At 61.3% G+C, this 56,462-nt stretch carries 53 protein-coding genes, 1 pseudogene and 1 riboswitch (1 of these 55 running past the window's edge); of the genes and pseudogenes, 39 read left to right on the top strand and 15 right to left on the bottom strand.

The features are described from left to right. On the bottom strand, positions 1 to 870 hold the 5' portion of the coding sequence (locus BFQ03_RS22705; RefSeq protein ID WP_032857044.1) for a PQQ-dependent sugar dehydrogenase. It extends 444 nt beyond the left edge of the window; the window shows 870 of its 1,314 coding nt (coding positions 1-870); it begins with the start codon at positions 868 to 870; the stop codon falls past the left edge of the window. A 99-nt stretch (positions 871 to 969) separates the two neighbouring features. Further along, a riboswitch (cobalamin riboswitch) is annotated at positions 970 to 1,218 on the top strand. 79 nt (positions 1,219 to 1,297) lie between these two features. On the opposite strand from BFQ03_RS22705, the gene cobO reads away from it, so the two are divergent. The 13 genes from cobO to BFQ03_RS22640 all read left to right on the top strand — a co-directional run bounded on the left by cobO (position 1,298) and on the right by BFQ03_RS22640 (position 12,548). Further along, on the top strand, positions 1,298 to 1,909 hold the full coding sequence (cobO, locus tag BFQ03_RS22700; RefSeq protein ID WP_032857045.1) for a cob(I)yrinic acid a,c-diamide adenosyltransferase: 612 nt from the start codon (positions 1,298 to 1,300) through the stop codon (positions 1,907 to 1,909). Continuing rightward, positions 1,906 to 3,270: a cobyrinic acid a,c-diamide synthase CobB gene (locus BFQ03_RS22695; RefSeq protein ID WP_032857047.1), complete on the top strand. Its 1,365-nt coding sequence runs from the start codon at positions 1,906 to 1,908 to the stop codon at positions 3,268 to 3,270. The genes cobO and BFQ03_RS22695 overlap by 4 nt, the downstream gene beginning before the upstream one ends. Continuing rightward, the gene (gene bluB / locus BFQ03_RS22690) at positions 3,267 to 3,917 is read left to right on the top strand and encodes a 5,6-dimethylbenzimidazole synthase (RefSeq protein WP_032857049.1); all 651 of its coding nucleotides are present in this window, start codon (positions 3,267 to 3,269) and stop codon (positions 3,915 to 3,917) included. The genes BFQ03_RS22695 and bluB overlap by 4 nt, the downstream gene beginning before the upstream one ends. Then, positions 3,914 to 4,822, top strand: a complete 909-nt coding sequence (gene cbiB / locus BFQ03_RS22685; RefSeq protein ID WP_065944062.1) for an adenosylcobinamide-phosphate synthase CbiB — start codon at positions 3,914 to 3,916, stop codon at positions 4,820 to 4,822. The genes bluB and cbiB overlap by 4 nt, the downstream gene beginning before the upstream one ends. Further along, complete coding sequence (gene cobD, locus BFQ03_RS22680) at positions 4,815 to 5,804, top strand: threonine-phosphate decarboxylase CobD (RefSeq protein WP_032857052.1); 990 nt, start codon at positions 4,815 to 4,817, stop codon at positions 5,802 to 5,804. The genes cbiB and cobD overlap by 8 nt, the downstream gene beginning before the upstream one ends. After that, the gene (locus BFQ03_RS22675; RefSeq protein ID WP_065944061.1) at positions 5,801 to 7,252 is read left to right on the top strand and encodes a cobyric acid synthase; all 1,452 of its coding nucleotides are present in this window, start codon (positions 5,801 to 5,803) and stop codon (positions 7,250 to 7,252) included. The genes cobD and BFQ03_RS22675 overlap by 4 nt, the downstream gene beginning before the upstream one ends. A gap of 10 nt (positions 7,253 to 7,262) precedes the next feature. Next, entirely contained in the window at positions 7,263 to 7,784 is a 522-nt protein-coding gene (gene cobU, locus BFQ03_RS22670) for a bifunctional adenosylcobinamide kinase/adenosylcobinamide-phosphate guanylyltransferase (RefSeq protein WP_032857054.1), read from the top strand. After that, positions 7,781 to 8,836, top strand: coding sequence for a nicotinate-nucleotide--dimethylbenzimidazole phosphoribosyltransferase (cobT, locus tag BFQ03_RS22665; protein ID WP_032857055.1), 1,056 nt, complete (start codon positions 7,781 to 7,783; stop codon positions 8,834 to 8,836). Before cobU ends, cobT begins: the two co-directional genes overlap by 4 nt. Continuing rightward, complete coding sequence (gene cobC, locus BFQ03_RS22660) at positions 8,833 to 9,408, top strand: alpha-ribazole phosphatase family protein (protein ID WP_032857056.1); 576 nt, start codon at positions 8,833 to 8,835, stop codon at positions 9,406 to 9,408. Before cobT ends, cobC begins: the two co-directional genes overlap by 4 nt. Then, positions 9,409 to 10,137: an adenosylcobinamide-GDP ribazoletransferase gene (locus BFQ03_RS22655; protein WP_032857057.1), complete on the top strand. Its 729-nt coding sequence runs from the start codon at positions 9,409 to 9,411 to the stop codon at positions 10,135 to 10,137. It abuts the gene before it with no gap. 42 nt (positions 10,138 to 10,179) lie between these two features. After that, positions 10,180 to 10,584 (top strand): MarR family winged helix-turn-helix transcriptional regulator, encoded by a 405-nt coding sequence (locus BFQ03_RS22650; RefSeq protein ID WP_032857058.1) that lies wholly within the window; start codon positions 10,180 to 10,182, stop codon positions 10,582 to 10,584. 62 nt (positions 10,585 to 10,646) lie between these two features. Continuing rightward, entirely contained in the window at positions 10,647 to 11,846 is a 1,200-nt protein-coding gene (locus BFQ03_RS22645) for an MFS transporter (protein WP_175403915.1), read from the top strand. Positions 11,847 to 11,996: 150 nt separating this feature from the next. Further along, positions 11,997 to 12,548 (top strand): glutathione peroxidase, encoded by a 552-nt coding sequence (locus BFQ03_RS22640; protein WP_065944059.1) that lies wholly within the window; start codon positions 11,997 to 11,999, stop codon positions 12,546 to 12,548. 65 nt (positions 12,549 to 12,613) lie between these two features. On the opposite strand, the gene BFQ03_RS22635 is transcribed toward BFQ03_RS22640, so the two are convergent. The 4 genes from BFQ03_RS22635 to BFQ03_RS22620 form a co-directional block, all read right to left on the bottom strand. Next, entirely contained in the window at positions 12,614 to 13,888 is a 1,275-nt protein-coding gene (locus BFQ03_RS22635; RefSeq protein ID WP_032857061.1) for an OmpP1/FadL family transporter, read from the bottom strand. A gap of 146 nt (positions 13,889 to 14,034) precedes the next feature. Next, complete coding sequence (locus BFQ03_RS22630) at positions 14,035 to 14,517, bottom strand: hypothetical protein (protein ID WP_032857062.1); 483 nt, start codon at positions 14,515 to 14,517, stop codon at positions 14,035 to 14,037. A 281-nt stretch (positions 14,518 to 14,798) separates the two neighbouring features. Beyond that, positions 14,799 to 15,023 (bottom strand): hypothetical protein, encoded by a 225-nt coding sequence (locus BFQ03_RS22625; RefSeq protein WP_007898912.1) that lies wholly within the window; start codon positions 15,021 to 15,023, stop codon positions 14,799 to 14,801. Positions 15,024 to 15,498: 475 nt separating this feature from the next. After that, positions 15,499 to 15,804: a hypothetical protein gene (locus tag BFQ03_RS22620; RefSeq protein WP_032857063.1), complete on the bottom strand. Its 306-nt coding sequence runs from the start codon at positions 15,802 to 15,804 to the stop codon at positions 15,499 to 15,501. A 455-nt stretch (positions 15,805 to 16,259) separates the two neighbouring features. Between BFQ03_RS22620 and BFQ03_RS22615 the strand changes: the two genes are divergently transcribed. Both BFQ03_RS22615 and rmuC read left to right on the top strand, forming a co-directional pair. Beyond that, positions 16,260 to 16,583 (top strand): SEL1-like repeat protein, encoded by a 324-nt coding sequence (locus BFQ03_RS22615; protein WP_032857064.1) that lies wholly within the window; start codon positions 16,260 to 16,262, stop codon positions 16,581 to 16,583. 175 nt (positions 16,584 to 16,758) lie between these two features. Next, positions 16,759 to 18,123: a DNA recombination protein RmuC gene (gene rmuC, locus BFQ03_RS22610; RefSeq protein WP_167360828.1), complete on the top strand. Its 1,365-nt coding sequence runs from the start codon at positions 16,759 to 16,761 to the stop codon at positions 18,121 to 18,123. Between the two features lie 61 nt (positions 18,124 to 18,184). On the opposite strand, the gene BFQ03_RS22605 is transcribed toward rmuC, so the two are convergent. From BFQ03_RS22605 to BFQ03_RS22595, 3 genes are all read right to left on the bottom strand, one after another. Then, positions 18,185 to 21,655 carry a hybrid sensor histidine kinase/response regulator gene (locus BFQ03_RS22605; protein WP_032857066.1) on the bottom strand — a complete coding sequence of 1,157 codons (3,471 nt, stop codon included), beginning with the start codon at positions 21,653 to 21,655 and terminating at the stop codon, positions 18,185 to 18,187. A gap of 103 nt (positions 21,656 to 21,758) precedes the next feature. Next, entirely contained in the window at positions 21,759 to 22,145 is a 387-nt protein-coding gene (locus BFQ03_RS22600) for a YbaN family protein (protein WP_065944058.1), read from the bottom strand. A gap of 20 nt (positions 22,146 to 22,165) precedes the next feature. Further along, positions 22,166 to 22,753 (bottom strand): YecA/YgfB family protein, encoded by a 588-nt coding sequence (locus BFQ03_RS22595; protein WP_032857069.1) that lies wholly within the window; start codon positions 22,751 to 22,753, stop codon positions 22,166 to 22,168. A 274-nt stretch (positions 22,754 to 23,027) separates the two neighbouring features. Between BFQ03_RS22595 and recQ the strand changes: the two genes are divergently transcribed. Then, positions 23,028 to 25,157: a DNA helicase RecQ gene (gene recQ, locus BFQ03_RS22590; RefSeq protein WP_032857071.1), complete on the top strand. Its 2,130-nt coding sequence runs from the start codon at positions 23,028 to 23,030 to the stop codon at positions 25,155 to 25,157. Positions 25,158 to 25,278: 121 nt separating this feature from the next. Next, on the top strand, positions 25,279 to 25,713 hold the full coding sequence (locus BFQ03_RS22585) for a MarR family transcriptional regulator (protein ID WP_032857073.1): 435 nt from the start codon (positions 25,279 to 25,281) through the stop codon (positions 25,711 to 25,713). 78 nt (positions 25,714 to 25,791) lie between these two features. Here BFQ03_RS22585 and BFQ03_RS22580 read toward each other — a convergent pair whose 3' ends face one another. Next, complete coding sequence (locus BFQ03_RS22580; protein WP_032857075.1) at positions 25,792 to 27,981, bottom strand: patatin-like phospholipase family protein; 2,190 nt, start codon at positions 27,979 to 27,981, stop codon at positions 25,792 to 25,794. Positions 27,982 to 28,065: 84 nt separating this feature from the next. On the opposite strand from BFQ03_RS22580, the gene BFQ03_RS22575 reads away from it, so the two are divergent. Next, positions 28,066 to 28,353 carry an Rdx family protein gene (locus BFQ03_RS22575; RefSeq protein WP_032857076.1) on the top strand — a complete coding sequence of 96 codons (288 nt, stop codon included), beginning with the start codon at positions 28,066 to 28,068 and terminating at the stop codon, positions 28,351 to 28,353. Between the two features lie 38 nt (positions 28,354 to 28,391). On the opposite strand, the gene BFQ03_RS22570 is transcribed toward BFQ03_RS22575, so the two are convergent. From BFQ03_RS22570 to BFQ03_RS22560, 3 genes are all read right to left on the bottom strand, one after another. Next, a complete protein-coding gene (locus BFQ03_RS22570; RefSeq protein ID WP_032857078.1) occupies positions 28,392 to 28,673 on the bottom strand; it encodes a hypothetical protein in 282 nt (93 codons plus the stop codon). Positions 28,674 to 28,801: 128 nt separating this feature from the next. Continuing rightward, positions 28,802 to 29,683 (bottom strand): DMT family transporter, encoded by an 882-nt coding sequence (locus BFQ03_RS22565; RefSeq protein WP_065944057.1) that lies wholly within the window; start codon positions 29,681 to 29,683, stop codon positions 28,802 to 28,804. A 93-nt stretch (positions 29,684 to 29,776) separates the two neighbouring features. Beyond that, the gene (locus tag BFQ03_RS22560) at positions 29,777 to 30,535 is read right to left on the bottom strand and encodes a helix-turn-helix transcriptional regulator (RefSeq protein WP_032857081.1); all 759 of its coding nucleotides are present in this window, start codon (positions 30,533 to 30,535) and stop codon (positions 29,777 to 29,779) included. A gap of 134 nt (positions 30,536 to 30,669) precedes the next feature. On the opposite strand from BFQ03_RS22560, the gene BFQ03_RS22555 reads away from it, so the two are divergent. After that, on the top strand, positions 30,670 to 31,479 hold the full coding sequence (locus BFQ03_RS22555) for a UDP-2,3-diacylglucosamine diphosphatase (RefSeq protein ID WP_032857082.1): 810 nt from the start codon (positions 30,670 to 30,672) through the stop codon (positions 31,477 to 31,479). Positions 31,480 to 31,618: 139 nt separating this feature from the next. Here the strand turns inward: BFQ03_RS22555 and BFQ03_RS22550 are convergent, their stop codons facing one another. The 3 genes from BFQ03_RS22550 to phhA all read right to left on the bottom strand — a co-directional run bounded on the left by BFQ03_RS22550 (position 31,619) and on the right by phhA (position 34,068). Further along, positions 31,619 to 32,818: an amino acid aminotransferase gene (locus tag BFQ03_RS22550; RefSeq protein WP_175403913.1), complete on the bottom strand. Its 1,200-nt coding sequence runs from the start codon at positions 32,816 to 32,818 to the stop codon at positions 31,619 to 31,621. Further along, entirely contained in the window at positions 32,815 to 33,171 is a 357-nt protein-coding gene (locus BFQ03_RS22545; protein WP_017134918.1) for a 4a-hydroxytetrahydrobiopterin dehydratase, read from the bottom strand. The genes BFQ03_RS22550 and BFQ03_RS22545 overlap by 4 nt, the downstream gene beginning before the upstream one ends. A 105-nt stretch (positions 33,172 to 33,276) precedes the next feature. Then, on the bottom strand, positions 33,277 to 34,068 hold the full coding sequence (gene phhA, locus BFQ03_RS22540) for a phenylalanine 4-monooxygenase (RefSeq protein WP_032858996.1): 792 nt from the start codon (positions 34,066 to 34,068) through the stop codon (positions 33,277 to 33,279). 277 nt (positions 34,069 to 34,345) lie between these two features. On the opposite strand from phhA, the gene BFQ03_RS22535 reads away from it, so the two are divergent. The 20 genes and pseudogenes from BFQ03_RS22535 to fliF form a co-directional block, all read left to right on the top strand. Then, positions 34,346 to 35,908, top strand: a complete 1,563-nt coding sequence (locus BFQ03_RS22535) for a sigma-54-dependent phenylalanine hydroxylase transcriptional regulator PhhR (protein WP_029292472.1) — start codon at positions 34,346 to 34,348, stop codon at positions 35,906 to 35,908. A gap of 283 nt (positions 35,909 to 36,191) precedes the next feature. Then, complete coding sequence (locus BFQ03_RS22530; protein WP_032859644.1) at positions 36,192 to 36,932, top strand: flagellar basal body rod protein FlgF; 741 nt, start codon at positions 36,192 to 36,194, stop codon at positions 36,930 to 36,932. A gap of 67 nt (positions 36,933 to 36,999) precedes the next feature. Beyond that, positions 37,000 to 37,785 (top strand): flagellar basal-body rod protein FlgG, encoded by a 786-nt coding sequence (gene flgG / locus BFQ03_RS22525; protein WP_065944055.1) that lies wholly within the window; start codon positions 37,000 to 37,002, stop codon positions 37,783 to 37,785. A 52-nt stretch (positions 37,786 to 37,837) separates the two neighbouring features. Further along, positions 37,838 to 38,533 (top strand): flagellar basal body L-ring protein FlgH, encoded by a 696-nt coding sequence (gene flgH / locus BFQ03_RS22520; protein WP_032859002.1) that lies wholly within the window; start codon positions 37,838 to 37,840, stop codon positions 38,531 to 38,533. 27 nt (positions 38,534 to 38,560) lie between these two features. Further along, positions 38,561 to 39,649, top strand: coding sequence for a flagellar basal body P-ring protein FlgI (locus tag BFQ03_RS22515; RefSeq protein WP_065944067.1), 1,089 nt, complete (start codon positions 38,561 to 38,563; stop codon positions 39,647 to 39,649). Between the two features lie 10 nt (positions 39,650 to 39,659). Further along, positions 39,660 to 40,916, top strand: coding sequence for a flagellar assembly peptidoglycan hydrolase FlgJ (gene flgJ, locus BFQ03_RS22510; RefSeq protein ID WP_065944054.1), 1,257 nt, complete (start codon positions 39,660 to 39,662; stop codon positions 40,914 to 40,916). A 10-nt stretch (positions 40,917 to 40,926) separates the two neighbouring features. Further along, on the top strand, positions 40,927 to 42,951 hold the full coding sequence (gene flgK, locus BFQ03_RS22505) for a flagellar hook-associated protein FlgK (protein ID WP_065944053.1): 2,025 nt from the start codon (positions 40,927 to 40,929) through the stop codon (positions 42,949 to 42,951). Between the two features lie 14 nt (positions 42,952 to 42,965). Then, positions 42,966 to 44,585 carry a flagellar hook-associated protein 3 gene (locus tag BFQ03_RS22500; RefSeq protein ID WP_065944052.1) on the top strand — a complete coding sequence of 540 codons (1,620 nt, stop codon included), beginning with the start codon at positions 42,966 to 42,968 and terminating at the stop codon, positions 44,583 to 44,585. 268 nt (positions 44,586 to 44,853) lie between these two features. Continuing rightward, positions 44,854 to 45,783, top strand: a complete 930-nt coding sequence (locus tag BFQ03_RS22495) for a ketoacyl-ACP synthase III (RefSeq protein ID WP_032859011.1) — start codon at positions 44,854 to 44,856, stop codon at positions 45,781 to 45,783. A gap of 81 nt (positions 45,784 to 45,864) precedes the next feature. Beyond that, positions 45,865 to 45,951 (top strand): annotated as a pseudogene (locus BFQ03_RS30835) (outer membrane lipoprotein carrier protein LolA); the annotation flags it as partial. A gap of 209 nt (positions 45,952 to 46,160) precedes the next feature. Further along, positions 46,161 to 47,900: a flagellin N-terminal helical domain-containing protein gene (locus tag BFQ03_RS22490; protein ID WP_032859013.1), complete on the top strand. Its 1,740-nt coding sequence runs from the start codon at positions 46,161 to 46,163 to the stop codon at positions 47,898 to 47,900. Between the two features lie 71 nt (positions 47,901 to 47,971). Next, the gene (locus BFQ03_RS22485) at positions 47,972 to 48,319 is read left to right on the top strand and encodes a flagellar protein FlaG (RefSeq protein ID WP_032859016.1); all 348 of its coding nucleotides are present in this window, start codon (positions 47,972 to 47,974) and stop codon (positions 48,317 to 48,319) included. Between the two features lie 83 nt (positions 48,320 to 48,402). Further along, positions 48,403 to 49,767 carry a flagellar filament capping protein FliD gene (gene fliD, locus BFQ03_RS22480; protein ID WP_032859018.1) on the top strand — a complete coding sequence of 455 codons (1,365 nt, stop codon included), beginning with the start codon at positions 48,403 to 48,405 and terminating at the stop codon, positions 49,765 to 49,767. Positions 49,768 to 49,895: 128 nt separating this feature from the next. Beyond that, positions 49,896 to 50,285 carry a flagellar export chaperone FliS gene (fliS, locus tag BFQ03_RS22475; protein WP_029292498.1) on the top strand — a complete coding sequence of 130 codons (390 nt, stop codon included), beginning with the start codon at positions 49,896 to 49,898 and terminating at the stop codon, positions 50,283 to 50,285. Between the two features lie 25 nt (positions 50,286 to 50,310). Beyond that, entirely contained in the window at positions 50,311 to 50,607 is a 297-nt protein-coding gene (gene fliT, locus BFQ03_RS22470; protein ID WP_029292500.1) for a flagellar protein FliT, read from the top strand. Positions 50,608 to 50,780: 173 nt separating this feature from the next. After that, positions 50,781 to 52,256: a sigma-54 dependent transcriptional regulator gene (locus BFQ03_RS22465; protein WP_032859021.1), complete on the top strand. Its 1,476-nt coding sequence runs from the start codon at positions 50,781 to 50,783 to the stop codon at positions 52,254 to 52,256. A 110-nt stretch (positions 52,257 to 52,366) separates the two neighbouring features. After that, entirely contained in the window at positions 52,367 to 53,578 is a 1,212-nt protein-coding gene (locus tag BFQ03_RS22460) for a sensor histidine kinase (protein ID WP_065944051.1), read from the top strand. Between the two features lie 6 nt (positions 53,579 to 53,584). Beyond that, positions 53,585 to 54,964, top strand: a complete 1,380-nt coding sequence (locus BFQ03_RS22455) for a sigma-54-dependent transcriptional regulator (RefSeq protein ID WP_065944050.1) — start codon at positions 53,585 to 53,587, stop codon at positions 54,962 to 54,964. A gap of 130 nt (positions 54,965 to 55,094) precedes the next feature. After that, positions 55,095 to 55,424: a flagellar hook-basal body complex protein FliE gene (gene fliE, locus BFQ03_RS22450; RefSeq protein ID WP_029292509.1), complete on the top strand. Its 330-nt coding sequence runs from the start codon at positions 55,095 to 55,097 to the stop codon at positions 55,422 to 55,424. 16 nt (positions 55,425 to 55,440) lie between these two features. Further along, the coding region (gene fliF / locus BFQ03_RS22445) for a flagellar basal-body MS-ring/collar protein FliF (protein ID WP_065944049.1) at positions 55,441 to 56,462 on the top strand (1,022 nt) is incomplete at its 3' end.

Genomic DNA, 56,462 nt, shown 5'->3' with positions numbered 1-56,462 from the left:
GTCCGGCACCAGGTCGCTGCCGATTTCATCGCGCTCGTTGACCGCCGTCCACAGCTTGCCGCTTTGCGGCTCCCAGGCCATGCCATTGGGGTTGCGCAGGCCGGAGGCGAAGATCCGCTGCTGGCCGCTGGCCCGGTCGACTTCCCAGATGGCGGCGCGTCCCTGTTCGGCCTCCAGGCCGTTTTCGCCGACGTTGCTGTTGGAGCCGACGCTCACATACAACTTGCTCCCGTCTTTGCTGGCGATGACATTTTTTGTCCAGTGGTGGTTGAGCGGGCCGCCCGGCAAGTCCACGACCTTGGTGCCTGGGGCCTTGATTGCGGTTTCTCCTGGTTGATAGGGAAAACGCAGTAGCTTGTCCGAATCGGCGACATACAAATCGTTGCCGACCAGAGTCATGCCAAACGGCGAGTTGAGGTTTTCCAGGAACACCGTGCGGGTTTCTGCCACGCCATCATGGTCGGCATCGCGCAGCAGGGTGATGCGGTTCGGGCTGGGCACACCCGCGCCAGCGCGGCCCATGACCTTCTCCATGACCCAGCCGCGAATACCCTTGCCATCCTCCGGCTTGGGCGGTGCATTGGTCTCGGCGACCAGTACATCGCCATTGGGCAATACATACAGCCAGCGCGGGTGATCCAGGTCTTCTGCAAAGGCTGCGACCTGGGTGCCGGCTGCGGCGGTTGGCTTGGCGCCTGCGGGCCAGCCAACCGCCGGGGCGATGTTGACGGTGGGGATCAGGGTTTTGTTCGGTTCCGGCAGTTTCGGTGAAGGCCCGGTGCCATCCGAGACCTGCAAGGTTGAGCTTTCCCCGCAGGCGGCGAGTACGCCTGCAACCATGATCAGTAGGGCGAGTCGGGTCTTGTGCATGTTTTTCTCCTCAATGCCTGTAGTCATAGAGGTACAGCGCGTGGCGATGGTTCAAGTGTGTGGCCGGCTTTAATTGACGCTGTACCCCCAACCCACTAACCTTCGCCGCTTGTTTCAGGTGCTCTGTGGCGTGCGCGTCGACCGAGTGAAACAGGGAAGCCGGTGAGTGCGCGCACTTTTCTACAGTGCGGCCACGATCCCGGCGCTGCCCCCGCAACGGTAAATGAGTCAAGACGCTGCTTTTGCCACTGTATCGCCTGCGATATGGGAAGGCGCATCGTCGGACTGCCCTGTTCAACAGGGCACCACTCATGAGCCCGGAGACCGGCCTGATTCATCCAACAGCATCACGGTGGGCGATGCTTGGCTTCATGTAGATTGTCTTTTCCTGCCCGCCGTTTTTGTCCAGCCCCAACGGAGAGCTGCCATGACTGATTCCCCTGATCGTGACGAACGCCACCTGGCGCGCATGCTGCGCAAAAAAGCGGTGATTGATGAGCGCATTGCCAATTCACCGAATGAATGCGGATTGCTGCTGGTATTGACCGGCAATGGCAAAGGCAAGAGCAGTTCGGCGTTTGGCATGCTGGCCCGTGCCATGGGGCACGGTATGCAATGCGGCGTGGTGCAGTTCATCAAGGGCCGTAACAGCACCGGTGAAGAGCTGTTCTTCCGGCGTTTCCCCGAGCAGGTACGTTTCCATGTGATGGGCGAGGGCTTTACCTGGGAAACCCAGGACCGCCAGCGCGATATCGCTGCCGCCGAAGCAGCCTGGAAAGTCTCCCGGGAAATGTTGCAGGATCCGTCCATTGGCCTGGTGGTGCTGGATGAGCTGAACATCGCACTCAAGCATGGTTATCTCGACCTGGACCAGGTCCTGGGCGACCTGCAAGCCCGCCCACCGATGCAGCATGTGCTGGTCACCGGTCGTGGCGCCAAGCCGGAACTGATTGAAATGGCCGACACCGTCACCGAAATGGGCATGCTCAAGCACGCGTTCCAGGCCGGGATCAAGGCACAGAAGGGCATCGAACTTTGAATCAGCCGCGCCATTGCCCTGCCGTCCTGATCGCCGCGCCGGCGTCGGGCCAGGGCAAGACCACCGTCACCGCCGCCCTGGCCCGTTTGCACCGCAACCTGGGGCGTAAGGTCCGGGTATTCAAATGCGGCCCGGACTTTCTCGACCCGATGATTCATGAGCGCGCCAGCGGCGCGCCGGTCTATCAATTGGACATGTGGATGGTCGGCGAGCAGGAAAGTCGCCGCCTGCTGTGGGAAGCGGCGGGGGAGGCGGACCTGATCCTGATCGAGGGCGTGATGGGGTTGTTCGACGGCACGCCGTCCAGCGCCGACCTGGCCCGCCATTTTGGTGTGCCGGTGCTGGCGGTGATCGACGGCACCGCCATGGCCCAGACCTTTGGCGCCCTGGCGTTGGGGCTGGCGCGTTATCAGGTGGACTTGCCGTTCGCCGGGGTATTGGCCAACCGCGTCGGTACCGTGCGCCACGCGCAATTGCTTGAAGGCAGCCTGACCGAAGGCCTGCGCTGGTACGGTGCGTTGTCCCGAGAGACCGGTATCGAGCTGCCCAGCCGCCACCTGGGCCTGGTGCAGGCCAGCGAGTTGAATGATCTGGATCTGCGCCTGGATGCGGCCGCCGAGGCCCTGGCCAGCAGTTGCGAGGTAGCGCTGCCACCACCGGTGGCGTTCGCCGCCCCCGAGCTGATCGAGGCCGAACCTTTGCTGGATGGGGTGCGGATTGCCGTGGCCCGTGATGAAGCCTTCGCGTTCACCTATGGTGCCAGTCTCGACGTGCTGCGGGCGATGGGCGCTGAGTTGCGCTTCTTCTCGCCGATCCACGACCAGGCGTTACCCGACGCCGACAGCCTCTATCTGCCGGGTGGCTACCCGGAACTGCATCACCAGGCGTTGTCGCAAAACACCGCGATGTTGCAGGCGATCCGTGCCCATCACGCCGCCGGCAAGCCGTTGCTGGCCGAATGCGGCGGCATGCTCTATCTGCTCGACTCATTGACCGATGTCGAGGGGTGCCGCGCTGAACTGCTGGGGTTGCTCCAGGGCGATGCAGTCATGCAGAAACGCCTGGCGGCCCTGGCCCTGCAAACAGTCGAATTGCCGGAAGGCGTGCTGCGCGGCCACACCTATCATCATTCCCTGACCAGCACGCAATGGCAGCCGATTGCCCGTGGCCTGAGCCCCAATGGCGGGCGCGGTGCCGAGGCGGTGTATCGCCAGGGGCGGATGACGGCCTCCTATGTGCACTTTTATTTCCCGTCGAACCCGGCTGCGGTGGCTGCGCTTTTTGCGCCAGACCCTGAGGCCTCCATCGCAGGCGATTGCATTGCAACTGTAGGAGCGGGCTTGCCCGCGATAGGGCCATGACCGACAACGCCTTCCCCCAGGCTGAACGCCAGGCCATCTACCGCGCCATCGCCGAGCGCCGCGACATGCGCCACTTCAGCGGCGGCACGGTGGCCCCCGAACTGCTCCAGCGCCTGCTGCAGGCTGCGCACCAGGCCCCCAGTGTCGGCCTGATGCAGCCCTGGCGCTTTATCCGCATCAGCGACCGCACCCTGCGCGGCCAGATCCAGCAGTTGGTGGAAGCCGAGCGCATACGCACCGCGGCGGCCCTGGGCGAGCGCTCGGACGACTTCATGCAGCTCAAGGTCGAAGGCATCAACGACTGCGCCGAGGTGCTGGTCGCGGCGCTGATGGATGATCGCGAGCGGCATATCTTTGGCCGTCGCACCTTGCCGGAAATGGACCTGGCCTCGCTGTCCTGCGCGATCCAGAATCTGTGGCTGGCCTCCCGCGCCGAAGGCCTGGGCATGGGCTGGGTGTCGCTGTTCGAACCCCAGGAGCTGGCCGACCTGCTGGGCCTGCCGCCCGGCGCCAAGCCACTGGCCGTGCTGTGCCTGGGCCCGGTAGCGCAGTTCTACCCGGCACCGATGTTGCAACTCGAAGGCTGGACCGAACCGCGTCCGCTGAGTGACATGCTGTATGAGAATTATTGGGGAGTGAATCAATGAGTGTGGCCTTGCTGAGTGTCGCTGCAGTGGCGCTGGATGCGCTACTGGGCGAACCCAGGCGCTGGCATCCGCTGGTGGCGTTCGGCAACTTTGCCGGGCGCATCGAGCAACGTTTCAACTCCGCTGGGCGTGGCTGGCGCAGCCATGGCGTGACCGCCTGGTTTATCACCGTGATACCGCTGACGTTGCTGGCCACGGCGTTGTCCTGGGCGCCTTACTTCGGTTGGGTAATCGAGATCCTCGCGTTGTACCTGGCCCTGGGCATGCGCAGCCTGTGTGAACACGTGTTGCCGGTGGCCCAGGCCCTGCGCAGTGGTGACCTGGACGAAGCGCGCACGCGCGTCAGTTACCTGGTCAGCCGCCAGACCAGCGAACTGGACAGTACTGAAGTGGCGCGCGCCGCCACTGAGTCGGTGCTGGAAAACGGCAGTGACGCGGTGTTCGCCGCGCTGTTCTGGTTTGTCGTGGCCGGGGTGCCCGGCGTGGTGCTGTACCGTCTGAGCAATACCCTGGATGCCATGTGGGGCTATCGCAACGAACGCTTTGAACGCTTCGGCTGGGCGGCGGCGAAGATTGACGACGTGCTTAATTACATTCCTGCGCGCCTGGTCGCCCTGACCTACGCGCTGCTGGGCAAGACACGCCTGGCACTCAAATGCTGGCGCCGCCAGGGCCCGACCTGGGATAGCCCGAATGCCGGCCCGGTGATGGCTGCGGGCGCTGGCGCGCTGGGTGTCGAGTTGGGCGGGGCGGCGATTTATCACGGTGAGTTGCACCAGCGTCCACCCCTTGGCGAAGGGCCGCCGGCCGATGCCGACTCCATCGAGCGTGGTTGGCAATTGGTGCAGCGCGGTGTGTGGTTGTGGGTGTTGATCCTGTGTGCAGGGGCGCAATTCTATGCTTGAACACGGTGGGCGGCTGCGCAAAGCCGCGATGCAGTACGGCATCGCTCAGGAAGACTGGTTGGACCTGTCCAGTGGCCTCGCGCCCTGGCCCTGGCCAATCCCGCCTATCTCACTGCGGGCCTGGGCACGTTTGCCAGAAACCGATGACGGCCTGGAACAGGCGGCCTGCGATTACTACGGTGCAGCCCAGGTGTTGCCGGTGCCGGGCTCCCAGGCGGCCATCCAGTTGCTGCCGCGCTTGCGTCGGGCGGGCAAGGTCGGCGTGTTGTCGCCGTGCTATGCCGAGCATGCCGAAGCCTGGCGTCGCGCCGGTTACATCGTGCGCGAAGTGCTGGAGCAGGAAGTGGATTTCTTCCTCGACAGCCTCGACGTGTTGGTGGTGGTCAACCCCAACAACCCTACGGGCTTGAGTATTGCGCCCCAGCGCCTGTTGGACTGGCATGCACGGCTGGCCCAGCGCGGTGGCTGGCTGGTGGTGGATGAAGCCTTTATGGACAACACCCCGCAGTTGAGCCTGGCGAACCAGGCCCATCAGGTGGGGTTGATTGTGTTGCGCTCGTTCGGCAAGTTTTTCGGCCTGGCGGGGGTGCGCCTGGGCTTTGTGTTGGCCGAGCGCAAGCTGCTCAAGCTGTTGGCCGAACAGGTCGGGCCATGGGCGGTGAGCGGGCCGACCCGGGAGTTGGGCCAGGTTTGCCTGCGCGACAGCGCCGGCCACACCCACCAGCGCCAGCGCTGCGAAGAAGCCAGCCAGCGGCTGTTCAGCCTGCTGGAGCAGTATGGCCTGCGCCCCCAGGGCGGCTGCGCGCTGTTCCAGTGGCTGATCGCCGATCGCGCCGAGCAGTTGCATGAGTTCATGGCCCAGCGCGGCATCCTGCTGCGCCTGTTTGTCCACGACAGCAGCCTGCGTTTTGGCCTGCCCGGGACTGACGCCGATTGGCAGCGCCTTGAACAAGCCCTGGCTGCCTGGAAGCAAGCCTCATGAGTACGTTGATGGTGCAAGGCACCACCTCCGATGCGGGCAAAAGCACCCTGGTGACCGCGCTGTGCCGTTGGGTGGTGCGCCAGGGCGTGCCCGTGGTGCCCTTCAAGCCGCAGAACATGGCGCTCAACAGCGCAGTCACGGCAGAAGGTGGCGAGATTGGCCGCGCCCAGGCCGTGCAGGCCCAGGCCGCCAACCTGGCGCCGCACACTGATATGAACCCGGTGCTGCTCAAGCCCAACAGTGACACCGGTTCACAAGTCATCATCCATGGCCGTGCCGTGACCAGCATGAATGCCGTGGCCTATCACGACTACAAAGCCATCGCCATGCAAGCGGTGCTCGCTTCCCATGCACGTTTGAGCGCCGCTTACCCGGTGGTGATGGTCGAAGGCGCGGGCTCGCCGGCCGAGATCAATCTGCGGGCCAATGACATTGCCAACATGGGCTTCGCCGAAGCGGTGGATTGCCCGGTGCTGCTGATTGCCGATATCAATCGCGGCGGGGTGTTCGCTCATCTGGTGGGCACGTTGGAGTTGCTGTCGCCGTCGGAGCAGGCGCGGGTCAAGGGCTTTGTGATCAACCGCTTTCGCGGCGATATCGCGCTGTTGCAACCCGGTCTCGACTGGCTTGAGGCGCGCACCGGCAAACCGGTAATCGGCGTGTTGCCCTACGTGATGGACCTGCACCTGGAGGCCGAGGACGGCATCGACCAGCGCCAGACTGACAAGGCGGCGCAGGTGCTCAAGGTGGTGGTGCCGGTGTTGCCGCGCATCAGCAATCACACCGACTTCGACCCGCTGCGCCTGCATCCCCAGGTGGACTTGCAATTTGTCGGGCCGGGGCAGGCGATTCCTGCCGCAGACCTGATTATCCTGCCCGGCTCGAAAAGCGTGCGCAGCGACTTGGCCTACCTGCGCGCCAACGGCTGGGACAGCGCGATTGCCCGGCACCTGCGCTATGGCGGCAAGGTCCTGGGCATTTGCGGTGGCCTGCAAATGCTCGGCGAGCAGGTTCATGACCCGTTGGGCCTGGAAGGGCCCGAGGGCTCCAGTGATGGCCTGGGCCTGCTGGCCTTCAGCACCACCCTGGAAGCCGAAAAGCAATTGCGCAATGTGCGCGGCCGACTGGCGCTGGAAGAGGCGCCGGTCAGTGGTTATGAGATCCATGCGGGCGTGACCCGTGGCACGGCCCTGGAGCGTCCGGCGGTGCTATTGGATGACGGTCGCAGTGACGGCGCGCAGAGTGACGACGGACAAATCCTCGGCACGTATCTGCACGGTCTGTTCGAAACCCCAGCGGCGTGCAGTGCATTGTTGCGCTGGGCCGGTTTGCAGGATGTGCAGGAAGTCGATTACCACGGCTTGCGCGAGCGCGATATCGAGCGTCTGGCGGACCTGGTGGAGCAGCATCTGGATACCCGGTTATTGCGCCAGTTATGTGGGATTTGAGGGATTGACCATGTTGCAATTGATCCTCGGCGGTGCCCGTTCCGGCAAGAGTCGCCTGGCTGAAAAGCTCGCCAGCGACAGCGCCCTGCCTGTCACCTACATCGCCACCAGCCAACCCCTGGATGGTGAAATGAACCAGCGGGTCGCCCTGCACCGGGAGCGTCGCCCGAGCCATTGGGGGCTGGTCGAAGAACCGCTTGAGCTGGCCCGGGTCCTGCGCGAACACGCCGCCCCTGGCCAGTGCCTGCTGGTCGATTGCCTGACCCTGTGGCTCACCAACCTGCTGATGCTGGACGATCCGCAGCGCCTGGGCATGGAGCGCGAACAACTGCTGGACTGCCTGGCGTCGCTGCCGGGTGAAATCATTTTTGTCAGCAACGAGACCGGTCTGGGTGTCGTGCCGCTGGGCGAATTGACTCGCCGTTATGTGGATGAAGCCGGTTGGCTGCATCAAGCCTTGGCCGAACGGTGTCAGCGTGTGGTGCTGACCGTTGCGGGCCTGCCCCTGACTTTGAAAGGTACTGCGTTATGAGCCAATCCTGGTGGCTGGAACCCTGCAAGGCGCTGGATGCCGTGGCCCATGAACAAGCCTTGGCCCGCCAGCAGCAACTGACCAAACCCGCCGGTTCCCTGGGGCAACTGGAGGCGCTGGCGGTGCAACTGGCCGGCTTGCAGGGCCAGGTCAAACCGACGGTCGAGCAGGTGTGGATCGCCATCTTTGCCGGTGATCACGGTGTGGTCGCAGAGGGTGTCTCGGCCTATCCCCAGGAAGTCACCGGGCAGATGTTGCACAACTTCGTCAGCGGCGGCGCGGCGATCAGTGTGTTGGCGCGCCAACTGGATGCACGTCTGGAAGTGGTGGATCTGGGCACTGTCACACCGTCGCTGGACCTGCCGGGCGTGCGTCACCTGAATATCGCCCCAGGCACGGCCAACTTCGTGCTGGGCGCGGCCATGACCGAGGCGCAGGGCCGTCTGGCCCTGGCGGCGGGGCGTGACAGCGTGCAGCGGGCGATCAGTGCTGGCGCGCAACTGTTTATTGGCGGCGAGATGGGCATCGGCAACACCACCGCCGCCAGCGCTTTGGCCTGTGCATTGCTCGATTGCCCGGTCAGCGACCTGACCGGCCCGGGCACCGGCCTGAATGCCCAGGGCGTGAGCCATAAAGTAGCGGTGATCGAGCGCGCATTGGCCTTGCATGCCGGGCAGCGCGGTGACCCGTTGCAGACCCTGTTCAATCTTGGTGGCCTGGAGATCGCCAGCCTGGTGGGGGCTTATCTGGCCTGCGCCCAGGCGGGTGTGGTGGTGCTGGTCGATGGGTTTATCTGCACTGTCGCGGCCCTGGTCGCTACACGCCTGAATCCATCTTGCCGGCCATGGCTGTTGTTCGGCCACCGCGGGGCTGAGCCGGGCCATCGCCACGTGCTGCAAAGCCTTGGCGCCGAGCCGCTGTTGGAACTGGGCCTGCGTCTGGGCGAGGGCAGTGGTGCGGCGTTGGCGGTACCGCTGTTGCGCCTGGCCTGTGCGTTGCACGGGCAGATGGCGACGTTTGCTGAGGCGGCTGTGGCGGATCGCCCGGCATGACCTTGCACCTGGACCTGCTGCGCCATGGCGAAACCGAACTGGGCGGCGGCTTGCGCGGCAGCCTGGATGATGCCCTGACGGATAACGGCTGGGAGCAGATGCGCCAGGCTGTGCTGGCGCAAGGGCCGTGGGATCGCCTGGTCAGCTCGCCGCTGCAACGCTGCGCGCGCTTCGCTGAAGCGTTGGGCGCACGGCTGGATTTGCCGGTGAGCCTGGAGCCGGATCTGCAGGAGCTGCATTTCGGTGCCTGGGAAGGGCAGAGCGCGGCGAAGTTGATGGAAACCGACGCCGAGGCGCTGGGGCTGTTCTGGGCTGACCCGTATAGCTTTACGCCGCCAGATGGCGAGCCTGTCGAAGCGTTTTCCCTGCGCGTGCGCGGCGCTGTCCTACGCCTGCACCAGCGGTATGCCGGGCAACGGGTGCTGTTGATCAGCCATGGTGGTGTCATGCGTTTATTGTTGGCCCAGGCCCGTGGCTTGCCCCGTGAGCAGTTGTTGAATGTCGAGGTGGGGCACGGTGGCCTGTTCAGCCTGCGGGTCGAGGCTGATGGCGTATTGAGCGAGGGCGCCTGAATGCTGCCATTCTGGATCGCCTTGCAGTTCCTCAGCAGCCTGCCGATTCGCCTGCCGGGCATGCCGCAACCCCAGGAGTTGGGGCGCTCGCTGCTGTTTTATCCGCTGGTAGGGTTGCTGTTCGGGCTACTGCTGTGGGGCTTGAACAGCGTACTGATGGGCGCGCCGTTGCTGTTGCACGCGGCGCTGCTGCTGACGGCGTGGGTGCTGCTCAGTGGCGGCCTGCACCTGGATGGCCTGGCGGACAGCGCCGACGCCTGGCTGGGCGGCTTTGGCGACCGTGAGCGCACCCTGACCATCATGAAGGACCCGCGCAGCGGCCCGATTGCCGTGGTCACCCTTGGCTTGGTGCTGCTGCTCAAGTTCACGGCCCTGGTAGCCTTGATCGAGCAGCACAACGGCGCGGCATTGATTCTTGCGCCCTTGATCGGCCGTGGTTCGCTGCTGGCGTTGTTCCTCACGACTCGCTATGTGCGCGCCGGGGGGCTGGGCCAGTCGTTGGCCGACCATTTGCCGCGGATTGTCGGGCAACAAGTACTGATCCTTACCGGTCTGGCCTGTGTGTTGATCGGTGGTTTCAGCGGTGGGATCGCCGTACTGCTCGCAGCCATCTGCTTTATGGGGCTGCGCCAGGTGATGATCAATCGGCTGGGCGGCACCACCGGCGACACGGCCGGCGCGTTGCTGGAGCTGCTCGAAGTGGCGGTGTTGATCGGCCTGGCCCTGTAACACTTTCTTGCATTTCCTTAATCGCGGGTATATACACGTTCTATGCTTGCCTCCCAATGTTTATGCACCAACCTGCGTCGTGCCGCCCGTGGCGTCAGCAGGCACTATGACGGCGCCCTCGATGGCTTCGGGATCAACGTCGCCCAGTATTCCTTGTTGTGTAACCTGCAACGCCTGGATCAGCCGAGCATTTCCAGCCTGGCCGATGCCATGGGCCTGGATCGCAGCACCCTGGGGCGTAACTTGCGGGTGCTGGAGGGTGAAGGCCTGGTGCGGTTGGTCGAAGGTAATGATCTGCGCAATCGCCTGGTGGTGTTGACCAACATGGGTAAGGAGCGCCTGGCAGCGGCGTTGCCGGCCTGGGAAGCGGCGCAGCAGAAGTTGATCGATAAATTGGGGGCGCAAAAACGCGAAACCCTGTTGGCCTTGCTGGACGAACTCGCTTAAACGCGAGCAGGTTCGACTATAAGCGGGTATATACCCGTAAGCGGAGAATAATAATGACCTCGATGTGGCGTACCAGTGGCTGGATTCTTGTCGGGAGTGCGCTGATCCTGGCCCTTTCCCTGGGTGTGCGGCATGGCTTTGGCCTGTTCCTGTCGCCCATGAGCAGCGAGTTCGGTTGGGGTCGTGAAACCTTTGCCTTTGCCATCGCCTTGCAAAACCTGATCTGGGGCCTGGCACAGCCGTTTACCGGGGCCCTGGCCGATCGGTTTGGCGCGGCCAAAGTGGTGATGGTCGGTGGCGTGCTGTATGCCTTGGGCCTGGTGTTCATGGGCCTGTCCGATTCGGCGTGGTCGCTGTCCCTGAGTGCGGGCTTGCTGATTGGTATCGGCCTGTCCGGCACCTCGTTCTCGGTGATCCTTGGCGTGGTCGGGCGTGCCGTGGCCCCGGAAAAACGCAGCATGGCCATGGGCATTGCCAGTGCCGCCGGCTCTTTCGGCCAGTTCGCCATGTTGCCAGGCACCCTGGGCCTGATTGGCTGGCTGGGCTGGTCCGCCGCCTTGCTGGTGCTGGGCCTGCTGGTGGCGTTGATCGTGCCGTTGGTGACGATGATCAAGGACCGCCCGCTGCCAGTGATGGCCGGCCAGCAAACCTTGCGCGAGGCCCTGCATGAAGCCTGTTCCCATTCCGGTTTCTGGTTGCTGGCCTTCGGCTTTTTTGTCTGCGGATTCCAGGTGGTCTTTATCGGCGTGCACCTGCCGGCGTACCTGGTAGACCAGCATCTGCCGGCGACCGTTGGCACCACGGTGCTGGCCCTGATCGGCCTGTTCAACATCTTCGGTACCTACACCGCAGGCTGGCTCGGCGGGCGGATGTCCAAGCCGCGTCTGCTCACCGCACTGTACTTGCTGCGGGCGGTGGTGATTGTGCTGTTTCTGTGGGCGCCAGTGACGCAGACCAGTGCCTACTTGTTCGGCATGGCCATGGGCTTTTTGTGGCTGTCGACGGTACCGCTGACCAACGGTACGGTGGCAACCTTGTTTGGCGTGAGAAACCTGTCGATGCTGGGTGGGATTGTGTTCCTGTTCCATCAGTTGGGTTCGTTCCTCGGCGGTTGGCTGGGGGGCGTGGTCTATGATCGAACGGGCAACTACGATTTGATCTGGCAGGTGGCGATCGTCTTGAGCCTGGTCGCGGCCGCCCTGAACTGGCCAGTGCGTGAGCGGCCTGTGGCAAGGTTGCAGGCGCAGATGGGGGTCGCATGAATTCGACGTGGGGCTGGATTGGCGCAGCGGGGCTGCTGACGCTGTTGCTGCTGGCCTGGTGGGGTTGGCAGCGCAGCGGGCTGGCGTTGATGCAACTGGGCATGGCGATCTGTTAAGTTGCTTGTCTGACTTTGTCCAAGGACACCCAACATGTTGATGCGCTGGCTTGCAGTACCTGCCCTGATGGTGGCTTTTGGCGGTGTGGCCATGGCCGCCGATTGCCCGTCGTTGCTCGAAGGCCAATTGCCGAAGTTGCGCGCCAAGGAATCAATCGACCTGTGCCAGCGCTTTGCCGGCAAGCCTCTGGTGATCGTCAACACCGCCAGCTTTTGTGGGTTCGCCCCACAGTTCAAAGGCCTGGAGGCGCTGTATCAGCGCTACAAAGGCGACGGCCTGGAAGTGATTGGCGTGCCTTCCGATGACTTCAAGCAGGAAGCCAAGACGGGCGAAGAGACGGCCAAGGTCTGTTATGTGAACTACGGCGTGACCTTCACCATGACCGAGCCACAGAAAGTCAGGGGCGCGGATGCCGTGCATCTGTTCAAGGTGCTGGCCGAGCAGAGCAACGCGCCGAAATGGAATTTCTACAAGTACGTGGTGGATCGCCAGGGCAAGGTGATTGCCAGCTTCTCCAGTATGACCAAACCCGACAGCCCGGAACTGATCGAGGCTGTGGAGCAGGCGCTGGCTTCCAAGCCCTGACTATCAGCCACTAAAAAGCCCCGCCTCCTTTGCAGGAGAGCGGGGCTTTTTCATGCAGCGTTGAATCAGAACTTGTACGTCATGCCCAGGCCGAAACCGTTGGCGCTGTTTTTGTACTTGGCGTTGTAGCTAGCCAGAGCGTTGGAGCGGTTGACGCTGACTTCTTCTTCCTTGAGGTAGGAGTAGGCCAGGTCGATGGTCATGTTATCCATCACCGCGTAGCCCAGGCCAACACTGAAGATGGTCCGGTCGCCGGTAGGGATACGTGGCGAACGATCAGTGTTGTTGGTTGGCGACTGGTCGAAGGTCAGGCCGGTGCGCAATACAACCTGCTTGGTCAACTGGTACGAGGTGCCCACGGCATAAGCCCAGGTGTCGTGCCAGTTCTGGTCTTCCTTGATGGTGCCCACAAGACCAGGGGCGAGGCCGCCACCGGCTGTGCTCACGCCTTTGTTGTTGACGGTGATGTCCTTCAGACGGCTCCAGCGCGTCCAGGTTGCACCGGCATACAGCTTCCAGGCATCGTTCATGTCCTGGGTAACCGACAGATCCCAGGATTCAGGCGTGTCGATTTTCAGCGAAGCGTCATAACGACCGGTCGCCAGGGCGCCGGAGGTCGCAGCAGGCGCGTTGACTTCGGTGTGGCCTTCAAGCTTGTACTTGACCTTCGAGTGGTACGTCAGGCCAACACGGGTGGTGTCGGTCGCCTGGACCAATACGCCTGCGTTGAAACCAATGGCAGTATCGTCACCCTTGATCTTGATCCTGGTATCTGGAACGGCCGGGTTAAGGGTCAGCTCAGATTCCAGGGTGCCGGCAATGCGGTTGAAAGTTGGGCCAAAACCGACGGAAACCCGATCGTTGAAGGCGTAGCTGACAGTCGGCTGGAAAGTGATGACTTGAACTTCACTCTTGCTGCCGAAGCCACGGCCCTGATATTTGCTTTCGTAGTCGGTAATCAGGCCGAACGGTGCATACACACCAAAGCCGACAGCCCACTGGTCATTGAGTTTATTGGTGTAGAAACCGAACGGTACCGCCGTGAAGGGGACCATGTCGCCTTTGTTGGTGCCGCGGGAACGACCGCTGACATCTTTGATATCGGTAGATGCGTCAATCACCGCAACACCGCCAGTGACTTGCTGGCCTTGCAGGCGAGCCATACCGGCAGGGTTGCCATAAACAGTACTTGCATCATCGGCAGAAGAAGAACGACCCGCAAAACCGGTACCCATCCCGCTGACACTTTGTTCGTTGAGGGCAAAGCCGCTTGCGAACAGTTGGGATGAGGCCATGGCAACGGCGAGGCTAAGTGTGGTCTTGAGCATTACTTTTTTCATTATTAGAACTCCTAGGTGATCACCGCTGCGGAAAGTAACAATAAAATTCACTTAGCGCTATAGGCTGTAATGTAGGAGATAGAGCGGTTTTGTAGGACAATCCGACCAAAATTACCGAATTTTGCCGAATCTTGCAAAGTGCCCGATCAGCAGGCGACCTGATTCACGGGTGATACACAGGTTTGCCAGGCATGGGTGTAATCGCGCAGGCGGCCCTGAGGATGAAATATTTCTTTCCAGATACGGGCCATGGCCAACACATCGTCGGATCGAGGCAGTTCGGGGCGGTGTTGTTCCACCAGCAACCAGGCGATAGCGGTGGCGTAACGCAGGTTGACGGTCAGCTCCAACTGCGGCCCGCTGAGGAAGGCATGCTGGCTGGCGAGGCCGCGCACCAGGCTGGCACGTTCCGGGTCGAGGGCCAGGTAGTCATCCCACAGGGCTCTGTGGCGGGTTTCGGTAATGCGATACAAACCGTGGCCGCGTCGGTCGTGCAAGGCCGAGCCCAGTTCCGATTGGCTGGCGGCGACCCCCAGCAGCAGGGTTTCTGCGGTCTGGCTGTGGCGACCCAGGTAAATCAGCGTGGGGCGGATCACATAGCGACACAATTCGCTGGCGGCAATGCCCATAAAACCCTCGAAACCCTATAAATGGTCGACGAGGCCTGAGAAGGGGGGGGGCTTGGCAGCGGTGGATCGGATCTCAGGCTCGCCGGAGGCGGAACATGCCGCCTGAGTTGAAGTGTAGTGTCAGATTCGCGACGTAAAGGACTGTTTTTAAAATATTTCTGGCTGGTGGTTATAAGCGTTATATCTGTTTGGCCTAAAGGACCTCGGCAAAAACCGCGAATCGCAGGCAATAAAAAACCCTGCCTTGTGGGCAGGGTTTTCGATGTTCAGCGTCGGGTCAATCAGGCAACCAGGGCCTGACGGGTACGCTCGATCACGGCCTGCAGCGGCTCTGCGCTGGAGTATTGATCGGGGTACAGGCGTTCGCTGTGACGAGCGATGCCGTGTTCGTTGACCAGGGTGAAGCTGAAGCAGCCTTTGCGAGCGGCCATGATCAGGCAGTTCATTGGGGCAAAAGCATTGGTGAGGGTGCGAATGGCATCCTGAGTATGGATTTGAGTGGACATATTATGGGTGTTCCTACAAATGACACGGATAAGAACCGTGCAACGTTAAAACGTTCCAGTGACGCTGATCACCATTGATCATGCGAAGAACCCGACTGGAACAAAGCAGCCAGTTTGAAGCGCTAAATAGTTTGGCGCGCTTGGGCTGGCAGGTAGGTACTTAGGAGGGCAGGCAACACAACAGGGGCAAAGGTTCTGGGCCCAGGGTGAAGATCCTGATCAATCTGCAGGTTGGTTCGGTCAGAGTATGGAGACTTCGCGACACCCTTTGCATTGTTCAAAGGCAGTGTCGTCGCAAGTGATACCTGGAAACCATCGAGGTGGTCGATCCCATCAAGATTGACAGAACTTCTCTTTAGGGAAGCTACGTCGCGGGGATTTGTTCGACCAGAATTGACTTTCAGCTTGGTACTAACGCCGCAGATAGTAATGGCTTGAAACGGGTAAAGCAAGTGTGTTAGCAAAAATACTTCAATCAGCCGCCCATCAGAGCGCGATAAACCAGCACTGTTGCCGCCGCCGCCAACGAACAGCCCAGCGCGTAGGCCGCCAGGGTCAGGCGTAGGGATTGGCCGGTTTCTATGACTCTCATTACATCCTGCATGGCATTGATCCGCCCATCCCCCAACTCGATGCACAGGCTGATTGCCGTGAAGGCCGCCGACAACAGGATTGCGATGGCAAACAGCGCGCCGTCAGGGGAGGGCAGTGCGGCATTGATCCCCAGGGACATCACACAAACGGCGAGTAGCAGTAATGCGAACACCAGGATCCCTTTCATGAAGCGGCGCCTCCTTGCTGTAGGGCCAACAGTGTGGCGAGACCAGGGTCGTTTGAAAAGTGGCGTTTAGATGTCACCCGTAACGTTTTGCCGTGCTGTTGGGCCACAAAACGGTGGGGATATAACCGCCAGGCAGGTAGTTGTGCACATTGGTTGCGCAGTGTGTCACCGGGATGGCAGCGTGCAGGATTGGCTTACGAATGCCTGCGTCTAAAATTTAAGTCAATGAAAAACCTGGCTTTTTTTTATTGGTGAAAAAATCGTCAGTTTAAGCGCGGCCCCCGTTCCATGGGGCTTTGCGCGAGTTAAAGCACGGTTGTCCACTGAGTTATCCACAGCTTCTGTGGATTGTCCCAAGCGCTTGCTCTAGAACGGGCGTGCAGGGTTTTTTCAGCTTTACGCGTACGAAAAAAGGAGTAGAGTGGCGCGCCTTCCGTTCTGCCCTACAGTGCTTTATGAAGTTTCGCTCCGTATCACCTTCTGTTACCGATAACCCTCCGAGTGTTACCGCACCCAAGCGTTTCTCCTTGAAGGTTGCCCTGTGGCTGCTGGATAGCCCGCGCATTGGCGACAACCCCAATATCAAGCATTTTGCCGGGCGTCTGCTCAAGCAACCGGCGCGTGAAGGGGTGGTTGTGGCACAGAGCCGCCTGGGCCTGTTGATGTGTCGCGAGTGCGGCAATGCCAGGGATCGTCGCATCGGCCACGACCTCCTGCGCCAGGCCGCCCGTGCCGGCGACCTGGGCGCCCAGCGTGAACTGGGTCAGATCAAAGACTGAGCTGTCCACGAAGCGCCTGCTTGGTTAACCTTCCTCTTTTACCGTAATGGCAGGAATGGCTATGGCTTTTGACTGGACCAGTGTTGCGCTGGGTCTCGCCGCTGCGGCGTTGCCTTTGTTGGTCCTGTGCTGGCAGATCCAGCGCCGCCTGAATGCACGCAGCGCCGGTTGGGAGCTGTTGGAGGAGCGCCTGGCTACGGCGCAGATGGCCCAGGAAGGACTGGCCGCGCAACTGGACGCCAGTCGTGACGAAATCAGCGACCTGAGCCAGGCCAATGCGGCGAAACAGGCGGATCTGGCAGCGGTGCGCCGGGAAGTCGAGTTGCTGCAGATCGACCGCGATAACGCACGTGATGCGGCCCACGCCTGGAACATCGAGCGCTCCGGCAAGGAAGGGGAACTGCGTCGCCTGGACGCCTTGTCGGCCTCCCTGCGCGCCGAACTGCGCGAGCAGCAGGACAGTCATCAACAGCGCCTCAACGACCTGCAAGGCTCGCGGGATGAACTGCGCGCGCAGTTCGCCGAGCTTGCGGGGAAAATCTTCGACGAGCGCGAGCAGCGGTTTGCCGAAACCAGCCAGCAGCGCCTGGGGCAATTGCTCGACCCGTTGAAGGAGCGCATCCAGTCGTTCGAAAAACGCGTGGAAGAAAGCTATCAGAACGAGGCGCGCGAGCGTTTTTCCCTGGCCAAGGAGCTGGAGCGCCTGCAGCAATTGAACCTGCGCCTGTCGGACGAAGCCACTAACCTCACCCGCGCCCTCAAGGGGCAGAAGACCCAGGGTAACTGGGGCGAGTTGATTCTGGAGCGGGTGCTGGAACATGCGGGCCTGGAGAAAGGCCGCGAGTACCAGACCCAAGTCAGCCTCAAAGGCCCGGATGGCGAGCGTTTCCAGCCGGACGTGCTGATCATGTTGCCGGGCGACAAGCAGGTGGTGGTCGACTCCAAGGTCAGCCTGACGGCCTATCAGCAGTACGTGGCGGCCGATGACGAGGTGATCGGCCAGGTTGCCCTCAAGCAGCACGTATTGTCGCTGCGCAACCATGTCAAAGGCTTGGCCGGCAAGGACTACAAGCGGCTGGAAGGCTTGCACAGCCTGGATTTCGTGTTGTTGTTCGTGCCTATCGAGGCGGCGTTTTCCGCCGCGTTGCAGGCCGAGCCGAACCTGTTCCAGGAAGCCTTCGACCGCCATATCGTGATCGTCAGCCCGACCACCTTGCTGGCGACCCTGCGGGTGATCGACAGCCTGTGGAAGCAGGAGCGGCAAAGCCAGAACGCCCGGGAAATCGCCGAGCGCGCCGGCTGGCTGTACGACAAGTTCGTGCTGTTTATCCAGGATCTGGATGAAGTGGGCAATCGATTGCAGCAGTTGGATAAGGCTTACAGTGCAGCGCGTAATAAACTTACAGATGGTCGCGGAAATCTGGTCAGCCGGGTCGAGCAGTTGAAGCTGCTGGGGGCGCGTGCCAGCAAAGGCTTGCCGTCCGAGCTGCTGGAAAAAGCGATGACTGATGAAGATGGCGTCGCCCAACTCCCTGATTAAACGCGGAACCCCAATGTGGGAGCAGGCTTGTGTGGCATTAGGGCAAGCCAGCTCCCACACGTTACAAAGGCAGATGCCGGTTCAGCAGCGCCCGCAACGCCGCCGGCTTCACCGGCTTGGCCAGGTAGTCCAGCCCCGCTGCGTGCACCTCGGCCACCATCTCCGGCCGGCCATCGGCGCTGATCACCACCCCCGGAATCGGCTCCGCCAGTTGTGCACGCAGCCAGCCCATCAACTCGGTCCCCGTCTCGCCATGGTCCAGGTGGTAATCGACCAGGGCCAGTTGCGGGCGCATGCCTTCGGCCAGCAACGCCGCGCATTGCGCCTGATCGCGTGCGGTCCAGACCTGGCAGCCCCAGCGACTCAACAGGCTGCGCATGCCAATCAGGATGCTGTCTTCATTGTCCACGCACAGCACCTGGGCGCCGCTCAGTGGCAGGCCCTTGTCCGGCGCGGCTTGTACCTGCAAGTGGGTCTGCGCCTTGGCCAGCGGTACGCTGACGCTGAACACGCTGCCTTTGCCGGGCCACGAGCGCACGCGCAAGCGGTGGCCGAGTACGCGGCACAGCCCGTCAGCGATGGCCAGGCCAAGCCCCAGACCCTTCTCGGCACGGGTCTGGTGGCTGTCCAGGCGCTTGAACTCTTCGAAGATCACTTTCTGTTTATCCAGCGGAATTCCCGGGCCACGGTCCCACACCTCCAGGCGCAGTTCGCCGCGACGCCGACGTACACCCAGCAGCACCGGGCCGTGGGCATAACGGAAGGCGTTGGTCAGGAAATTCTGCAGAATCCGCCGCAGCAGCTTGATATCACTGTCGACGCGCAAGCGGCTGCCACGCAGGCGGAAGCGCAAGCCTTGCTCCTGGGCCAGCACCTTGAACTCCGCACCCAGTGCGTCGAACAACTCACTCAAGGCAAACGGCTGGCGCTGGGGATTGATCTTGCCGTTTTCCAGGCGCGAGATATCCAGCAAGTCGCTGATCAGGTCTTCGGCTGAGCGCAGCGAACTGTCCAGGTGCTGCACCAATTGCCGGGCCTCTCCGGACAAGCCTTCGCTCTGGTGGGAGAGGGCAGCGGAGAACAGGCGTGCCGCGTTAAGGGGCTGCATCAGGTCATGGCTGACGGCGGCGAGGAAGCGGGTTTTCGACTGGTTGGCCGACTCGGCCACGCCTTTGGCATCGGTCAGGGCAACATTGAGTTGCGACAGTTCATGGGTGCGTTCGGTGACCCGCTGTTCCAGGCCTTCATTGGCCTCGGTCAGGGCCTGTTCGGCCTCGCGGAAGGCGGTGATGTCGGTGAAACTCATGACGAACCCACCACCGGGCATCGGGTTGCCGATCAGTTCGATCACCCGGCCGTTGGGAAATAGCCGTTCTGAGGTATGCGCGCGGCCCTGGCGCATCCAGTGCAGGCGCCGCGCCACGTGGACTTCGGCTTCGCCCGGGCCGCACAGCCCGCGCTCGGCGTTGTAGCGAATAATGTCGGCAATCGGCCGGCCGACGCTGATCAGGCCGTCGGGGTAGTTGAACAGCTCCAGGTAGCGGCGGTTCCAGGCCACCAGCTTGAGGGACTGATCCACCACGCTGATGCCTTGGGTGATGTTCTCGATTGCGCCTTGCAACAGCGCTCGGTTGAACTGCAGCACTTCGGAGGCTTCGTCAGCGATACGGACTACGTCCTCCAGCTGCATTTCGCGGCCTTCAATCGCCGCTTTCACCACCGCCCGCGTGGATGAGGCACCCAGTACGCCCGCCAGCAGCCGCTCGGTGTGGGCAATCCAGTCGTTGTCGGCATTCTGGTTGGGGTTAAAACCTTTGCCTTGGCGGTAGGCAAAACGGATGAAGCTTTGCTGCGCCCGTTCTTCGCCGACAAAACGCGCAGCCAGGCTCAACAGGTCATTGATCTGCACCGACAGCATGGACCGCGCACTGGCGCGCTGGCTGGTTTCCTGGCCGATAAACCGCCCGGCCTGCCAATGCTCCGAGACCCGTGTGCGCGACAGCACCGAGACCCAGGCAAACAGGGTGAAGTTACCGGCCAGGGACAGCACCACGCCCTGGGTCAGCGGTGTGATCGGCAGCCCCAGCGGGTTGCCATGCAGCCAGGCCAGCCCCGGGAAGATATCCAGTGACCAGCCCAGGCTATGGGCGGCAATCGGCAACACCAGGGTGTAGAACCACAGGAAGGTGCCCGCCGCCAGGCCGGCAAACACGCCGCGACGGTTGGCCTGCTTCCAGTACAGCGCGCCGAGCATCGCCGGTGCCAGTTGGGTTACGGCGGCAAAGGCGATCTGGCCGATGGTCGCCAGGCTGGCAGTGGAGCCGAGCAGGCGATAGCTGACATAGGCCAACAGCAGAATAATCACGATGCTGACCCGGCGCACCGAGAGCATCCAGTGGCGGAAGACTTCGAATGGGCGCTCGGCGTTGGTGCGGCGCAGCAGCCACGGCAGCAGCATATCGTTGGACACCATGGTCGACAGCGCCACACTGGCGACGATGACCATACCGGTCGCTGCCGAAGCACCGCCGATAAATGCCAGCAGCGCCAGGGCCGGATGGGCTTCGGCCAGGGGCAGGCTGATCACGTAGGAGTCTGGCAGCACTGAGCTTGGCAGCAGCATCTTGCCGCCCAGGGCAATCGGCACCACAAACAGCGCGGCCAGCACCAGGTAGGCTGGGAAGACCCACTTGGCCAGGCGCAGGTCCTGGGGCTCGATGTTCTCCACCACGGTGACGTGGAACTGCCGGGGCAGGCAGATAATCGCCATCATCGCCACGCCGGTCTGTACCACCATCGACGGCCAGTTGACGGTCTCTTTCCAGTATTCCTCCAGCCTCGGCGCGAGCATCGCCTGGCTGAACAGGTCGTTGAAACCGTCGTACAGGCCGTAGGTGACAAACGCGCCGACGGCGAGAAATGCGAACAGCTTGACCAGGGATTCAAAGGCAATCGCCAGCACCATGCCACGGTGGTGCTCGGTGGCGTCGAGGTTGCGGGTGCCGAACACAATGGTGAACAGCGCCAGCACCAGGGACACGATCAGGGCGGTGTCCTGGGCCCGTGTGCCGGTGGCATCGGCGCCGGCGCCAATCAGCAGGTTGACCCCTAGCACGATGCCTTTGAGTTGCAGGGCAATATAAGGCAGCACGCCGACCAGGCAGATCAGCGCCACCACCACCGCCAGGGACTGGGATTTGCCATAGCGCGCAGCGATAAAGTCAGCGATGGAGGTAATGTTTTCCTGCTTGCTGATCAGAATCATCTTTTGCAGGACCCAGGGCGCCAGCACCAGCAGCAGTACGGGGCCCAGGTAGATCGGTAAAAATGCCCACAATTGTTCTGCGGCCTGGCCCACAGCGCCAAAGAAGGTCCAACTGGTGCAGTACACCGCCAGCGAGAGGCTATACACCCACGCACGCACCCGTGGCGGCAGCGGCGCGTGGCGGCGGTCACCGTAGAAGGCGATGGCAAACATAATGGCCATATAGGCCAGGGCAACGGCGGCGATCAGCCCGCTGGACAGCGTCATGAGTACTCCGGACATAAGAACACCCAGGCTTCCAGGCCCGGGACGACAGTCTCGCATGATGCTCGGGGTTAGTCAGTGTCGACGAAGGTCGTGTAGGGGGGGCCTACAATCGTGGCGGCAGGGTTTTCTGGCGCAGGATGTAGATTGTCACCAGCACCGCACTGGTCAGCATGAATCCACGTGCCCAGGGCAATGGCACCAGGTAACAGGACAGACCGATGCTCAACCACATCAGGCCGATGGCGTACACCTTGCCCTTGAGCGGGATGCCGTTGCCATCCAGATAATCCCGAATCCAGGGGCCCAGGCGCGGATGGTTGACCAGCCAGTGGTAGAAACGCGGTGAGCTGCGGGCAAAGCAGCCGGCAGCCAATAACAGGAAGGGGGTGGTTGGCAAGACCGGCAGGAAGATCCCGATCACCCCGAGTGTGACGCTCAACCAGCCAATGGCCAGCAGTGCGTAGCGCACAATCGGGGAACGGTTGCCCATGGGCGCCACGGGCGGGGGACTCAGTGGTGGCGAGGCTTGAGGATCGCCGGTTTTTCGTCGGGGGCGTTGCACAGCAGGTACAGGGCGGTCAGTGCTTCCGGGATCTGTACGATCATGTCGTCCATCAGGTTGGCATCGCTGGCGATATCGGCGAACTCAGGTTGGTCGTCGAACAGACCGGAACCGACCATGATCGGCAGCAGCATTTCGCTGACTTCTTCTTCGGCGGTTTCGAACCAGGCCGCTTCGCGCAGGAATACGCCTTCCATGAAACCGATGCACCAGCCGCGCAGGTCGGAGTCATCCGGCTCCTCGCCGAGGTCGAGGTCGCATGGCAGCTCGAATTCTTCATCGGACGCCAGTTGGCGGGAGATGTGGGCCTTGAGCTGGACCAGGGTTTCTTCGATTTCGGTGCGCTGGGCCTCGTCCTTGTAATGAGGTTCTTCGGCGAACAGCGCGTCGATCCATTCGCGATCAGGTACCGGCTCCGAGCAGATCGACAGCGCGGTCAGGTAGCCGTGGGCGGCCACATAGTCCAGCGCCTCGTCATGCAGCTCATCGGCATCGAGGAAGGCTTGCAGGCGGTTTAGTTGCTCAGCGAAGGACATTGAAAGACTACCTTGGGAATAAACGATGCTGAATTCTAGGCTTTCTTGAGCGTGCAGGCCAGCCGCACTGCATATTTGCAAGGTTTTCAGATGGGCCGCTATTCGTCAGTGGCGCCCTTTGCCGCAGAGTGCTCGGGTATACTGCCGCGTTTTGTGATGCCCCTGCAGGCCGGAGGTGGTTGCGGGAAAAGTTCGCTTACGGATTATTTTCCGGCCGGGCGCGCTTTTTCAGCCAGCCTGTACAGAGGGATTTCGGTGGAATTTGGAGTTTTTCATGCTTGAACAGGCTCAACGCGTCCTCAAGGACATCTTCGGCTACGACAGCTTTCGTGGCCGCCAGGGTGCGATCATTGAGCGCGTGGCCAGCGGTGGTGATGCGCTGGTCCTGATGCCTACCGGTGGCGGCAAGTCGTTGTGCTTCCAGGTGCCTGCATTGTTGCGCGAAGGGCTGGCAGTGGTGGTCTCGCCGTTGATCGCGCTGATGGACGATCAAGTGGCTACCCTGGAAGAACTGGGTGTCGCCGCCGCTGCATTGAACTCGACCCTGAGCGCCGAACAGCAACGCGACCTGGCCGCGCGGATCCGCCGTGGTGAAGTGAAGATGCTCTACCTGGCGCCCGAGCGCCTGGTGCAGCCGCGGATGCTGGCGTTTTTGCAGAGCCTGGAAATCTCCCTGTTCGCCATCGACGAGGCCCACTGCGTGTCCCAATGGGGTCACGATTTCCGGCGTGAATACCTGCAACTGGGGCAACTGGCCGAACTGTTCCCCAATGTGCCGCGCATCGCCCTGACTGCCACGGCCGACAAGCGCACCCGCGAAGAAATCGTCGAGCGCCTGCACCTGCAGAATGCCGAGCGTTTTCTCTCCAGCTTCGACCGTCCCAATATCTTTTATCGCATCGTACCCAAGGAGCAGCCGCGCAAGCAGTTGCTGGCGTTCCTTTCGGAGCGGCGCAGCGATGCCGGCATTGTCTACTGCCTGTCGCGCAAGAAGGTCGATGAAGTGGCCGCGTTCCTCTGTGAGCAGGGCTATCCCGCATTGCCGTATCACGCCGGCCTGCCCAACGAGTTGCGGGCCTATCATCAGAAGCGCTTCCTCAACGAGGAGGGCCTGATTATGGTGGCGACTATTGCGTTTGGCATGGGCATCGACAAGTCCAACGTGCGCTTTGTCGCTCACATGGACCTGCCCAAGTCCCTTGAGGCGTACTACCAGGAAACCGGGCGTGCCGGCCGTGATGGCCTGCCGGCGGACGCGTGGATGGTCTACGGCCTGCAAGATGTGGTGATGCTCAAGCAGATGCTGCAGAACTCCGAAGGCGATGAGCGCCACAAGCGCCTGGAGCAGCACAAGCTCGATGCCATGCTGTCGCTGTGTGAAGAAACCCGCTGCCGTCGCCAGACCCTGCTCGCGTATTTCGACGAAGACATGCCCCAGCCGTGCGGGCATTGCGATAACTGCGTGGACGGCGTGCAGACCTGGGATGCCACCGAGCCGGCGCGCCAGGGCCTATCGGCGATCTTCCGTACTGGCCAGCGTTATGGTGTTGGTCATCTGGTCGATGTGCTGCTGGGCAAGGACAACGAAAAAATCCGCAGCTTTGGTCACCAGCACCTGTCGGTGTATGGCGTGGGCAAGGCGCGTGCCGAAGGCGAATGGCGCTCGCTGTTCCGCCAGATGGTGGCCCGTGGCCTGGTGGATATCGACCTCGAAGGCTATGGCGGCTTGCGCCTGAACGACAGTTGCCGGCCACTGCTCAAGGGCGAGGTCAGCCTGGAGCTGCGCCGCGACCTCAAGCCGCAGACCACTGCCAAGTCCAACAGCACCAGCCAGGCCAGCCAACTGGTGCGTGGCGAAGAACGCGAACAGTGGGAAGCCCTGCGTGCATTGCGCCGCAAGCTGGCGCAAGAGCACAGCGTGCCGCCTTACGTCATCTTCCCCGACTCCACCTTGCTGGAGATGTTGCGCGAGCAGCCCACCACCATGGCCGAAATGGCCAGGGTCAGTGGTGTTGGCGCGCGCAAGCTGGAGCGTTATGGCCAGGCCTTCCTGGAAGTCCTTGGCGGCCAGGCCGAGGCGCCGAAGGAAGTCGCCGATATCCGCCACGAGCTGATCAGCCTGGCCCGTGCCGGTATGACACCGATCCAGATTGCGGGGCAGTTGCAGTGCTCGGAAAAGAACGTCTACACCTTGCTGGCCGAGTCCATCGGCAAGCAGCAACTGTCACTGGAGCAGGCCCTCGACTTGCCGGAAGACTTGCTCGGTGAAATCCAGGACGCGTTTCTCGACGGCGAAGGCGAATTACCACCTGTTTCCGATATAGCGCCGCTGTTTACCGGCCGGGTGCCCGAGGGCGTTTTGTACTGCGTACGGGCCGCTTTGCAGTCGGAATTCGAGATTTGATGCGTCAATTACGACAATGTAACGAATCAGTACATTGCAAACCTTGCCTACTGTCATGGGTCATGCTTAGCTGACTAATAATTAGCCACACTTTATTTTCAGTCTAACCCATGAGTTTTTTATGCCGTTAACCGATCAACACCGTTTTGGCATGCAGTTGGCGCAAATGTCCCGTGGCTGGCGCGCCGAACTGGATCGCCGCCTGGCGGGGCTGGGTTTGTCCCAGGCACGCTGGCTGGTACTGCTGCATCTTGCCCGCTTTGAAGAAGCGCCGACCCAGCGCGAATTGGCACAGAGTGTCGGGGTGGAAGGGCCCACATTGGCGCGTTTGCTCGATAGCCTGGAAGGCCAGGGCCTGGTGCAACGCCAGGCTGTGGTGGAAGATCGGCGTGCCAAGCGCATTGTGCTGTGTGATACCGCACGGCCATTGATCGAGCAGATCGAGACGATTGCTACTGCCTTGCGCCAGGAACTGTTCGTCGGTGTTGATGAAGAGGATATGCGGGTGTGCATGCGGGTGCACGGGCACATCCTGGCTAATCTGGAAAAGACCTGAGCCGACTACGCCGCTGATCAAAATGTGGGAGCAAGCCCGCTCCCACACAAGTTCGCTCCACATTGGTCAAGGGCTGTTTTAGAAGGTCTGGCCGAGGTTCAGGTACACCGCCTTCTGATTGTCATCATTAAACCCATAGCTGAAATTCAACGGCCCCAGCGGCGTATCGAACCCGAGGAAGATGCTCGCGGCATTGATGTAGCCACTGTCGAATTCATTGTCGTTGTTCCACGCCCGCCCGCGTTCCAGGGAGGCGCCCAGGTACAGTGGGAAATCCAGTGGCAAGTACGAACGTGGGGTCAGGCGGCGGTAGTAGACGGCGCGCATCAGGCTGATGTTCTGCCCGGAAATCGCATCCTGGCGGAACCCTGACAGTTGTCGCGCACCACCCAGCAGGAAGCTGGAGATCACCACGTCCGAATCGTCCAGAGTGCGCCCATAGCGCCCGCCCAGCACCAGGGTGTCCGGACCGTGGCTCATGGCCTTGTCCAGCTTGAGCTCCCATTGCCGGTAGCGCTGGTCAGAGCCCAGGCCCGGTTCGAACTCACGGTAGGCCAGGCCAATATCCTCACCCGTGTGGGGGAAGTACACGTTGTCCAGGGAGTCGAACGAGTACTTGAGCTCATAGAAACCCTCGCTGAAGCTCACACTTGGCAAGTCGCGGTCGCCGATGCGCACATCGGCCTTGCCCCAGGCTTCGCCGACGCCGAAGCGAATTTCGCCGTTGTTACCAATCTGTCGGCCGACGTTCAGGCCAAAACCATAGCGTTCCAGACGGTATTCAGAGATCGGATCGTTATCCAGGATCAGTTCGACGTTTTGCGCCTGGGCGCTGATATAGGGCGCGACGAAATAGCGTGAGCCGGTATCCATCGGCTGATAGAACTCGCTGTACAGCTCCTGGCGATCACCGATCTGCACCCGTGTCAGCCATTCGGCACCGAGGCGGTTGATGCCATTGACGCGGTAGCTGGCGCCAAGGTTGAAGGCACTGTCACCGCGCATATCATCGGACAGGTTGAGCCCCAGGCGCAGGTAGTCGGTGCCGCTGCGTTTACCGCGCGCGCTGATGACCAGGGTGTTGTCCGGACCTTTCTTCACTACCCGGTATTGCACCTGTTCGAAGTAATCCAGGCCGTACAGGGTGCCCATGTCTGATTGCAGGCGGGCCAGGTTCAGCGGTTCGCCAATCGGCTGGCGGATGTAGTAGCGGATCACGTCGTCGCCGACTTTCGAGTCGTTCTCCACCCTGATCGCGGTCACTATCGGGTTACGTTGGCCGGGCGTGCGGGCGGCGGTCAGTTCGGCATCTACTGAGCCTGTGGGGCGCAGGCGTGCCAGGCGGGTATCCAGCGCGCGGGTGGCGCGGTAGCCGGCGTCGATCATGTCCTCGGCGCGGCCAAAGTCGGTCACGCCATAAGCGGCCAATGGCGGCTGGATCAGCACGTCGCCGGGCTGCAGGGCCTTGAGTTGTTCTTCGGAGTTCTTGCGGGTCATCAGGGTGATGGATTGGTTGAGTACGTCCACCACCGTCGCCAGTTGCTTGCGGCTGCGCAGCGGCGTGCCGATATCCACCACGATGGCGATATCGACCCCCATCTCCCGCGCCACATCCAGGGGGATGTTGTCGGTCATGCCGCCGTCCACCAGTAGGCGGCCGTCCAGCTCCACCGGGGCGAACACCGCTGGGATCGACATGCTGGCGCGAATCACCTGGGGCAGGTGGCCTTTGCGAAACACCACTTTTTCGCCACTGGTGATATCGGTGGCCACGGCGCGAAAGGGGATTGGCAGTTTGTCGAAGTCGCGGGTGTCGCTGCTGTGGGCGAACATGCTTTCGAGCAACAGCGCCAGGTTCTGGCCCTGGATCACGCCCAGGGGCAGGCCGAGGCTGCCATCGTCGCGAAAGCTCAGCTTCTGCTTGATCAGGAAGTCCCGATCATCCTGCTTGCGCCGGAACGGTACGTCTTCCCTGGGCGGGGCATCGGACAATGCCAGTTGCCAGTCGATGCTCAGTGCGAGCTTTTCCAGTTCGTCGATCTTGTAGCCTGACGCATAGAGCCCGCCAATCACCGCGCCCATGCTGGTGCCGGCAATGGCGTCGATGTGAATACCTTGCTCCTCCAGGGCCTTGAGCACACCAATGTGCGCCAGGCCACGGGCGGCGCCGCCGGAGAGCACCAGGCCGATCTTCGGGCGTGGTGCTTCAACGGCTTGGGCAAGGAGAGGGAGCAGGCACAGCAGCAGGCAGGACAACAGGCGGCGCATCATCAATCTCGGGGCTGGACGGCAAAGGTCGGTATTATAGCCATCCGATTCCCCTGTCTCGTCATCTCAGGAGTTCTTCATTTTATGTCTGCGTCCAAGCCCGAGATTGTTATCACCTATTGCACCCAGTGCCAGTGGCTGCTGCGCGCCGCGTGGCTGGCCCAGGAACTGCTGAGCACGTTTGCTGACGACCTCGGCAAAGTGGCACTGGAACCGGCGACCGGCGGGGCATTTCGGATTACCTGTGACGGCGTGCAGATCTGGGAGCGCAAGGCCGATGGCGGGTTCCCGGAGGCCAAGGTGCTCAAGCAACGGGTGCGCGACCAGATTGATCCGCAGCGCGACCTGGGCCACAACGATCGCGTGCAGTAAAAGGCACTGCCGGCGCTGGGCCGGCAGTGACGGGCGGTTTATTTGGCCGCCATCTTGTTTTTGATCCAGCCGACGACAAACGTCAACACCAGGCCGCCCACGCCCCCGCCGACGATATTGCTGCCGACGGCGGCAATATCCAGCGCGCCCCCGGCGGGCATGCCAGTGATGGCTGCGAGGATCTGCCCCAGCACCAGGCCGCCGACGCCGCCGACCACGGTATTGAGCCCGGAGCCCAGGCCTTGCTTGCTCAGGCCAGCGATATTGCCGCCGACTGCGCCACTGATGATCTGAATGATCAGGGTGATGAACATGTCCATGGTGAAACTCCTGCGTAACGTTAGGGGAGTGACCACTCGCATGCAGCAACTTCAAGGACCACGGCTGTCGTCGAGGAGTCTGTATCCGTTGAACGACTGCTGACTGTTGCGGATACAAAAAGTATAGATCAGGCCACGACTGCCGGCTGTTTGGCCTTGGCGGGGCGGCTCATCAGGCCGGAGACGACGATGGCGGCAATGATCAGCGTGCCGCCGAGCAGCATGCGCAAGGTCGGGTTTTCGCCAAACAGCAACCAGGCCACGGTGATGCCGTACACCGGCTCCATGGCGAACACCACCGCCGCGGTGCGTGCCTTGAGCACTTTGAGGCTGGCGACAAACAGGCTGTGGGCCAGGCCGGTACAGAACACCCCCAGCAGACCGATCCACAGCCAGTCCAGGGCGCGCACTTCGCTGAGACCGGGTGCGGCAACGGGCAATAGGCACAGCGCCACCACCACGTTCTGGCACAGTGCGGCCTGTACCGGCGGGATGCTGCCGCTGGCCCGGTTGTTCAACGACAGCAGCGAGAACAATAGACCGGAGGCCACGGCCCAGATCAGGCCGCTGGTGGCCTGGCTGGCGAGGTCGAAGTCCGGGGTGACCAGCACCAGGCCGACGCTGACCAGCACCACCAGCACCATTTCATTGGCGCGGATCCGCTCGCGGAAGATCAACCCTTCGAGAATCACGGTGAACGCCGGGAACGTGGCAAAACCCAACGTTGCAATCGCCACCCCGGCCACTTTCACCGCAATAAAGAAACTCACCCAATGCCCGGCCAGCAGCAAGCCGCTGAGCAACAGGCGCCGCAAGTCGGTGCTGTAGAGTTTTTGCCACGGCGTGCTGCTGGCAAAGCGCGCGAACAGCGCCAGGGCGAGCACTGCGAAAGCGGCGCGACCAAACACGATAATGCTCGGCGAGGCGGCGGCGAGCTTGCCGAAGACGCCGGTGAGGCCAAACATCAATGCACCAATATGCAAGGCGCCGAGGGCAGTGCGCGGAGTCATGACAGTCCTTAAAACAGTAAACAGGCAGGCATCCAGTCTAGAGCGGCGTGCGCTGGGGTGTCTGTCGTGGGAATCGCCGGTTTTATCGCAGGACTAGCGCCCGTTGTCGAGCCGACGCAGGGCTCCGGGAGAGTGGCCGAACGCACGCAAGACAGCGGCAGCAAATGCGCTTTGCGAGCCATAGCCGACCTGCGCAGCGATCTCGCCAATCGGCAGGAGGGTGTCGCGCAGCAGCCCACGGGCCATTTGCAGGCGACGGGTGCGAATATAGTCCATGGGCGTCAGCCCGCATTCGGCGATAAAACGTGCATGGAGGCGGGCGACGGAGATATCTGCCAGGCGCGCCAGATCCGCGACTTGCAGCGGGTAGGCTGCATGCCGGTCGATATGGGCGTTGAATGCGCCATAGGGCAGGCGTCGTGCCCCTTGCTGGGCGGGCGATTGGCCATTGAGGGTTGCCAGCAGCAAGACCGCGCCTTGCTGGGCGATCAATGGGTCGTCCAGTGTGCTACCCGCCAGCCAGTTGACCAATTGGCCTTGCCGGGTATCCAGTGTCACCCGTTGCGGTTGATCCAGCAGGCGCCGGCTGGCATCCGCGTGTTCGCCCAAAGATTGCACCAGCCAGTGTTCGTCGGGCACATCCAGCACCAGGCATTGGCTGCCCCGGGGGCTGCCACAGCTGTGATGGGTGGAGAAGGGCAGGACCATCACCCCTTGCGGGCGGATTTCGCCGCCGATGCCTTCCACCTCGAAATCCAGGCAGCCGGCCAGGCCGAACACCAGTTGCGCATGGTCGTGGCTATGGGCAATCAGATCATGGGTGTAATGGCGTAGCGTGAGGGTCGGTCTCATCGCAATCTCCCGGGCAGGCCGGCAGTTTACACCGAGCGATGAGTGGCAGGTGCTGTCATCTGACTGACGCAAGACTGTCATGGGCTATTAATTGCCCGGGAGCAAGCTGGCGAAAACACCCTTGAGGTATGCCCATGACCAGCGCCGAGCTCGCCAAACCCAGCCGCAAGCAACGGGTTCGTACCCTGTGGATCTCCGACGTGCACCTGGGCACCCGGGATTGCCAGGCCGAACACCTGTCGCAGTTCCTCAAGGGCTACCACGCCGACAAGGTGTACCTGGTGGGCGATATCATCGACGGCTGGAAAATGCGCGGCGGCATGTATTGGCCCCAGGCCCATACCAATGTGATCCGCCGCCTGCTGACCATGAGCAAGCGCGGCACCGAGGTGATCTACGTCACCGGTAACCACGACGAGTTCCTGCGCCGCTATTCAAAGCTGATCCTGGGCAATATCCAGTTGGTCGACGAAGCGGTGCATGTGACCGCCGATGGCCGGCATCTGCTGGTGATCCACGGCGACCAGTTCGACGTGATCACCCGTTACCACCGCTGGCTGGCGTTTCTTGGCGACTCTGCCTACGAATTCACCCTGACCCTCAACCGCTGGCTGAACCACTGGCGGGCGCGCTACGGCTACGGTTACTGGTCGCTGTCGGCGTACCTCAAGCACAAAGTGAAAACTGCGGTGAGCTTTATCAGTGACTTCGAGGAAGCCATCGCCCATGAAGTGACCAAGCGCGAGTTGCACGGCGTGGTGTGCGGGCATATCCACCACGCGGAGATTCGCAAGGTGGGCGAGGTGGACTACCTCAACTGCGGGGATTGGGTGGAATCGTGCACCGCGTTGATCGAGCACTGGGATGGGCATATCGAGCTGTATCGACTGGCGGATGCCCAGGCCAAAGAGGCGCAGGTCAAGGCCGAGATGGTAGCGGGCTGAAGATCGCCTCGGTCAAAAAATGTGGGAGCGGCGGTGCGACGATTCGACTTGCTCGCGAATGCGGTGGGTCAGTGATGGATAGGTTGACTGATACACCGCATTCGCGAGCAAGCCCGCTCCCACATTTGATTCGGTTTCGTCAGTTGCGGCACACGTCTGCAATGGCCTCGGCCAGCAGACCCAGGCGCGTCTCATCAATCCCGGCGACGTTGGCCCGTCCGGAGTTGACCATGTACACGCTGTGTTTTTCCCGCAGCTGTTTCACCTGTTCGGCGCTGAGGCCGGTGTAGGAAAACATCCCGCGCTGCACGCCGACATGGGCAAAACGCTCGGCCAATCCATGGGGCACCAGCGCTTCTACCAACCCCGAACGCAACTGCGCGATGCGCGAGCGCATGCCTTCGACTTCTGCGCTCCAGAGCTGTTTGAGCTCGGTGTCACCCAAGATGGTGGCGACTACCGCCGCACCATGGTCCGGTGGGGTCGACCACAGGTTACGCGCGATAAACGCCAGTTGGCTGCGCACATCCAGCAGTTTCTCGGCATCGTGGGCGCAGACAATCAGCGAGCCCACGCGGTCGCTGTACAAGCCAAAGTTCTTCGAGCAAGAGCTGGTGATCAGTACTTCGGGCAGCTCATCGGCAAACAAGCGCACGGCCCACGCGTCCTGCTCCAGGCCGTCGCCAAAGCCCTGGTAGGCGAAGTCGATCATCGGCAGCAGTTGGCGCTCGCGTACGATCTGCAGCACCTGGCGCCAGTCATCCTGGGACAGGTCGAAACCGGTAGGGTTGTGGCAGCAGGCGTGCAGCAGCACCACGTCACCCTCGGGCACGGTGGCCAGGGTGGCGAGCATGGCTGGCACGTCCAGGCGGTTGTCACTGCCCACGTATGGGTAGTGGCTGACCTTGAGCCCGGCCTTGGCGAAGATGGTTTCGTGGATCGGCCACGTCGGGTTGCTCAACCACACGCCACGGCCGGGCAGGCTGTGGGCGATAAAGTCGGCGCTCAGGCGCAGGGCGCCGGTGCCGCCAGGGGTTTGCGTGGCGCCAGCGCGTTGTGCCTTGAGCAGCGCGGAGCCGGCGCCCAGCACCAGTTCACTGATCAGTCGGCCGAAAGCCGGGTCGCCATGGCCACCGATGTAGGTCTTGGTGGTTTGCTGGTCGACCAGGCGCTGTTCGGCGCGTTTCACCGCCTGCAGGATCGGGGTCAGGCCCTGGGCATCTTTATAGACACCCACGCCGAGGTCGAATTTTTGCGGGTTGGTGTCCTTGGCGTAGGACTCCATCAGCCCGAGGATCGGATCCCCAGGCACCCGGCCAATCGCGGCGAAATGCATCACTTGCGGCCCTCGGCATCCTTGGCCACTTCGTCGGTGCGTGCGGCCATGATGAAGTCGTTGCGGTGCAGGCCCTTGATGGAGTGGCTCCACCAGGTCACGGTGACTTTGCCCCATTCGGTCAGCAGGCCCGGATGGTGGCCTTCGGCCTCGGAGATCTCGCCCATGGCGTTGGTAAAGGCCAGGGCGAATTTGAAGTTCTTGAACAGGAATACTTTTTCCAGCTGCATCACGCCGTCGCGCACTTCGATGTTCCAGTCGGGGATCTGCTTGATCAACACCGGCAGTTCTTCGTCGCTGACTTGTGGGGCGTCGGCGCGGCAGGCTTCGCAATGGGCTTGGTTCAAGGTGGTCATAAAGGTGTTCCTGAAATCGAGTATGTGGAATTCGGTTGCCAGTGGCGTCACCCTAAAGCAACGCGCGGCCAGGGAACAGACTCACCTGGCCTTTAAAGTGGCAGTTCAAGCCGCCTTGGGCTTTGGGGGAAACTTCGGCGCGTGCAACCCCAGCTGCATGCCGCGCTCGACCATGCCCATGATGTCTTCCTGCGCCACTTCGAACAGGCGCTTGAGGTTGGGCAGGGCGAAATACAGCGGCTGCAGGATGTCGATGCGATACGGCGTGCGCATCGCTTCCAGCGGGTCGAAGGCTTGGTGCTCGGGCTCGTCCGACAGGCAGTACACCGTCTCCTTGGGCGAAGACAGAATGCCGCCACCGTAGATGCGCCGGCCTTGCGGCGTGTCCACCAGGCCGAACTCAATGGTCATCCAGTACAGGCGCGCCAGGTACACCCGTTGCTCCTTGGTGGCCGCGAGGCCGAGCTTGCCGTAGGTGTGGGTGAATTCGGCGAACCAGGGGTTGGTCAGCAGTGGGCAGTGGCCGAAGATCTCGTGGAAAATATCCGGTTCTTGCAGGTAATCCAGCTCTTCGCGGGTACGAATAAAGGTCGCCACCGGAAACTGCTTATTGGCCAGCAATTCAAAGAAAGTCTGGAAGGGAATCAGCGCCGGCACCCGCGCCACTTGCCAGCCGGTGGTCTCGGCCAGCACTTTGTTGATCTCCGCCAGTTGCGGAATACGGTCATGGGGCAGGCCGAGCTTGTCGATGCCGTCCAGGTATTCCTGGCAGGCGCGACCCTCGATCACTTTCAGCTGGCGAGTGATCAGGGTGTTCCACACCGCATGTTCTTCGGGCGGGTAGTGGATAAAACCTTGCGCATCGGGCTCGCGGGCCACGTATTGCGTCTGCTTCATACGGCTCTCCTGCTAGGCATTCGTTCTTGTTATGTCCTGCTATGGGCTTATTGATACTCCGCCTGGCCATGGATTCCACCTGCCTCCAAGGGAAGACTGTAGGAAAAAACGGCGATTTTTGTAAAGTATTCGTTACGGTTTTGCCGTTGCGCACGCTGCATTGCGATTTGTCGGTTTGAAAAGGTCGGTACCTGTCACATAATCTTGACGACTATCTGCGTCTGGCGATAAAAAGACGCAGCCCGATCAGCCCTCCTACAACAAACCGGGCCTTTACATGCGTATCAAAGTGCATTGCCAGAACCGCATCGGCATCCTGCGGGACATCCTCAACCTGCTGGTGGAGTACGGCGTCAACGTCGCCAAGGGCGAGGTCGGTGGCGAGCACGGCAATGCCATTTACCTGTATTGCCCGAATCTGGTGAACATGCAGTTCCAGGCCCTGCGCCCGCAATTCGAGGCGATTGCCGGGGTATTTGGCGTCAAGCGGGTAGGGCTGATGCCCAGCGAGCGTCGGCATATGGAGCTCAATGCCTTGCTGGGGGCGTTGGAATTCCCGGTACTGTCCATCGACATGGGCGGCTCGATTGTCGCGGCTAACCGGGCGGCGGCGCAGTTGCTCGGGGTGCGCGTGGATGAAGTGCCGGGCATTCCTTTGTCGCGCTACGCCGAGGACTTCGACCTGCCGGAACTGGTGCGCGCGAGCAAGTCGCGGATCAATGGCTTGCGGGTCAAGGTCAAGGGCGATGTGTTCCTGGCCGATATCGCGCCGTTGCAATCTTCCGAGCATGACGACAGCGAAGCCATGGCTGGCGCCGTGTTGACCTTGCACCGCGCCGACCGCGTCGGCGAGCGTATCTACAATGTGCGCAAGCAGGAACTGCGCGGTTTCGACAGCATTTTCCAAAGCTCCAAAGTGATGGCGGCGGTGGTACGTGAAGCCCGGCGCATGGCGCCCCTCGATGCGCCGCTGTTAATAGAAGGTGAAACCGGCACCGGCAAGGAACTGCTGGCGCGCGCCTGTCACCTGGCCAGCCCGCGTGGGCAGTCGCCGTTGATGGCGCTCAATTGCGCAGGTTTACCGGAGTCGATGGCCGAGACCGAACTGTTCGGCTACGGCCCCGGTGCGTTTGAAGGGGCGCGTGCAGAAGGTAAGCTCGGGCTGTTGGAGCTGACGGCGGGCGGTACGTTGTTTCTCGATGGCGTGGGCGAAATGAGCGCGCGGTTGCAGGTGAAGTTGCTGCGCTTTCTGCAGGACGGCTGCTTCCGCCGTGTAGGCAGCGATGAAGAGGTTTACCTGGATGTGCGGGTGATCTGCGCGACCCAGGTGGACTTGTCGGAGCTGTGTGCCCGCGGGGAGTTTCGCCAGGACCTGTATCACCGGCTCAATGTGTTGTCGTTGCATATCCCGCCGCTGCGCGAATGCCTCGACGGTTTGCCGCCGCTGGTCGAACACTTTATCGACCAGGCCAGCCGCTTGATTGGCTGCCCATTGCCCAAGCTGGCACCGGCGGCCATGGAGCGCCTCAGTCACTACCATTGGCCGGGCAATGTGCGGCAGTTGGAGAACGTGCTGTTCCAGGCGGTTTCGCTGTGTGAGGGCGGCACGATCAAGGCCGAGCATATTCGCTTGCCGGACTATGGCGTGCGCCAACCGCTTGGCGATTTTTCCCTTGAGGGAGGCCTGGAGGAGATTGTCGGGCGGTTTGAGAAAGCGGTGCTGGAAAGCCTGTATGCCGAGCATCCCAGCAGTCGCTTGCTGGGCAAGCGTCTGGGGGTTTCCCACACCACCATCGCCAACAAATTGCGCGATTACGCAGTGCTCAAGGCCGACAAATAACCCGCTGACACAACGGGATTAAAAATGTGGGAGCGGCGGTGCGACGATTCGACTTGCTCGCTCCCACAATGGATCTGTGTCCATGCCAGGGCCGGTGCTTGCCGCAAGCGGCAGAACTCCGCCGTTTTTCCGACTCTCCCCCATCCGCGCAGCAATGCGCAATACCGCCCAACCCCTTGCCCCTCCTGCCTTTCCCCGACTTTTAAAAAGTTGGTGCGCAAATTGCTAAAGACTCCTCAGTACATCGGTGGGCGGCAAACGTCCGTCAGTAAGAGGAATGAGCGTGGACAAGTACCTTTATGTGGCAATGACCGGCGCCAGCCAGAACGCACTGGCGCAGAAGGCTCATGCCAACAATCTGGCGAACATCTCCACCAACGGTTTTCAGCGTGACCTGGAACAGGCCCGCTCGATGCCGGTGTTTGGTGACAGCTTTCCGGCGCGGGCGTTTGCCCTGACCGAGCGGCCGGGCACTGATTTTTCCCCTGGCTCGATGGTCGAGACCGGTCGTGACCTGGACGTTGCCGTCGGCGGCGATGGCTGGATCGCGGTGCAGACCCCCGATGGTGGCGAAGCCTACGTGCGCACCGCCAGCATGAATATCGATGCGCTCGGCGTACTGCGGGCCGGCAACGGCATGCCGATCATGGGCAATGGCGGGCCGATTTCCGTGCCGCCCGAGCAGAAGGTCGAAGTCGGCGAAGACGGCACCATCAGCATCCGCGCCATGGGCGAAGGCCCGCGGGTGATGGCTGAAGTGGACCGCATCAAGCTGGTCAAGCCGGACCTGGCCAACATGGTCAAAGGCCTGGACGGCGCGATCCACACCAAGGACGGCCAGCCAGCAGTGGCCGATGCCAGCGTCAAGGTGAATTCGGGCTTTTTGCAGTCGAGCAACGTCAATGCCGTCGAAGAAATGACCGCGGTGCTGGCCCTGTCCAAGCAGTTCGAATTGCACGTGAAAATGATGAACAGCGCCAAAGAAGACGATCAGGCCATGACCCGCGTCATGCAGATGAGCTGATTGCAGCGCCACTGAATACCAATTTCGTAACGCGGCGCCAACAAACAGGCGCACGAAGGAGAACAGCATGCTTCCGGCTCTATGGGTTGCCAAAACCGGTCTGTCCGCCCAGGACACCAACCTGACCGTCATCTCCAACAACCTGGCGAACGTTTCGACCACGGGCTTCAAGCGTGATCGCGCCGAGTTCCAGGACCTGCTCTATCAGATCAAGCGCCAGCCGGGTGCGCAGTCGACCCAGGACAGCGAATTGCCGTCGGGCCTGCAAGTGGGTACCGGTGTGTCCATTGTCGGCACCCAGAAGAACTTCACCGCCGGCAACCTGCAGCAGACCGGGCAGCCGCTGGACATGGCGATCAATGGCCGTGGTTTCTTCCAGATCCTGCAACCGGATGGCACTACCTCCTACACCCGTGACGGTACTTTCCACCTGGACTCCAACGGCCAGGTCGTGACCGCCAATGGCTTTGCCCTGGAGCCGGCGATTGTCGTGCCCAACGATGCCCAGACCTTCACGGTCGGCGCCGACGGCACCGTGTCCATCACCATCGCCGGCAACCCGGCGTCGCAAGTGATCGGCAACCTGCAGACCGCTGACTTCATCAACCCGGCCGGCCTGCAAGCCGCCGGCAACAACCTGTTCCTGGAAACCGCCGCCAGCGGCGCGCCGCAAGTCGGCACCCCGGGCCTCAACGGGTTTGGCACCACCCTGCAAAGCACCCTGGAAACCTCCAACGTCAGCACGGTGGAAGAGATGGTCAACATGATCACCACCCAGCGCGCCTACGAGATGAACTCCAAGGTGATTTCCACCGCCGACCAGATGCTTTCGTTCGTTACGCAGAATCTGTAATTCAGTCTATGGGGCGCTCGCAAGGCGCCTGCAACACCGTGAGGTAAGGGTCATGAGTCGCTTTGTTTCTGTTCTGGCATTGAGTGGGATTGCCGTGCTCGCGGGCTGCGTTGCCCCGACGCCAAAACCCAATGACCCGTACTACGCGCCGGTGTTGCCGCGCACGCCGCTGCCAGCTGCCGCCAACAACGGTTCGATCTACCAGGCCGGTTTTGAACAGAACCTGTACAGCGACCGCAAGGCGTTCCGGGTCGGGGACATCATCACCATCACCCTGAACGAGCGCACCACGGCGAGCAAGAACGCCAACTCCCAGGTGGCCAAGAACAGCAAGACCGGCATCGGCCTGACCTCGCTGTTTGGCGGAGGCTTGAACACCAACAACCCGCTGGGCAGCGGTGACTTGAGCTTGGACGTCGGCTACAGCGGCGACCGCGCCACCAACGGCAGCAGCAAGGCCGGGCAGGGCAACAGCCTGGTCGGTTCGATCACCGTGACCGTCGCCGATGTATTGCCTAACGGCATCATTGCCGTACGCGGCGAGAAGTGGATGACCCTCAACACTGGCGATGAGCTGGTGCGCATTGCCGGCATGGTGCGGGCAGACGATATCGCCACCGACAACACCGTGCCGTCCACGCGGATCGCCGATGCACGCATTACCTATTCGGGTACGGGTTCGTTTGCCGACGCCAGTCAGCCGGGCTGGTTCGACCGTTTCTTCCTTAGCCCGCTGTTCCCTTTCTAGGTGATCACTTTGAACCTTAAACAGCTGATGGCAGCGGTGTTGTTGCTCTCTGTGAGCGTCGCTGCCCAGGCCGAACGCCTGAAGGACATCGCCAGTATTTCCGGGGTGCGCACCAACCAGTTGATCGGTTACGGCCTGGTGGTGGGCCTCAACGGTACGGGCGACCAGACCACCCAGACCCCGTTCACCCTGCAGACCTTCAACAACATGCTCTCGCAGTTCGGGATCAAGGTGCCGCCGGGTTCGGGCAACGTGCAGTTGAAAAACGTCGCGGCGGTATCGATCAGTGCCGACCTGCCGGCGTTCTCCAAGCCCGGGCAAGTGGTGGACATCACCGTATCGTCGATTGGCAACTCGAAAAGCCTGCGTGGCGGCACCTTGCTGATGACGCCGCTCAAAGGTATCGACGGCAACGTCTACGCCATCGCCCAGGGCAACCTGGTGGTGGGCGGGTTTGATGCTGAAGGTCGCGACGGTTCGAAGATCACCGTCAACGTGCCATCGGCCGGGCGGATTCCCGGCGGCGCCACGGTGGAACGCACCGTGCCCAGCGGGTTCAACCAGGGCAACAGCCTGACCCTGAACCTCAACCGTTCGGACTTCACCACCGCCAAGCGCGTGGTCGACAAGATCAACGACATGCTCGGCCCTGGCGTGGCCCAGGCCATCGACGGCGGCTCGATCCGCGTGACCGCGCCGCTGGACCCAAGCCAGCGTGTGGATTACCTGTCGATCCTGGAAAACCTTGAGGTCGATCCGGGCCAGGCGGTGGCCAAGGTCATCATCAACTCGCGTACCGGCACCATCGTGATCGGGCAGAACGTCAAGGTGTCGCCAGCGGCCGTGACCCACGGCAGCCTGACCGTGACCATTACCGAAGACCCGATTGTCAGCCAGCCTGGGGCGTTCTCCAACGGCGAAACCGCCGTGGTCCCACGCTCGCGGGTCAACGCCCAGCAAGAAGCCAAGCCGATGTTCAAGTTCGGCCCCGGTACCACCCTGGATGAAATCGTGCGAGCGGTGAACCAGGTGGGCGCGGCGCCCGGTGACTTGATGGCGATCCTCGAAGCCCTGAAACAGGCCGGCGCCTTGCAAGCCGACCTGATCGTGATTTGAGGCCGTAGTCATGGACATGCGCAAGAGCGGTATCGCCAGCACGGCAGACTCGGGTTCCTACTCCGACCTCAACCGGCTTAACCAGCTCAAGTTCGGCGACAAGAACAGCGAAGGCAATATGCGCAAAGTGGCGCAGGAGTTCGAGTCGCTGTTTCTCAACGAGATGCTCAAATCCATGCGCTCGGCCACCGATGCCCTGGGCAAGGACAACCCGCTGAATACCCCAGCGGCCAAGCAGTATCAGGAAATGTACGACCAGCAACTGGCGGTCTCGCTGTCCCGCGAGGGCGGCGGTATCGGCCTGGCGGACGTGTTGCTGCGCCAGATGCAAAAGAACAAGCCAGTGGAAGGGCAGGCCTCGACGTTGCAGGGCCCGGACGCAGTTGAGAAGAAAGTCGACGTGCCGACACCAATTGCCGCCGGCACCCAGGCCGATGGCCCGCTGGGTCGCGCCAATGGCCAGCGCGCGCTGTGGGCGGCGCGGGTCGAGGTGGCGCCACGGGCCGATGATGGCACCCTGCGCAATGACATGGCGTTGATGAATCAGCGGCGCATCGCGTTGCCGAGCAAGCTTACCGATCGCCTGTTGGCCGGCATCGTGCCGGGCGTCGAGGCGACGGGGGCTGCCAAGGCCGCGCCATTGCGCAACAGCGCCGCCGAAGATGGTGTGATCAACGGCGCGGCGCGCACCTTTGCCGCCCGCGATTCGCGCATGCAGATTTACGGCCGCGCCGTGGCCCAACCACCGCTGGCACCGGCGAAAAAAGCCTTCGGTTCGCAAGATGAGTTTGTCGCCACCATGCTGCCAATGGCCAAGCAGGCGGCCGAGCGCATCGGCATCGACCCACGCTACCTGGTGGCCCAGGCCGCCCTGGAAACCGGCTGGGGCAAATCGGTGATGCGCCAGCAAGACGGCAGCAGCAGCCACAACCTGTTTGGCATCAAGGCCGGCCAAAGCTGGCAGGGGGCCCAGGCGCGCGCGATTACCAGCGAGTTTCGCAATGGCGAGATGGTCAAGGAAACGGCGCAGTTCCGTTCCTACGACTCTTACCAGGACAGCTTCCACGACCTCGTGACCTTGTTGCAAAGCAATGAAAGATATCAAGAAGTGCTGAAGTCGGCCGATAACCCGGAACAGTTTGTACGCGAGTTGCAAAAAGCCGGTTATGCAACGGATCCGGACTACGCCAGCAAGATTTCGCAGATCGCCAAAACCATGAACAGCTACCAACACTACGCTGCCGCTGGCGCATCCACTCATTTATAAGGTTTGAACCATGGGTTTGCTCAATATCGGGATGTCAGGACTCAATGCGGCTCAAGGATCGCTTTCGACCCTGAGTAACAACATTGCCAACGCCAAGACCCCTGGATACTCGCGCCAGCAGACTACGCAGACGGCCAACGGCATGTCCGGCGTCGGCGGTGTGTTCATCGGCAGCGGCACCACGCTGTCGGATGTGCGCCGGGTGTATAACCAGTTTCTTGACACCCAGTTGCAGACCACCACGTCGCTGAACTTCGACGCCAAGGCTTATCTGGACCAGATCGGTTCGGTGGACAAGCTCTTGTCCGACAAGTCCACCGGGGTCGGCGCAGCCTTGAACAGCTTCTTCGCCGCGTTGCAGACGTCTTCGGCAAACCCTAGCGACAACTCCGCGCGCCAACTGGTATTGACCATTGCCCAGACCCTGGGCAACCGCTTCAACTCGATTGCGAGCGAACTGAACAAGCAGAAAGAAGGCATCAACAGCCAACTGGAGACCATCACCGGCCAGGTCAACCAGTTGACCGCCTCGATTGCCTCCCTCAACCAACAGATCTCCCAGGCCAAGGGCCAGGGCAACGGCGAGCCGGCGAACCTGCTGGACGCGCGCAACGAAGCCGTGCGCTCGCTCAATGAGCTGGTGGGGGTCAAGGTCACTGAGTCGGACGGCCACTTCAATGTGTCCCTGGGCACTGGCCAGACCCTGGTGGCGGACGGCGTGTCGAACAAACTGTCGGCGGTGCCGAGCAAGGATGACAAGAGCCAGTACTCGGTGGTGTTGACCACTGGCGGGCAGCCGATGGACGTCAGTTCGGTGGTCAGCGGTGGCTCCATCGGCGGCTTGCTGCGCTATCGCCAGGAGGTGTTGATGCCGGCCATCAACGACCTGGGGCGTACCGCCATGGTCGTTGGTGAAGCGATCAACACCCAGCTGGGGCAGGGCCTGGACGCCAATGGGCAGTTCGGCGCCGCGTTGTTCAATGACATCAACAGCGTGTTTGCCATTGGCCAGCGCAGTGTTGGCGGCTCCAGCAACAGTGCGAACTCCGGCAACCTGAATGTCACGATCAAAGACACCAGCAAACTGAGCACCTTTGACTACAAGGTGACCTTCAGCGACGACAAGATGTACACCGTGCTGCGTTCGGACGGTAAGTCCATGGGCACCTTCGACATCACCCAGACACCGCCGGAAATCGACGGCTTTACCCTGGCCCTTGATGGTAAAGGGCCGGTGGCTGCTGGCGATACGTTCAAGGTCAGCCCGACTGCCGGTGGCGCGATGGACCTCAAGGTGGTGATGACCGACCCCAACAAACTGGCGTTTTCCGCGCCATTGCTGGCCGAGGGCAACAAGAACAACAGTGGCACCGGTGTGTTCACTCCGCCGACCCTGACCTTGCCCCTGGACATCCATGGCGGTGCCGACACCGCGCAGTTGGAAGCGGCAATCAAGAGTTCGATGCCGGTCAAGATGACCTTCGCCAAGCCCGCTGCCGATGGCACCCAGAGTTATGTGATCAATAACGCCCAGGGCCAGCCGATTGGCACCGGCACTATCGTGCCGGGCCAGGACAATAAACTGACGATCAAGGTGCCGTACGTCGACGCCAATGGCGACCCACAGACGTTCGGGGTCGACACGGTGATCCGTGGCGAACCGAAAGCCGATGACAGCTTCAGCGTGTCGTTCAACGCTGGCGGCAAACTGGATAACCGCAACGCCCTGCAATTGCTCGACCTGCAAACCCGCAAGACCGTGGGCGCGACCGATGGCAACGCCGGGGTGAGCATGAGCACCGCGTACAGCCAGTTGGTGTCGACCGTCGGCGGCAAGGCCAGCCAGGCCAACGTCGACAACAGCGCGACCGGGGCCATGCTGGCGGCCGCCACGTCCAATCGCAGCTCCGTGTCCCAGGTCAACCTGGACGAGGAGGCCGGCGACATGATCCGTTTCCAGCAGTACTACACCGCGTCGTCGCAGATCATTAAAGCTGCGCAAGAAACCTTCAGCACGCTGATCAACAGTCTTTAAGGGAGTTTGAGACGATGCGAATCTCGACCGAACAGTATTTCAATACCACGACTGCGCGTTATACCAACAACTTCTCCAACGTCACCAAGACGCAGCAGCAGATCGACTCCGGCGTGCGTATCCAGACCGCAGCAGATGATCCGGTGGGCGCGGCGCGTTTGCTGCTGCTGCAACAGCAGCAGGATATGTTGGGGCAGTACGCGGGCAATATCAGCAGCATGAAGAACTCGCTTAATAGCGAGGAAAGCGTACTTGCCAGTATCGACACCGCCCTGGCGCGCGCGGGTGAGCTGTCGCTCAAGGTGGCGGGCAAGGGCGGTGGCGGTATCAGCGATGACGACCGCAAGGCCGTTGCCGCCGAGATTGGTGAAATCGAGAAACAGGTCCTGAGCCTGCTTAACAGCAAGGATTCGTCCGGCCATTACCTGTTTTCCGGTGGCAAGAGCGATACACCGCCCTATGCGCGCAACAGCGACGGGACCTACAGCTATCAGGGGGATGAGACGCCCTTGAGCCTGAAGGTTTCCGACACCTTGTCGATGGTGGTCAATGACACCGGAAAATCGATCCTGGAAGGTACGGTCAATGCCGGTCGTACTCAGGCCACCGGTTCGGTCAACGATGGCAAGGTGCTGGTTTCGGGCGGGATCGTTACCTCGCCCTCGACCTATGACAGCAGTTTCACCGACGGTCAGCCGTACAAGCTGACCTTTATCAGCAGCACCGAATACACCGTAACGGACGGGGCGGGTAACGACATCACAGCGCAAACTCCCGGCAACGGCAAGTTCGATGCGACCAAGGAAGGCAGTGCTTCGGTCACCGTGCGCGGCGTGACTTTTGATGTCGACCAGAACCTGGGGGGGGCCAAGCCCGGCGCCGAGGCTGATGCGATCTACAAGGATCGTGAATTCACCCTGCAAAGCAAACCGGACAGCTTCAGTGTCTCGCGTACGCCGAGCAACCAGTCGTCGGCACAGTTGTCGGGCGGCACGGTCACCAGCCAGGCGGACTACAGCAGCACCTTCCCGAACAAAGGCGCGGTGATCAAATTTACCTCGACCACAGAGTACGAGGTGTATGCCCAGCCGATCACCGCCGACAGCAAACCGGTTTCCAACGGCACTGTGGTGCCTGGCACGCCAGCCCAGCCGGGGCCACCGCCTGTTCCCGCAACGCCAGACAGCATCACGGCCGCTGGGGTTAAGTTCGACATCACCGGCGCCCCAGGCATCGGTGACCAGTTCGCCGTGGGCTCCAATACCCACAAGACGCAAAATGCGCTGGATACCCTCAGCCAATTGCGCCAGGCCCTGGAAACCCCGTCCGACGGCGACCCGATTGCCCAGGCCAAGCTGACCGATGTGGTCAACGCAGCCATTACCAACATCAAGGCCTCCCAGGCCCAGGTCGATGGCGTGCGCGGCTCCATTGGCGCGCGGATGAACTCGCTGTCGATCCAGGAAACGGAGAACACCAGCATGGTGCTGGCCAACAAGTCGACCACTGCGGCTATTGGCGACACCGATGTGGCCACAGCCTCGATTGACCTGGCGTTCCAGAAGGCAATGCTGGAGGCCTCGCAGCTGGCCTTTGTGAAAATCTCCCAGTTGAGCCTGTTCAGCCGCATGTAAACGGCCCGGCAAGACCTGACGGCCCACCCTGGAAACAGGGTGGGCCGTTGTCGTTTCTGGCGCAGGCTTTTAAACAAAGCGCACAAAAATGAGTGACCTATGAGTCATAAAGCGCATCTTCACTGTATCGTGTGAAAAGGCCAGACCGCTTTCCAGGCGCTGGCTTCGGTAGTTTCGGCGGGTTTTTGCGGGGTTATCCCCTTTATTGTCAGCGCTCCTGAAGGGTTTTCAGGGGTGTTCTCCAGCTATTTTGTATTGGGAAGCCACAATGATTGGCATAAAAAGCATCGCCAGCTACGTGCCGGCAGAAGGGCTGGACAACTACGCCCAGGGTGCCAAATTCGCCAAGGATGAAGAGTTCATCATTGGCAAGATCGGCTCGGCATTCCTGCCGCGCAAGGATGCAGGCCAGGAAACCTCGGATTTGTGTGTCGAGGCGGTCAACGCCTTGTTTGCCAACAACCCCGAGCTCAAGCGTGAGTCGATTGACGCGTTGATCGTCGTGACCCAGAACGGCGACGAAGAAGGGCTGCCGCACACCGCAGCCATCGTCCAGGACAAACTGGGCCTGCCGACCCACGTCGCGGCCTTCGATATCTCCCTGGGTTGCTCCGGCTACGTCTACGGCATCTACGCGATGAAAGGCTTCATGGAAGCCGCCGGCCTGAAAAACGGCCTGCTGGTGACCGCCGACCCGTACTCGAAGATCGTCGACCCGGAAGACCGCAACACCACCATGCTCTTCGGCGACGCCGCCACCGCCACCTGGATGGGCGAAGACGCCCCCTGGCAGCTGGGCAAGGCCAAGTTCGGTACCGACGGCTCCGGCGCGCCGCATTTGAAGGTCAGCGACGGCGTGTTCTTCATGAACGGTCGCCAGGTCTTCAACTTCGCGTTGCTTAAAGTGCCGGCGCATTTGCACGAACTGCTCAATGAGTCGGACCTGAAGGCCGACGATATTGACGCGTTCTGCATCCACCAGGGCAGTGCGGCGATTGTCGACGCCGTGGCCCGGCGTTTTGAAGATGCGCCGGTGGAGAAATTCATCAAGGACATGGTCGAGACCGGCAACACCGTGTCGTCGAGCATTCCGCTGCTGCTGGAAAAGCACGTGATGGACGCCGAGTGGAAGCGCGTGGCCCTCAGTGGGTTTGGTGTTGGCCTGTCGTGGGGTTCGGCGATTATCTATCGGCCGTGATGCGCTGATAGGCTGCACAAAAAGCGCCCGGGATCGAAAGATCCCGGGCGTTTTTTTGTGCACATCATGGTAGGAGCGAGCTTGCTCGCGAAAAACGTTAACGATAACGCGGGCATTCAGAATGCACGCGGCGCCCTCAGGTTCTTCGCGAGCAAGCTCGCTCCTACAGGGAGGATGTCCTTAACCCGTGATTGCTGGCATTTCGCGCTTCTATAAGGTCTTGAAATACAAGGGGTGGCACAGGGCTAGTAAAAAAATTCAAAAAAATCCTCAAGCAACCTGCTTTCACGACGATAACTATTACGAAGGTTCTCTAGGCCACACCCGGCGGTTGCCAGGGCCGGAAGCCGCAGTATCCAACTCACGAGGATTTCGTCATGGCAATGTCCGTAAACACCAACATTACTTCCCTGGGCGTCCAGAAGAACCTGAACAAAGCATCCGACGCTTTGAGCCAGTCGATGAACCGTCTGTCTTCCGGCCTGAAAATCAACAGCGCCAAAGACGACGCCGCTGGCATGCAGATCGCCAACCGTCTGAACAACCAGGTCAAAGGCCTGAACGTTGCAATCTCCAACGCCAACAACGGCGTGTCGATTGCCCAGACTGCTGAAGGCGCGATGCAAGAATCCACCAACACCCTGCAGCGTCTGCGTGAACTCGCCCTGCAAGCGGCGAACGGTGATAAAAGCGACGCTGACCGTGTTTCCCTGCAACAAGAATTCACCGCTAAAGTCGGCGAGCTGAACCGTATTGCCAGCACCACCACCTTCGGTGGTCGTAACCTGCTGGACGGTTCGTTCAGCAACGTAGCGTTCCAGATCGGCGCCAACGCCAACGAAACTATCTCGTTCGGTATGACCGATGTCAGTTCTACCGCGCTGAAAGGCAACTACAGCGAAGCCACCGTTAACAGCACGGCATTGACCGGTCTGGCCGCTACTACTACTGGCTCGGTAGTTGGTGATAAAGCCACTGCAACGGGTACTGCTGCTGTCGGCACTACTGTGGCTACTGATAGCATCAAAATCAATGGTACAACGATCAATCTGGTTGCTGCCCTTCCTGCTGACAAGGGCGCTGCTGCAGTTGATGCTATCAACAAGCAGACAAGCGTCACCGGTGTTACTGCAAGTGCCGACGCCAACGGCGTTTTGACACTTAGCTCTACCAAAGCCATCACGATTGCAGCGGGTGATGTTGCAGCTGCCATCCCTGGCCCACCTCCTGTCGCCGCTAAAACCGATGGCTTGGCTAACCTCAATCTGGCTGCTGCACCTAGCATTGCCCCTACCAGCAATCTGACCGCTGACGGTTCGATCACTGTGAACGGTGCTGCGGTAACTTGGGCGAAAGGCGATGCCATGTCGACCGTTCTCACCAAGCTCACCAATGCTGCTGGCGGCGCTGCAACTGGTGCTTCCGCTACCTTCACCGATGGTCGTCTCAAGCTGACCTCGGGTAACGGTGCTGACATTAAGCTGGCTAACACTAATAGCGGTTCGCTGTCGCAACTGGGTCTGTCTGCCGGTACCACCCAAGCCAAATTGACCGACGATACCTCTATCTCTGTCAACGGCGTAGAAGTCAAGTTCAAGAAAGGCGACACCTCTGACGCAGTTGTAGCTTCGATCAACAGCGCCAGCACCGGTGTACAGGCCAGCAAAAACGCTGACGGTACTCTGAACCTGTTTGCAGACAAAGACATCACCATCAAGGACGGTAGTGCAGGTACAGGCCTGAAAGCTCTGGGCCTGACGACTGTTGCTGCTGACGGTACCAAAACCGCAGTGACTATGGAAACCAGCGTTTCCGACCTGAGCATCCTGTCTGCCGCTTCTTCCCAGCAAGCCATCCAGGCCCTGGAAGACGCCATGCAGCAGATCGACAGCCAGCGTTCGCAGCTGGGTGCGGTGCAAAACCGTTTCGCCAGCACCGTGGCCAACCTGCAGAGCATTTCGCAGAACTCCTCGGCTGCCAAAGGCCGCGTAGAAGACGCTGACTTCGCTTCCGAAGCCGCTGAACTGACCAAGCAACAAACCCTGCAACAGGCTTCCACTGCGATCCTGTCCCAGGCCAACCAACTGCCATCCGCTGTACTGAAGCTGCTTCAGTAATATCGGCTAGCGGTTAATCAACGGGGGGGTGCTAACGTGCCCTTCCGTTTTTTCAGTTTGGAGGTGATGACATGGACATGAGCATCAAGCTGAACGCGTCTTACCCGGCTGCTACCACCCAGGCTCCTGGTGCTGTGACGACACAGGCCAAACCGCCTGTCGCGCAGACCGATAGCGAGCCCGCCGAGGAACCACAGCGCGTGGCACTGGAAAAAGCTGTCACCGATATGCGTGAGTTTGTGCAGGCTTCACAGCGCAACCTGGATTTTTCCATCGATGACTCCACCGGCAAAGTGGTGGTCAAGGTGATCGCTACCGATAGCGGCGAAGTGATTCGACAAATTCCATCGGAGACTGCGTTGAAACTGGCGCAGAACCTGAGCGATGCTAGCAGCCTGTTGTTTGATACAAAGGCCTGAGTTGGCACGAAACATGTTTCTGATTGCTGCTTGGGCGTTCGTACGCCAAAAAAGCGGCAACCGCAGGACAAGGAGAGTAGCAAATGGCTAGTTCAACGATTTCCGGCCCAGGTTCGGGCTACGACACCCAAGCGATCGTCAAGGCGTTGGTGGGGGCCGAAAGGGCGCCCAAAGACGCGCAGATCACTGCCCAGCAGAAAGACGCCACCGTCAAGCTGTCGGCCGTGGGCTCTGTGAAAACGGCGCTGGAAGCCTACCAGGCGGCAATCACCAAGTTGAACAACCAGGCCGCCTTCAATGGCCTGGCCGCCACGACCTCCGAAGAAAAAAACGCCAAGGTCACCCTGGGTGATGGCGCAGCCCCCGGCAAGTACATCCTCAAGGTCGATAATCTGGCGACCTCGTCGAAGGTCTCCAGCAAAGTCATCGAAGGTGGCGCCTCGGGCAAAGCCAACGCCAGCGATGAAACCCAGACGCTGACGATTACCCAGTCGGGTAAAAGCTACGATGTATTGGTGCCGGGTGGCGCGACCTTGCAGGAGGTTCGCGAATCCATCAATACCCAGCTCTCGGCCCAGGGTATCAGCGCCAACGTACTGAGCGACTCCAACGGCGGGCGTCTGGTACTGACCTCCAATACCAGTGGTAAAGACACTGACATTACCTTGAGTGGTAATTCGGAGCTGGCGGTCGGTTATGACAAGGGTACGGCGCCGGTGAACGCCAAATACTCCATCGACGGCATTGAGATGGAGTCCACCAGCAACAAGATCACTTCCGCGATCAGCGGCGTGACCCTGGAGCTGCTGGATGGCGACCTGACCAAGAAGGTCACGCTGACTGTAGCCAGCAACACCGACACCCTGAAGACCTCGGTGCAGTCGTTCGTCACCGCCTATAACACGTTGATGACCGCCATCAACACCCAGACCAAGGTCACCGCCACCGGCGATGCCTCGACCACCACCGCTGGCGCCCTGACTGGCGATGCGTCGATGCGCCAGTTGGTCTCCAGCCTGCGTTCCGAGCTGGTCAACGGCAAGGGTGCGGGCAGCATGACCAGCCTGGCCCAGATGGGTATCACCACTGACCAGAAAACCGGTTTGCTGAGCCTGGAAGACAAGGCGTGGGACAAGGCTGTGGTCAAGGGCGCAGGGGATATCGCCAAGTTGTTCACCGGCGATACCGGTTTGATCACGCGGATGAACAAGGCGACCAGCAGCTACGTCGGCTCCTCCGGCACCTTGGCGACCCGTGCGACGGATCTCAACACCAAGCTGACCGACCTGACCACCGAGAAGGCTGATCTGGATCGGCGCATGGAAGCGCTGCAAAAATCCCTGTCGGCCAAGTACACCGCCATGGACACCATGATCGCGCAGATCAACGCCAGCAGCTCCAGTATCCTGACCACCCTCAACTCGCTGAACAATCCTAAGTCGAACTGATGGATGGTGCGCCCGCAGGCCCTGAAAAAGGGCCCGGGCACCGGGTAAGGGATTAAAGTTTTTCTCGGCACAGTCGAAAAACTGGTTAAGCAAATCTATTCGACTGTGGCCTGTAACGAGGTAGCAACATGAACCCAATGAGAGCCCTTCGCCAATACCAGAAGGTCAATTCCCACGCCCAGATCTCCGAAGCCAGCCCGCACCGTCTGGTGCAGATGCTGATGGAAGGTGGTCTCGATCGCATGGCCCAGGCCAAGGGCGCATTGAGCCGTGGCGATATTGCCCAGAAGGGCCTGATGCTGGGCAAGGCGATTGAGATCATCTCCGGTCTGCGCGATGGCCTGGAGCCGGAAAAAGCCGAGGATCCAGCGGCAGTTCAACAACTCGATGCGTTGTACGAGTACATGAGTAACCGTCTGGTTGAGGCCAATGGCGTCAACGATGCCGACATGATCGACGAAGTCGCGCGTTTGCTGATTACCGTCAAAAGTGGCTGGGATGCCATCGCGCCACAATAAGGCCGCCGGCCTTGAGGAACACAGCATGAGCCACGCACTGCAACGGATTGACGAAACCCGCGACGCCTTGATCGGCGCGCTGGCAGAACGCAATTGGGATGCTATCGGCGAATTGGACATGGGCTGCCGTGCCTGCATCGACGAGGTGCTCAGTGAGGCGCCGGTGGACGAGGGTGCGCTGCGCGAGAAGCTGGAGAGCCTGTTGGTGGTCTACCAGCAGCTGCTTGAGGTGACGACCGGCGAGCGTCAGGCGATATTTGAAGAGATGTCGCAGATCAACCAAGCGAAAAATGCGTCAAAGGTTTACCATCTGTTCGGCTGATCTGGCTCAGTTAATCCGAACATAGCGCGTCATAAATTTGACTGTGCAGTCTTTTTTGACTTAACTAGTGCTATTTTCAGACGTCAGATGGCCGTAGCGCAGAAAATGCCTACAGCAATCTAGATTGCCCCGATTCGAGGGCATTAGAGTTTTACTAGGGAAGTTGCTATTGCATGTGGCGTGAAACCAAAATTCTGCTAATCGATGACGATAGCGTTCGCCGCCGCGACCTGGCGGTGATTTTGAATTTTCTTGGCGAAGAAAATTTGCCCTGCGGCAGCCACGATTGGCAGCAGGCGGTCAGCTCTTTGTCATCGAGCCGTGAAGTCATCTGTGTACTGATCGGGACGGTAAACGCTCCTGGCGCAGTTCTAGGCCTGTTAAAGACACTCTCAACCTGGGATGAGTTCCTTCCCGTGTTGCTAATGGGCGATATTTCTTCCGTGGACTTGCCGGAAGACCAGCGCCGCCGAGTGCTTTCCACCCTGGAAATGCCCCCCAGCTACAGCAAATTGCTCGACTCCCTGCACCGTGCCCAGGTCTATCGCGAGATGTACGACCAGGCCCGCGAGCGTGGCCGTCACCGCGAACCCAACCTGTTCCGCAGCCTGGTCGGCACCAGCCGTGCGATCCAGCACGTGCGCCAGATGATGCAGCAAGTGGCCGATACCGACGCCAGCGTGCTGATCCTCGGCGAGTCCGGCACCGGCAAGGAAGTGGTCGCGCGTAACCTGCATTACCATTCCAAGCGCCGTGACGGACCTTTCGTGCCGGTCAACTGCGGGGCAATCCCTGCAGAGCTGCTCGAAAGCGAATTGTTCGGCCACGAGAAGGGCGCCTTTACCGGGGCGATCACCAGCCGTGCCGGGCGTTTTGAGCTGGCCAATGGCGGCACCCTGTTCCTTGACGAAATCGGCGATATGCCGCTGCCGATGCAGGTCAAGCTGCTGCGTGTGTTGCAGGAGCGTACCTTCGAGCGCGTGGGCAGCAACAAGACCCAGAGCGTCGACGTGCGCATCATCGCGGCCACGCACAAGAACCTCGAAAGCATGATCGAGGTCGGCAGCTTCCGCGAAGACCTGTACTACCGCCTCAACGTATTCCCTATCGAGATGGCTCCGCTGCGCGAGCGTGTGGAAGACATCCCGTTGCTGATGAACGAACTGATCTCGCGCATGGAACACGAAAAGCGCGGCTCGATCCGTTTCAACTCTGCCGCGATCATGTCCCTGTGCCGCCACGGCTGGCCGGGCAACGTACGCGAGCTGGCCAACCTGGTGGAGCGCATGGCGATCATGCATCCGTATGGGGTGATCGGCGTGGTCGAGTTGCCGAAGAAATTCCGCTACGTCGACGACGAAGACGAGCAATTGGTGGACAGCCTGCGCAGCGATCTGGAAGAGCGCGTGGCGATCAACGGCCACACCCCGGACTTCGGTGCCAACGCCATGTTGCCGCCCGAAGGCCTGGACTTGAAGGACTACCTCGGCAGCCTGGAACAAGGGCTGATCCAGCAGGCGCTGGACGACGCCAATGGCATCGTCGCCCGCGCCGCCGAGCGCCTGCGCATCCGCCGCACCACGCTGGTGGAGAAGATGCGCAAGTACGGCATGAGCCGTCGTGAAGGGGATGAACAGGCGGAGGATTGACGCCTGTTTTCCAAGCCGCTGATTAATCAGCGGTTTTTTTTAGGCACGGGTATTGCTACAGCACTCGCAACGTTCCGTTTAACTGACGGTCAGCCAAGCGAGAGAGCACGATGCCCCACGCCGCCCAACTTTCTTCAGTCCCCGACACCCAGGGACTTGTCCCGTCCGTAGAGCAGATCAGCCGGCAAGGGCTTGAGCAGGCGTTTTCGCTGTTCAGCCAGATGTCCAGCCAGTTGACTGACTCCTACAGCCTGCTGGAAGCCCGGGTTTCGGAGCTCAAGGGCGAGTTGGCGGTGGTCAGTGCCCAGCGCATGGAAGAGCTGGCCGAGAAAGAACGCCTGGCCAACCGTCTGCAAAACCTTCTCGACCTGCTGCCTGGCGGCGTGATCGTGATCGATGACCAAGGCCGCGTGCGCGAAGCCAACCCCGCGGCCTGCGACCTGCTGGGCCTGCCGCTGGAAGGCGAGCTGTGGCGCCATGTCATCACCCGCTGCTTTGCCCCTCGTGAAGACGACGGCCATGAAATCTCCCTCAAGGATGGGCGCCGCCTGTCCATCGCCACCCGTTCCCTGGACGCTGAGCCCGGCCAACTGGTGCTGCTCAACGACCTGACAGAAACCCGTCACCTGCAGGACCAATTGGCGCGCCATGAACGCCTGTCGTCCCTGGGGCGGATGGTCGCTTCTCTGGCCCATCAGATTCGTACGCCGTTGTCGGCCGCGTTGATCTACGCCAGTCATTTGACTGATGAGCAATTGCCGGCCGCCACCCATCAGCGTTTCGCCGGGCGCCTCAAGGAGCGCCTGCATGAGCTGGAGCACCAGGTGCGCGACATGCTGGTGTTCGCCCGGGGCGAGTTGCCGCTGACTGATCGCGTCACGCCCGCTGCCTTGATGCAGTCGTTGCAGGCCGCCGCCGCCACCCATGTCCAGGAAGCCTCGGTGCGCTGGCAGTGCGATAGCCACTGGGGCGAGTTGCTGTGCAATCGCGACACCCTGGTGGGCGCGCTGCTCAACCTGATCGAAAACGCCAGCCAGGCCAGCGGCCCGGCAGCGCGCCTCAAAGTGCACTTGTACAGCCGCGAGCAAACCCTGCGCCTGTGCATTAGCGACAGCGGTAGCGGGATTGATCCGCTGGTGTTGCAGCGCCTGGGTGAACCCTTTTTTACCACCAAAACCAACGGGACCGGCCTGGGGCTGACCGTGGTCAAGGCAGTGACCCGTGCGCATCAGGGAGAATTGCAGTTGCGTTCTCGTGTGGGGCGCGGCACCTGTGCATTGATAACGCTGCCGTTGTTTTCAGGCGCGGCAAGCGCGGAGTAAGGATAAATGGCTATCAAGGTTTTACTGGTTGAAGACGATCGCGCCCTGCGTGAAGCACTGGCTGACACGCTGTTGTTGGCGGGCCATGACTATCGGGCGGTCGGTTCGGCCGAGGAAGCCTTGGAGGCGGTGGAGCAAGAGTCCTTCAGCCTGGTGGTCAGCGACGTCAACATGCCCGGCATGGACGGCCACCAGTTGCTCGGCCTGTTGCGTGCACGCCAGCCGCAATTGCCGGTGCTGTTGATGACCGCTCACGGCGCGGTAGAGCGCGCGGTCGATGCCATGCGCCAGGGCGCGGCAGACTATCTGGTCAAGCCATTCGAGCCCAAGGCCCTGATCGAACTGGTGGCGCGTCACGCCCTGGGGGTGATCGGTGCTGCAGACGGCGAGGGCCCGATTGCCTTCGAGCCGGCCAGTACGCAATTGCTGGAGCTGGCGGCCAAGGTCGCCCGCAGCGACTCCACGGTGCTGATCTCCGGTGAGTCCGGCACCGGCAAGGAAGTGCTGGCGCGCTACATCCACCAGCAATCCCACCGGGCCAGCCAGCCGTTTATCGCGATCAACTGTGCGGCGATCCCCGACAACATGCTTGAAGCGACCTTGTTCGGTCATGAAAAAGGCTCCTTCACCGGCGCCATCGCGGCCCAGGCCGGCAAGTTTGAACAGGCCGACGGCGGCACCATCCTGCTCGACGAAATCTCGGAAATGCCCCTGGGCCTGCAAGCCAAGTTGCTGCGCGTGTTGCAAGAACGCGAAGTGGAGCGGGTGGGTGCGCGTAAGCCGATCCAGCTGGATATCCGCGTGGTCGCCACCACCAACCGTGACCTCGCCGGCGAAGTGGCGGCAGGGCGCTTTCGTGAAGATTTGTTCTACCGGCTCTCGGTTTTCCCATTGGCCTGGCGCCCGCTGCGTGAACGCCCGGCGGATATCGTGCCGCTGGCCGAGCGCCTGTTGAACAAGCACGTCAATAAAATGAAGCACGCCCAGGCGCGCCTGTCGGCCGAGGCCAAGGCTTGCCTGATCAGCTACCCATGGCCCGGTAACGTGCGCGAGCTGGACAACGCGATCCAGCGCGCGCTGATTTTGCAGCAAGGCGGCCTGATCCAGCCCCAGGACTTCTGCCTGGCCATCGGTGCGGGCATTGCGCCCATGCCGAGCCTGGCGCCTGCGCCGGCTGAAAGCGTTCCGGCAGAAGCAGCCGGTGGCCTGGGCGACGACCTGCGCCGCCGCGAATTCCAGATGATCATCGACACCCTGCGCGCCGAGCGCGGCCGCCGCAAAGAGGCTGCCGAGCGCCTGGGCATCAGCCCACGCACCTTGCGCTACAAGCTGGCGCAAATGCGCGATGCCGGAATGGATGTGGAAGCGTTCCTTTTCGCCAGCTGAGATACACATCAGCTGACAAGGTTTGTCGGCTTTTCTTACAAGTTGCCATGGAGCTGGCACCCTTGTTGCACCACCCGTACTAACCGCTGCGTAGTGTCAAAAAATTGCGGGTCGTCGGAGAGAGAAGTTCATGAGCCAAGGTGTTGAGTTCAATCGGTTGATGTTGGATATGCGATCCATGCAAATGGACGCCATGTCCCAGCCGAAATCCGTCGTGCAAGCGCCGGAATTGGGCCAAAGCAGCTTTGCCGATATGCTCGGCCAAGCCATCAACAAAGTCAGTGATACCCAGCAGGCATCCAGCCAGCTGTCGACCGCCTTCGAAATCGGCAAGAGTGGCGTGGACCTCACCGACGTGATGATCGCCTCGCAAAAGGCCAGCGTTTCCTTCCAGGCCCTGACCCAAGTGCGTAACAAGCTGGTTCAGGCTTATCAAGACATCATGCAGATGCCGGTTTAAGGACGAGATTTAAGTCATGGCAGAAGCAGTCGTGGATAACGTACCCGCCAAGACAGACGGCAAGCCGCCGCTGTTTGGCCTGTCGTTCCTGGAAAACCTCTCCGAAATGACCATGTTGCGTCAGGTAGGCCTGATGGTCGGCCTGGCTGCCAGCGTGGCGATTGGTTTTGCCGTGGTGTTGTGGTCCCAGCAACCCGATTACCGGCCGCTCTATGGCAGCCTGGCGGGGATGGATGCCAAGCAGGTCATGGAAACCCTGGCCGCCTCCGATATCGCCTACACCGTGGAGCCCAACTCCGGTGCCTTGCTGGTCAAGGCCGACGACGTGGCCCGTGCCCGCCTGAAGCTGGCCGGTGCAGGTGTGGCACCGACCGATGGCAACATCGGTTTTGAGATTCTCGATAAAGACCAGGGCCTGGGTACCAGCCAGTTCATGGAAGCCACCCGCTACCGTCGCGGCCTGGAAGGCGAGCTGGCACGCACCATCGCCAGCCTGAACAACGTCAAGGGCGCCCGTGTGCACCTGGCGATCCCGAAAAGCTCGGTGTTCGTGCGTGATGAGCGCAAGCCCAGCGCTTCGGTATTGGTCGAGTTGTTTGCTGGCCGCTCCCTGGAGCCGGGCCAGGTCCTGGCCATCGTCAATCTGGTGGCGACCAGTGTTCCGGAGCTGAGCAAGTCACAGATCACCGTGGTCGACCAGAAGGGCAACCTGCTCTCCGACCAGGCGGAAAACTCCGCGCTGACCATGGCCGGCAAGCAGTTCGACTACAGCCGTCGCATGGAAAGCATGCTCACCCAGCGTGTGCACAACATCCTGCAACCGGTGTTGGGCAATGACCGCTACAAGGCTGAAGTGTCCGCCGACGTGGACTTCAGCGCCGTCGAATCGACCTCCGAGCAGTTCAACCCGGACCAGCCGGCCCTGCGCAGCGAACAATCGACCAGCGAACAACGCACCGCCGCCAATGGTCCTCCGCAAGGTGTGCCCGGTGCCCTGAGCAATCAGCCGCCAGCCCCGGCCAGTGCCCCGCAAACCAC

The organism is Pseudomonas sp. 25 R 14 (assembly GCF_900004755.1).
Lineage (GTDB): Bacteria > Pseudomonadota > Gammaproteobacteria > Pseudomonadales > Pseudomonadaceae > Aquipseudomonas > Aquipseudomonas brenneri.
This window is presented reverse-complemented; position numbering and strand designations above follow the sequence as displayed.

Excerpts from the sequence above, each read along its gene's own strand:
- cobO (WP_032857045.1), top strand. The coding sequence starts at position 1,298 with ATGACTGATTCCCCTGATCGTGACGAACGCCACCTGGCGCGCATGCTG.
- bluB (WP_032857049.1), top strand. The coding sequence starts at position 3,267 with ATGACCGACAACGCCTTCCCCCAGGCTGAACGCCAGGCCATCTACCGC.
- cbiB (WP_065944062.1), top strand. The coding sequence starts at position 3,914 with ATGAGTGTGGCCTTGCTGAGTGTCGCTGCAGTGGCGCTGGATGCGCTA.
- cobD (WP_032857052.1), top strand. The coding sequence starts at position 4,815 with ATGCTTGAACACGGTGGGCGGCTGCGCAAAGCCGCGATGCAGTACGGC.
- BFQ03_RS22675 (WP_065944061.1), top strand. The coding sequence starts at position 5,801 with ATGAGTACGTTGATGGTGCAAGGCACCACCTCCGATGCGGGCAAAAGC.
- cobU (WP_032857054.1), top strand. The coding sequence starts at position 7,263 with ATGTTGCAATTGATCCTCGGCGGTGCCCGTTCCGGCAAGAGTCGCCTG.
- cobT (WP_032857055.1), top strand. The coding sequence starts at position 7,781 with ATGAGCCAATCCTGGTGGCTGGAACCCTGCAAGGCGCTGGATGCCGTG.
- cobC (WP_032857056.1), top strand. The coding sequence starts at position 8,833 with ATGACCTTGCACCTGGACCTGCTGCGCCATGGCGAAACCGAACTGGGC.
- BFQ03_RS22655 (WP_032857057.1), top strand. The coding sequence starts at position 9,409 with ATGCTGCCATTCTGGATCGCCTTGCAGTTCCTCAGCAGCCTGCCGATT.
- BFQ03_RS22650 (WP_032857058.1), top strand. The coding sequence starts at position 10,180 with ATGCTTGCCTCCCAATGTTTATGCACCAACCTGCGTCGTGCCGCCCGT.
- BFQ03_RS22645 (WP_175403915.1), top strand. The coding sequence starts at position 10,647 with ATGTGGCGTACCAGTGGCTGGATTCTTGTCGGGAGTGCGCTGATCCTG.
- BFQ03_RS22640 (WP_065944059.1), top strand. The coding sequence starts at position 11,997 with ATGTTGATGCGCTGGCTTGCAGTACCTGCCCTGATGGTGGCTTTTGGC.
- BFQ03_RS22635 (WP_032857061.1), bottom strand. The coding sequence starts at position 13,888 with ATGAAAAAAGTAATGCTCAAGACCACACTTAGCCTCGCCGTTGCCATG.
- BFQ03_RS22630 (WP_032857062.1), bottom strand. The coding sequence starts at position 14,517 with ATGGGCATTGCCGCCAGCGAATTGTGTCGCTATGTGATCCGCCCCACG.
- BFQ03_RS22625 (WP_007898912.1), bottom strand. The coding sequence starts at position 15,023 with ATGTCCACTCAAATCCATACTCAGGATGCCATTCGCACCCTCACCAAT.
- BFQ03_RS22620 (WP_032857063.1), bottom strand. The coding sequence starts at position 15,804 with ATGAAAGGGATCCTGGTGTTCGCATTACTGCTACTCGCCGTTTGTGTG.
- BFQ03_RS22615 (WP_032857064.1), top strand. The coding sequence starts at position 16,260 with ATGAAGTTTCGCTCCGTATCACCTTCTGTTACCGATAACCCTCCGAGT.
- BFQ03_RS22605 (WP_032857066.1), bottom strand. The coding sequence starts at position 21,655 with ATGACGCTGTCCAGCGGGCTGATCGCCGCCGTTGCCCTGGCCTATATG.
- BFQ03_RS22600 (WP_065944058.1), bottom strand. The coding sequence starts at position 22,145 with ATGGGCAACCGTTCCCCGATTGTGCGCTACGCACTGCTGGCCATTGGC.
- BFQ03_RS22595 (WP_032857069.1), bottom strand. The coding sequence starts at position 22,753 with ATGTCCTTCGCTGAGCAACTAAACCGCCTGCAAGCCTTCCTCGATGCC.
- recQ (WP_032857071.1), top strand. The coding sequence starts at position 23,028 with ATGCTTGAACAGGCTCAACGCGTCCTCAAGGACATCTTCGGCTACGAC.
- BFQ03_RS22585 (WP_032857073.1), top strand. The coding sequence starts at position 25,279 with ATGCCGTTAACCGATCAACACCGTTTTGGCATGCAGTTGGCGCAAATG.
- BFQ03_RS22580 (WP_032857075.1), bottom strand. The coding sequence starts at position 27,981 with ATGCGCCGCCTGTTGTCCTGCCTGCTGCTGTGCCTGCTCCCTCTCCTT.
- BFQ03_RS22575 (WP_032857076.1), top strand. The coding sequence starts at position 28,066 with ATGTCTGCGTCCAAGCCCGAGATTGTTATCACCTATTGCACCCAGTGC.
- BFQ03_RS22570 (WP_032857078.1), bottom strand. The coding sequence starts at position 28,673 with ATGGACATGTTCATCACCCTGATCATTCAGATCATCAGTGGCGCAGTC.
- BFQ03_RS22565 (WP_065944057.1), bottom strand. The coding sequence starts at position 29,683 with ATGACTCCGCGCACTGCCCTCGGCGCCTTGCATATTGGTGCATTGATG.
- BFQ03_RS22560 (WP_032857081.1), bottom strand. The coding sequence starts at position 30,535 with ATGAGACCGACCCTCACGCTACGCCATTACACCCATGATCTGATTGCC.
- BFQ03_RS22555 (WP_032857082.1), top strand. The coding sequence starts at position 30,670 with ATGACCAGCGCCGAGCTCGCCAAACCCAGCCGCAAGCAACGGGTTCGT.
- BFQ03_RS22545 (WP_017134918.1), bottom strand. The coding sequence starts at position 33,171 with ATGACCACCTTGAACCAAGCCCATTGCGAAGCCTGCCGCGCCGACGCC.
- phhA (WP_032858996.1), bottom strand. The coding sequence starts at position 34,068 with ATGAAGCAGACGCAATACGTGGCCCGCGAGCCCGATGCGCAAGGTTTT.
- BFQ03_RS22535 (WP_029292472.1), top strand. The coding sequence starts at position 34,346 with ATGCGTATCAAAGTGCATTGCCAGAACCGCATCGGCATCCTGCGGGAC.
- flgG (WP_065944055.1), top strand. The coding sequence starts at position 37,000 with ATGCTTCCGGCTCTATGGGTTGCCAAAACCGGTCTGTCCGCCCAGGAC.
- flgH (WP_032859002.1), top strand. The coding sequence starts at position 37,838 with ATGAGTCGCTTTGTTTCTGTTCTGGCATTGAGTGGGATTGCCGTGCTC.
- BFQ03_RS22515 (WP_065944067.1), top strand. The coding sequence starts at position 38,561 with ATGGCAGCGGTGTTGTTGCTCTCTGTGAGCGTCGCTGCCCAGGCCGAA.
- flgJ (WP_065944054.1), top strand. The coding sequence starts at position 39,660 with ATGGACATGCGCAAGAGCGGTATCGCCAGCACGGCAGACTCGGGTTCC.
- flgK (WP_065944053.1), top strand. The coding sequence starts at position 40,927 with ATGGGTTTGCTCAATATCGGGATGTCAGGACTCAATGCGGCTCAAGGA.
- BFQ03_RS22500 (WP_065944052.1), top strand. The coding sequence starts at position 42,966 with ATGCGAATCTCGACCGAACAGTATTTCAATACCACGACTGCGCGTTAT.
- BFQ03_RS22495 (WP_032859011.1), top strand. The coding sequence starts at position 44,854 with ATGATTGGCATAAAAAGCATCGCCAGCTACGTGCCGGCAGAAGGGCTG.
- BFQ03_RS22490 (WP_032859013.1), top strand. The coding sequence starts at position 46,161 with ATGGCAATGTCCGTAAACACCAACATTACTTCCCTGGGCGTCCAGAAG.
- BFQ03_RS22485 (WP_032859016.1), top strand. The coding sequence starts at position 47,972 with ATGGACATGAGCATCAAGCTGAACGCGTCTTACCCGGCTGCTACCACC.
- fliD (WP_032859018.1), top strand. The coding sequence starts at position 48,403 with ATGGCTAGTTCAACGATTTCCGGCCCAGGTTCGGGCTACGACACCCAA.
- fliS (WP_029292498.1), top strand. The coding sequence starts at position 49,896 with ATGAACCCAATGAGAGCCCTTCGCCAATACCAGAAGGTCAATTCCCAC.
- fliT (WP_029292500.1), top strand. The coding sequence starts at position 50,311 with ATGAGCCACGCACTGCAACGGATTGACGAAACCCGCGACGCCTTGATC.
- BFQ03_RS22465 (WP_032859021.1), top strand. The coding sequence starts at position 50,781 with ATGTGGCGTGAAACCAAAATTCTGCTAATCGATGACGATAGCGTTCGC.
- BFQ03_RS22460 (WP_065944051.1), top strand. The coding sequence starts at position 52,367 with ATGCCCCACGCCGCCCAACTTTCTTCAGTCCCCGACACCCAGGGACTT.
- BFQ03_RS22455 (WP_065944050.1), top strand. The coding sequence starts at position 53,585 with ATGGCTATCAAGGTTTTACTGGTTGAAGACGATCGCGCCCTGCGTGAA.
- fliE (WP_029292509.1), top strand. The coding sequence starts at position 55,095 with ATGAGCCAAGGTGTTGAGTTCAATCGGTTGATGTTGGATATGCGATCC.